General features: G+C 67.6%; 45 protein-coding genes (1 of these 45 running past the window's edge). 22 read left to right on the top strand and 23 right to left on the bottom strand.

The features are described 5' to 3' along the window. The 6 genes from AC4D2C_RS16000 to AC4D2C_RS15975 all read left to right on the top strand — a co-directional run. A protein-coding gene (locus AC4D2C_RS16000; protein ID WP_490915830.1) for a glycosyltransferase crosses the window boundary here: on the top strand, positions 1-461 show its end. It extends 589 nt beyond the left edge of the window; 461 of the gene's 1,050 nt are visible here — the last part of the coding sequence; its start codon lies beyond the left edge, outside the window; it ends in the stop codon at positions 459-461. Between the two features lie 3 nt (positions 462-464). After that, positions 465-1,637: a glycosyltransferase gene (locus tag AC4D2C_RS15995; RefSeq protein ID WP_490915829.1), complete on the top strand. Its 1,173-nt coding sequence runs from the start codon at positions 465-467 to the stop codon at positions 1,635-1,637. Continuing rightward, on the top strand, positions 1,638-2,738 hold the full coding sequence (locus AC4D2C_RS15990) for a glycosyltransferase (RefSeq protein ID WP_490915828.1): 1,101 nt from the start codon (positions 1,638-1,640) through the stop codon (positions 2,736-2,738). Beyond that, a complete protein-coding gene (locus AC4D2C_RS15985; RefSeq protein WP_490915827.1) occupies positions 2,735-3,241 on the top strand; it encodes an LbetaH domain-containing protein in 507 nt (168 codons plus the stop codon). The genes AC4D2C_RS15990 and AC4D2C_RS15985 overlap by 4 nt, the downstream gene beginning before the upstream one ends. Then, positions 3,223-4,440 carry a polysaccharide biosynthesis protein gene (locus AC4D2C_RS15980; RefSeq protein ID WP_490915826.1) on the top strand — a complete coding sequence of 406 codons (1,218 nt, stop codon included), beginning with the start codon at positions 3,223-3,225 and terminating at the stop codon, positions 4,438-4,440. Before AC4D2C_RS15985 ends, AC4D2C_RS15980 begins: the two co-directional genes overlap by 19 nt. 473 nt (positions 4,441-4,913) lie before the next feature. After that, the gene (locus tag AC4D2C_RS15975; protein ID WP_490915825.1) at positions 4,914-5,903 is read left to right on the top strand and encodes an O-antigen ligase family protein; all 990 of its coding nucleotides are present in this window, start codon (positions 4,914-4,916) and stop codon (positions 5,901-5,903) included. Positions 5,904-6,541: 638 nt separating this feature from the next. Here AC4D2C_RS15975 and AC4D2C_RS15970 read toward each other — a convergent pair. The 3 genes from AC4D2C_RS15970 to AC4D2C_RS15960 form a co-directional block, all read right to left on the bottom strand. Continuing rightward, positions 6,542-7,078, bottom strand: a complete 537-nt coding sequence (locus AC4D2C_RS15970) for an arsenate reductase/protein-tyrosine-phosphatase family protein (RefSeq protein ID WP_490915931.1) — start codon at positions 7,076-7,078, stop codon at positions 6,542-6,544. A 50-nt stretch (positions 7,079-7,128) separates the two neighbouring features. Next, positions 7,129-8,442: a UDP-glucose dehydrogenase family protein gene (locus AC4D2C_RS15965; RefSeq protein WP_490915824.1), complete on the bottom strand. Its 1,314-nt coding sequence runs from the start codon at positions 8,440-8,442 to the stop codon at positions 7,129-7,131. 119 nt (positions 8,443-8,561) lie between these two features. Then, a complete protein-coding gene (locus AC4D2C_RS15960) occupies positions 8,562-9,014 on the bottom strand; it encodes a VanZ family protein (RefSeq protein ID WP_490915823.1) in 453 nt (150 codons plus the stop codon). 280 nt (positions 9,015-9,294) lie between these two features. On the opposite strand from AC4D2C_RS15960, the gene AC4D2C_RS15955 reads away from it, so the two are divergent. The 10 genes from AC4D2C_RS15955 to AC4D2C_RS15910 all read left to right on the top strand — a co-directional run bounded on the left by AC4D2C_RS15955 (position 9,295) and on the right by AC4D2C_RS15910 (position 20,441). Further along, complete coding sequence (locus AC4D2C_RS15955) at positions 9,295-9,945, top strand: 50S ribosomal protein L25/general stress protein Ctc (RefSeq protein WP_490915822.1); 651 nt, start codon at positions 9,295-9,297, stop codon at positions 9,943-9,945. An 11-nt stretch (positions 9,946-9,956) separates the two neighbouring features. Next, positions 9,957-10,541: an aminoacyl-tRNA hydrolase gene (pth, locus tag AC4D2C_RS15950; protein WP_490915821.1), complete on the top strand. Its 585-nt coding sequence runs from the start codon at positions 9,957-9,959 to the stop codon at positions 10,539-10,541. 264 nt (positions 10,542-10,805) lie between these two features. Beyond that, positions 10,806-10,973, top strand: a complete 168-nt coding sequence (locus AC4D2C_RS15945; RefSeq protein WP_490915820.1) for a hypothetical protein — start codon at positions 10,806-10,808, stop codon at positions 10,971-10,973. A 124-nt stretch (positions 10,974-11,097) separates the two neighbouring features. After that, entirely contained in the window at positions 11,098-11,355 is a 258-nt protein-coding gene (locus AC4D2C_RS15940; protein ID WP_490915819.1) for a hypothetical protein, read from the top strand. A gap of 319 nt (positions 11,356-11,674) precedes the next feature. Beyond that, on the top strand, positions 11,675-14,161 hold the full coding sequence (locus AC4D2C_RS15935; RefSeq protein WP_490915818.1) for a LuxR C-terminal-related transcriptional regulator: 2,487 nt from the start codon (positions 11,675-11,677) through the stop codon (positions 14,159-14,161). Next, positions 14,158-16,809, top strand: coding sequence for a LuxR C-terminal-related transcriptional regulator (locus AC4D2C_RS15930; RefSeq protein WP_490915817.1), 2,652 nt, complete (start codon positions 14,158-14,160; stop codon positions 16,807-16,809). The genes AC4D2C_RS15935 and AC4D2C_RS15930 overlap by 4 nt, the downstream gene beginning before the upstream one ends. 99 nt (positions 16,810-16,908) lie before the next feature. Continuing rightward, entirely contained in the window at positions 16,909-18,225 is a 1,317-nt protein-coding gene (locus AC4D2C_RS15925; RefSeq protein ID WP_490915816.1) for a cysteine desulfurase, read from the top strand. Between the two features lies 1 nt (position 18,226). Next, on the top strand, positions 18,227-18,679 hold the full coding sequence (sufU, locus tag AC4D2C_RS15920) for a Fe-S cluster assembly sulfur transfer protein SufU (RefSeq protein WP_490915815.1): 453 nt from the start codon (positions 18,227-18,229) through the stop codon (positions 18,677-18,679). Between the two features lie 97 nt (positions 18,680-18,776). Further along, positions 18,777-20,021 carry an MFS transporter gene (locus AC4D2C_RS15915; protein WP_490915814.1) on the top strand — a complete coding sequence of 415 codons (1,245 nt, stop codon included), beginning with the start codon at positions 18,777-18,779 and terminating at the stop codon, positions 20,019-20,021. 39 nt (positions 20,022-20,060) lie between these two features. Next, positions 20,061-20,441, top strand: coding sequence for an ArsR/SmtB family transcription factor (locus AC4D2C_RS15910; RefSeq protein WP_490915813.1), 381 nt, complete (start codon positions 20,061-20,063; stop codon positions 20,439-20,441). A 51-nt stretch (positions 20,442-20,492) separates the two neighbouring features. On the opposite strand, the gene AC4D2C_RS15905 is transcribed toward AC4D2C_RS15910, so the two are convergent. Further along, complete coding sequence (locus AC4D2C_RS15905) at positions 20,493-22,181, bottom strand: sensor histidine kinase (protein WP_490915812.1); 1,689 nt, start codon at positions 22,179-22,181, stop codon at positions 20,493-20,495. 97 nt (positions 22,182-22,278) lie between these two features. Here AC4D2C_RS15905 and nhaA point away from each other — a divergent pair, with 97 nt between their 5' ends. Then, positions 22,279-23,622, top strand: coding sequence for a Na+/H+ antiporter NhaA (gene nhaA, locus AC4D2C_RS15900; protein ID WP_490915811.1), 1,344 nt, complete (start codon positions 22,279-22,281; stop codon positions 23,620-23,622). Positions 23,623-23,715: 93 nt separating this feature from the next. Here the strand turns inward: nhaA and AC4D2C_RS15895 are convergent, their stop codons facing one another. Both AC4D2C_RS15895 and AC4D2C_RS15890 read right to left on the bottom strand, forming a co-directional pair. Beyond that, on the bottom strand, positions 23,716-23,937 hold the full coding sequence (locus tag AC4D2C_RS15895) for an SCO4848 family membrane protein (protein WP_307081658.1): 222 nt from the start codon (positions 23,935-23,937) through the stop codon (positions 23,716-23,718). A gap of 46 nt (positions 23,938-23,983) precedes the next feature. Beyond that, entirely contained in the window at positions 23,984-24,481 is a 498-nt protein-coding gene (locus AC4D2C_RS15890) for a DUF2505 domain-containing protein (RefSeq protein ID WP_490905777.1), read from the bottom strand. A 255-nt stretch (positions 24,482-24,736) separates the two neighbouring features. On the opposite strand from AC4D2C_RS15890, the gene mfd reads away from it, so the two are divergent. Further along, the gene (mfd, locus tag AC4D2C_RS15885; protein ID WP_490915810.1) at positions 24,737-28,336 is read left to right on the top strand and encodes a transcription-repair coupling factor; all 3,600 of its coding nucleotides are present in this window, start codon (positions 24,737-24,739) and stop codon (positions 28,334-28,336) included. A gap of 102 nt (positions 28,337-28,438) precedes the next feature. Here mfd and AC4D2C_RS15880 read toward each other — a convergent pair whose 3' ends face one another. From AC4D2C_RS15880 to AC4D2C_RS15865, 4 genes are all read right to left on the bottom strand, one after another. Beyond that, positions 28,439-28,732 (bottom strand): hypothetical protein, encoded by a 294-nt coding sequence (locus AC4D2C_RS15880; RefSeq protein ID WP_490905782.1) that lies wholly within the window; start codon positions 28,730-28,732, stop codon positions 28,439-28,441. Between the two features lie 34 nt (positions 28,733-28,766). Beyond that, positions 28,767-29,447: a deoxyribose-phosphate aldolase gene (deoC, locus tag AC4D2C_RS15875; RefSeq protein WP_490915809.1), complete on the bottom strand. Its 681-nt coding sequence runs from the start codon at positions 29,445-29,447 to the stop codon at positions 28,767-28,769. Between the two features lie 30 nt (positions 29,448-29,477). Continuing rightward, a complete protein-coding gene (locus tag AC4D2C_RS15870; protein WP_490915808.1) occupies positions 29,478-31,232 on the bottom strand; it encodes a phospho-sugar mutase in 1,755 nt (584 codons plus the stop codon). Positions 31,233-31,329: 97 nt separating this feature from the next. Then, positions 31,330-32,130, bottom strand: coding sequence for a purine-nucleoside phosphorylase (locus tag AC4D2C_RS15865; protein ID WP_490915807.1), 801 nt, complete (start codon positions 32,128-32,130; stop codon positions 31,330-31,332). A 109-nt stretch (positions 32,131-32,239) separates the two neighbouring features. Between AC4D2C_RS15865 and AC4D2C_RS15860 the strand changes: the two genes are divergently transcribed. The 4 genes from AC4D2C_RS15860 (at position 32,240) to AC4D2C_RS15845 (ending at position 37,537) form a co-directional block, all read left to right on the top strand. Further along, positions 32,240-33,658, top strand: a complete 1,419-nt coding sequence (locus AC4D2C_RS15860) for an NAD(P)H-quinone dehydrogenase (protein ID WP_490915806.1) — start codon at positions 32,240-32,242, stop codon at positions 33,656-33,658. Positions 33,659-33,840: 182 nt separating this feature from the next. Then, positions 33,841-35,253, top strand: a complete 1,413-nt coding sequence (locus AC4D2C_RS15855) for an MFS transporter (RefSeq protein ID WP_490915805.1) — start codon at positions 33,841-33,843, stop codon at positions 35,251-35,253. 218 nt (positions 35,254-35,471) lie between these two features. Further along, entirely contained in the window at positions 35,472-36,845 is a 1,374-nt protein-coding gene (locus AC4D2C_RS15850; protein WP_490915804.1) for a serine/threonine-protein kinase, read from the top strand. Then, entirely contained in the window at positions 36,842-37,537 is a 696-nt protein-coding gene (locus AC4D2C_RS15845) for a hypothetical protein (protein ID WP_490915803.1), read from the top strand. Before AC4D2C_RS15850 ends, AC4D2C_RS15845 begins: the two co-directional genes overlap by 4 nt. Positions 37,538-37,581: 44 nt before the next feature. Here the strand turns inward: AC4D2C_RS15845 and AC4D2C_RS15840 are convergent, their stop codons facing one another. From AC4D2C_RS15840 to AC4D2C_RS15780, 13 genes are all read right to left on the bottom strand, one after another. After that, positions 37,582-38,637 (bottom strand): M28 family peptidase, encoded by a 1,056-nt coding sequence (locus AC4D2C_RS15840; protein ID WP_490915802.1) that lies wholly within the window; start codon positions 38,635-38,637, stop codon positions 37,582-37,584. 40 nt (positions 38,638-38,677) lie between these two features. Then, the gene (locus AC4D2C_RS15835; protein ID WP_490915801.1) at positions 38,678-39,379 is read right to left on the bottom strand and encodes a 4'-phosphopantetheinyl transferase family protein; all 702 of its coding nucleotides are present in this window, start codon (positions 39,377-39,379) and stop codon (positions 38,678-38,680) included. Then, positions 39,376-40,632, bottom strand: coding sequence for a heparan-alpha-glucosaminide N-acetyltransferase domain-containing protein (locus AC4D2C_RS15830; RefSeq protein ID WP_490915800.1), 1,257 nt, complete (start codon positions 40,630-40,632; stop codon positions 39,376-39,378). The genes AC4D2C_RS15835 and AC4D2C_RS15830 overlap by 4 nt, the downstream gene beginning before the upstream one ends. 21 nt (positions 40,633-40,653) lie before the next feature. Next, positions 40,654-46,005, bottom strand: a complete 5,352-nt coding sequence (locus AC4D2C_RS15825) for a Pls/PosA family non-ribosomal peptide synthetase (protein WP_490915799.1) — start codon at positions 46,003-46,005, stop codon at positions 40,654-40,656. A gap of 113 nt (positions 46,006-46,118) precedes the next feature. Beyond that, positions 46,119-47,453 (bottom strand): aspartate kinase, encoded by a 1,335-nt coding sequence (locus AC4D2C_RS15820; RefSeq protein WP_490915798.1) that lies wholly within the window; start codon positions 47,451-47,453, stop codon positions 46,119-46,121. 121 nt (positions 47,454-47,574) lie between these two features. After that, the gene (gene ectB, locus AC4D2C_RS15815) at positions 47,575-48,882 is read right to left on the bottom strand and encodes a diaminobutyrate--2-oxoglutarate transaminase (protein WP_490915797.1); all 1,308 of its coding nucleotides are present in this window, start codon (positions 48,880-48,882) and stop codon (positions 47,575-47,577) included. A gap of 554 nt (positions 48,883-49,436) precedes the next feature. Next, entirely contained in the window at positions 49,437-51,341 is a 1,905-nt protein-coding gene (locus AC4D2C_RS15810) for an acetyl/propionyl/methylcrotonyl-CoA carboxylase subunit alpha (protein WP_490915796.1), read from the bottom strand. Positions 51,342-51,388: 47 nt separating this feature from the next. After that, complete coding sequence (locus AC4D2C_RS15805; protein ID WP_490915795.1) at positions 51,389-52,021, bottom strand: Maf family protein; 633 nt, start codon at positions 52,019-52,021, stop codon at positions 51,389-51,391. Between the two features lie 81 nt (positions 52,022-52,102). Continuing rightward, positions 52,103-52,645 carry an AMIN-like domain-containing (lipo)protein gene (locus AC4D2C_RS15800; RefSeq protein ID WP_490915930.1) on the bottom strand — a complete coding sequence of 181 codons (543 nt, stop codon included), beginning with the start codon at positions 52,643-52,645 and terminating at the stop codon, positions 52,103-52,105. A 171-nt stretch (positions 52,646-52,816) separates the two neighbouring features. Then, positions 52,817-54,229, bottom strand: coding sequence for a dicarboxylate/amino acid:cation symporter (locus AC4D2C_RS15795; protein ID WP_490915794.1), 1,413 nt, complete (start codon positions 54,227-54,229; stop codon positions 52,817-52,819). A gap of 180 nt (positions 54,230-54,409) precedes the next feature. Continuing rightward, positions 54,410-56,140: a DUF885 domain-containing protein gene (locus AC4D2C_RS15790; protein WP_490915793.1), complete on the bottom strand. Its 1,731-nt coding sequence runs from the start codon at positions 56,138-56,140 to the stop codon at positions 54,410-54,412. A gap of 53 nt (positions 56,141-56,193) precedes the next feature. Further along, on the bottom strand, positions 56,194-56,568 hold the full coding sequence (locus AC4D2C_RS15785) for a VOC family protein (protein ID WP_490915792.1): 375 nt from the start codon (positions 56,566-56,568) through the stop codon (positions 56,194-56,196). Between the two features lie 449 nt (positions 56,569-57,017). Next, positions 57,018-57,671 (bottom strand): HNH endonuclease (locus tag AC4D2C_RS15780; RefSeq protein WP_490915791.1); only part of this gene is annotated, 654 nt, incomplete at its 5' end.

The raw sequence follows: 57,671 nt of genomic DNA, 5'->3' as shown, positions 1-57,671 counted from the left end.
AGAAACTTGAAACAGTCATTGATATCGCGGTAAGTATGGGCGTAGCAGCGGTGATAGCAGGAAGCGGGCCGGACGAGATGCGACTTCGGGCCCACGCCAGAGAGCGTGGTGCTCAGGTATTCTTTATCTTGAAGCCATCAGACCCACTGCTTTATTCCCTGTATCAGCGGGCGCTACTTTACGTATTCCCAGCTCTGGAAGATTTTGGAATCATGCCGGTAGAAGCGATGGCCGCGGGTGCCCTAGTTCTCGCGAACGAAGTTGGAGGAACTTCAGAAACAGTAGAAGACGGAGCAACTGGCGCGCTGGCGGACTTCTCCAGCAAGGCCAGCATCAAAGAAGCAGTGGAGCGAGCCCTAAGTGGTCAAGCTTCGTCGAGTAGATCGCGCGCGATGAAATTTTCCGATGGAGTGTTTCGCTCCTCCTTATCTTCATGGGTTGAGTCGAAGGCAGGAATTTAAGCAATGCCGAAACTTTTGCGGGTCATTCATTTGGACCACACCACAGCGCTCGGCGGCGCCGAACTCGCCTTAGTGCGTTTGGTTAAGAACAGTGACACTTGGCATCCGCAGGTCATCCTGCCCAACACCGAAAGTAGCGGCCTCGGCGCATTTGACGCCTTGAGAGGCACGAACATAGACGTGTTCCAAGTTGGTCCTGCGCAGCCAGCTGGTGCGAGCAAGAGTGGAATAGTCGGCGCAATCCGGGTCGCGGCTCAGATCGCCCGGCAAGTTGCACACCTTCTGAGAGATGCCAGAACAAGGCGAGCCGATGTTATCCACGCCAACACCTCTCGCTCGGCGATTTACGGGTCGATAGTGGGGCTTGTCCTCAGAAAGCCGGTGGTGATTCAGCTCCGCGACCTTATTGATCTGGACGCTCTCGGATGGTTCGGATTGACTGCAATGCGCTTCATAGCGTTGCCTCGTGCGGCTGCTGTAATAGCGAACTCGGAGACCACTGCAGCGACAGCGCGCAGGTATATTTCGGACGCAAATCGAGTACATGTAATTCACAGTCCAATCGGTGTGAACCAAATGCAGCCGCTTAGGCATCATGAGAGGACCGGAACTGGCGCGTTCCGGATCGGAATGGTTGCAAGACTCGATCCCTGGAAAGGGCAGGAGCTACTCATCAGGGCGTTCGCTGCCGAGTTTACCGGCGAGAATGTCGAGCTATATTTGGCAGGGGGCGCTCCTTTTGGACATGATGGCTATCAGAAGGATCTTGAAAACCTGGCTTTTCAGTTAGGTGTCCACGCACAAGTACATCTTCTAGGCCAAATCGCGGAGGTCGAAGATTTTATATTGAGTTCCGACCTTTGCGTGCAGGCATCGATTCGGGCGGAGCCGCTGGGCCAAAATGTCCTCCAGTATCTGAAATTGGGGAAAGCTGTCGTCGCCGCAGACTGCGGTGGTCCCGCAGAGTGGATTAAAAGCGGAGAAAACGGGCTGCTCTTCAGAACAAACGACGTGGCCAGCTTGGCCCGAGCGTTGCGCCGCATTCAGAGCGACGCGGGTTTGCTCGACAAACTAGCGACCGGCGCTGCCGCTACAGAGGGGATTCACACTGATCTCGAAGTCTCGCAACTTCACAGTCGTGTCTTCAATGCTGCGATTCAGAATGAAGGTAGATAAATGCACCAGGAATCTGCTTCTGGAAACGATGGGCAAATCAGGCTATTAGTCCTCGCATCCCCAAGCACCAGAAACGCGGGGGCATATCAATTCTGGGATCACTTACGCCACGAGCTAGAGCAGCAGCAGACGCGGGCAATTCTCTTTCGGGGCCATTCCGATGACGATATGGCGCTGAATGAGCCTTTGAAACTTCGAGTGGCCTCCTCTCTTCGTTTCCGGCGGAGGGTATTGCAGATCATCGCGGACGAAAAGATTACACACGTGGTGAGCTCAATCTCCCAAAGCGACATAATCTTCGCCTTCCTCATCGCGCGAAAGGCTAAAGTTCCGTGGATGATTTACGCATTAGGACAACCATTTCCCGTCAGAGGACAAGGAGGCAATGCCAAACGTATACTGTGGCGCTTTCTATGGCGCGCAGCGGCAGGAAAGGCTTTCAAAGTGCTCACTGTAAGTGACTACTTGACCTGCCTGCTAAGGACCCTACTTCCGCACCAAGAAGTGGTAACCGTATACCCGGGACTTCCGCGGCACGAAAAAAACAAGCTACGCTCGGTGGGGCCGACTCTATCGCACGGCCTCACAGTCGGCTTTGTGGGCCGGTTATCCCCAGAGAAAGATCCGGAGACGTTCTGCAGAATTGCAATAGGCAACCCAAGTTGGAACTTTGAGGTATTTGGCGACGGGCCCATGCGAGACAAACTTGAATTGTCGTTCTCTACCGTGCGTTTTCACGGGTTTACTGAGCGCTACACCGCATTTGAGCGGATGGACCTAATGCTGATCACTTCCATCTCCGAGGGATTGCCGACCATCCTTCTTGAAGCCGGTGAAGCCAACGTTCTGCCGATCGTTGCTGATGTCGGTGGCTGCGCCGAGGCGATCCACCCTCTGCTTCGGGAAAAACTCGTCGTGCCCCGAGATGAAAGGGAATCTCTCGAAGCCTGGACGGCGCGTATTTCAGGATTGGCTGATATGAAGGTGCGGTGCGAGTACGCGAATTTACAGCGCCTATGGCTAACCGAGAAATTCGACTTGTCAAGCACAGCCACAGTGCTGAGGGGTTGCTTGAATGACCTGGGGAATGAGAAACAATGAAGCTGCCAAACCGTCTTATTTCCATAGCTGACGAGAGAATCCTTCGGCATCTTCCTGGACAAAAGAGCATGAGGCTACGGCTGGCTGTCCTACGGCTCCAAGGAGCGAAAATATCGCACAACGTTGTTCTGGGCACGGGAACGAGAGTAATCTTCCCGGCCGGTCTAGAGGTAGGAACCGGCGCGTCAATCGCTCGAGACGTGGTGCTAGACGCCCGTGGGACGTTGGTTATACACGACGGAGCCTTGATCGGGTTTGAGTCGGTGCTACTTTCGTCGACTCATAACTCCAGCGACCCTAGCCGGGCAGTCCACGAGCAGGGCATGTACAGCGCTTCGGTTGCCATCGGTCGCAATGCGTGGTTGGGCACTCGATGCGTCGTTATGCCGGGCGTTACCATCGGCGCGAGTGCAGTGGTCGCGTCGGCAGCGGTTGTGACCAAGAACCTAGGTGCCGGCCAAGTATATGGAGGGGTACCAGCGAGATGGATAAAAGCGAGGTGAAGCGCTCCCTCCGATTGCCAAGAAGGTTCTTGCCGTATTCTGCTCAAATCCTGAGCTTAGCAGGCAGTGCTGGACTCACGTTTGCGACGGCACTTCTTCTAAGTCCAGCGGAGCGGGGAGTGCTTGCGGTATTTATGACCTGCACCGCAGTGGGCGGTTACCTTATTTGTTTCGGATTGCAGTCGGTCATTCTAAAATATTCGGCCGGCAATCTATTCGATGACGCAAAGAACCTCATTGTGGCCCAAATACCGCTGCAGCTACTGGTTTCAGCTGTTCTAGCTTGCCTGATGATAGTAGTCGAACCTTTTGAAGGATTCACCCCTGGCCTGGCAATGATCACTGGTCTGTCCATATTTTTGGGCGGATTGTTCAATAACCTTGCTTGGAGTCAGTATGGGGCGGGAAATTTCGGCCAGAGTACTGCTTGGCGAGGAATAATTCCGCTTAGTGCGCTCTTTGTGAGCGCAACCGTATGGTTCTATGCGGATTTATCAGCAACGATCGTCGCCTCGGCCTATCTATCATTTCAAGTGCTTGCCATCGTTGCAATCAGATCATCCGTCCTGCCTCGGCCTAAGATGCGGATGACCCTCGTATCGCTTGGAGCAACATATCGACAGTCCCTCCCGTATTTCCTTAGTCAGGGCCTTACTCAGGTCCTCGCGAGGATTCCGATTCTAGCCACAGCCGCATTTGCGGGTGCACAGCAAGCTGCAGTGGTAGCTATAGCCCTAAGCCTCACTGAACTGCAAAGCAGTCTCCCGCAGATGCGGTCAGCAATCACCTTCCGTGAGGCCGCTGCGGCAAAACACGGACGGTTCACGCGAATCCAGCTACAGTCGGCAGTGATGGCCCTTATTCCGGGACTCGTGGTCGTGGTTGTAGCTGCATACGCGGTGAAATTGATGCTGCCCGATGCGTATGAGGATCTACCTTTGCTCGTGCTTTCTTTGAGCCTTGGCGTTAGCGTCCAGGCCATAGCCGCTTCTGCACTCAATGTGTTGGCGGTGCGAGGTCGGTTGTTCCTGGCCAGCACAGTAACCGGAGTGGGCTGTTTACTTACTTGGGGCACCTACCTATGGTTCGTAGGAACCAGCACCTACATCGCGGTTCTAGTTGGATCGGTTTTCACACTTCTAGTCGGGTTGGCGATGATATATCTTGCGTTTCGCAGACAAGCGGACGTGGTGGCGTAATGAGAAATCTCTCTAATCAGCAATTCGTTAGTTCGTCGGCAGTAGGGACAATGCGGCGCTCAAGTTACCGTCCTAGTTCCAGGCTTCGCGAAGTTGCGATTACTGCTTGTTTGTGTATAGCCGTCGTTTTATACGGCAGTACAGGTTTCCTATCTCGGCAGTCTGGCCCGCTAGCCACCGTCAGTGGATTACTCCCTGATGCGTTGCTGATCTTAGCTGCAGTTATAGCCCTCGGTTTCGGCGGGCGTGTGAGGCGCCCTATCTCGCCGGTGATGGTTTGGCTAGTACTATTTATTGCGTGCGCATTGCTGTCTTGGACATTCACCCTTTGGGACCATGCGCAGTATTCGACGTATGGTCTGCGGGCGCTGACTATCGCTTTGGGCGCCGCAGTGGTTATACAAAGCGCGAATTTGTCGGAGCGCAGCGAATCGGTCTTGCGTCGGGTCCTATTCGCCATCATCCTACTAAACATGGGTGTAGCCCTGCGGCAGTCGATTACCGGGCTGAACGCTCAGGAGTTAGCTTCAATGCTTGAGGCCGGCTCCTCCTTTCAGGTGGGGACTCAAACTCGTCTCATCGGACTGATGTCGACGGGGCAAGATCTTTCCGTACTTGCAGGTGCGAGCGCTGTGTGGGCTTGGACCAGGATAGCGAGTATGGGTATGCGGCGCGCGGGACTACTACTTCTCATCGTAGGCATCTCCGCTTCGGCGATCACTTTCTTGGTGTTGCAGAGAAGCGCCTTAGTCGGTGTGGCAACAGCGGCTGTCTTTCTTGTAGTTCATCAAATGTGGATGGCCCGTGCTCATGAGAGTCGATGGCGCGGGACTACCTTACTTGGGCTAATTGGACTTCTTTCCAGCGCCTTGCTGGTAATGGCGTCTGTCGCTCCCGAGCGAATCGACGTGGCGACTGACCGTTTCGCGTCCTTGTTCGGGCTGCAGGAGGACTACTCGTTGAGCGTGCGGCAGCAGGTGACGATTCCAGTATCTCTCGATCTGGCAGCAGCCTCCCCGTTGGGGTACGGAGTGGGGGCCTCAGGGCCTGTTGCCGCTAGTTTCCCAGGGGTTTCTCCGCTTTCGGAATATCCCCTCGGTGGAGTTGCCGCTGATAATGGTTACATCTTTATCTTTTTGCAGTTGGGTATTTTCGGAACCTTTGCTTTCGTGATGATGCTAGCAAACTGGTTGAAGTGGGGCGGGCTTTATCGTGAGCCGCAGGCGGATGCTGCGGGATCGGCAGTCATCGCTTTCTTGTGCGGAATCATGTTGACAGGTACCTTTTGGGCACTCAGTGCACCGATGGTGCTTGTCTTCGCCCTCATTTCTCTGAGCCGAGGGCGTGATAGCGCTTTTCGAATTTCGTCTGGGAAGAAGGAGCGTGGTCTGAGCGCTTCGGTTCCTGCCTCTCTCGAACGGCAGCGGCGTAAACCGGAGCCGAACGGGCGTCGCTTGCACTGATGCGATGTAGATAGTCGGCCTGCTAGGTGACACCTGGTGGATAAAATACTGCTGCGTTGTAGTAATGACGAGAATTCATGTGAGTGTTCGTTGGTTGCGCGTTTCGATCGGCAAAATTTCATGCGCTTGATGTCTCATTCATTAGCCGTAAGCGCGATAGCGACGGTCGTCGGCTAAGTATGCGCATTTTGGAGGCGTACGTTCAGCAGTGCCGTGCAGAGCTGGCAGGCTGTTGTTTTAGGGGCGGTTCTCAACGCCGTGCGAGAATCACAATCTGTAGGGATTCGTCACGGTGGGTAGGACGTCTTTGCGTTGACGAGGGACGCTGGGTCTTAGTATGTGCTGCGCTGTCAAATTTGCGGCCTAGTGTTTTGCCGAAATTCGGTCTGCGTGGCCTGAATGCCCAAGCTACTTTTATAGGGCAGTGAATTGCACCCCGCTTCTTGGTTCCGCCCCATTCAGGTAGTTTCTCTGTTTTGTTCTAGGTAGTCCGCTGATGACCAATTTATTTCTCTGACCTGGTGATCGCGCCCGGACTTTCTAATTTTGGAGCCCTGTGCTGACTTGCTTCAGGCACTCTAATCGTCTCTGCTCGCGCCTCAGAAGGGATTTGTGACAGAGCAAACTCTAAATGCAGGTCATCCGAATTTGCCTAGCCGTTCGATAGCCGGCGCTAGCTGAGCTCGCATCTGTTCGTACGTCACGTTCCCCCTGCGGTAAGGATCAACCACGTCAGCCGCCTCCAGCGTTGTTGGGGTATTCTTCGAACGCGCACGCAGAGCCTTCGGTACTGCTGCGCGCCACTGCATTCCACCGCGAAGGTCGACGTCTGGCTCAACGTCATCCAGTAGGTGGGAGAACTGTCGAACAGTAAATGCTCTGCGCAGTACGGCGGGCGACAGTTCTACAACTTTGCTTCGATGGTCACGCGTTAGCGTGAGTACTAGGTCTTTGTTCGCGAGAATCTGCGGCGTTAGCTGCCGTGCGGAAAAGGAATCAGGACTCGCTCCGAGTTCACGGATATATTGGGCAACTAGGGGGTCGATCTGACTCCCGACAAGTGCGCTGGTCCCCGCACTTTCAATACTAAATTCTCCCGGAAAGCGCTGGTCTAGTCGAGACTGCAACAGGCGCTCCGCCATGGGAGATCTGCAGATATTGCCCGTGCATACCATGAGAATGCGAAAGGGGTGCGCGTTGGAGTTCGTTTGTGGGCCGCATTCGTTCACGGCCGGCCAATCCCTTTGTAGTTCCAACCTGCCGCACGCCATGCGGAGGGGCTCAAAGTATTACGCCCGTCGAGAATGTTTTTTGTGTGCACGAACCGGCTGGCTTGCTCCGGCGTTATGTCCTTATACTCCTGCCACTCTGTGAGAAGGAGAAGCGCATCCGTCTTCTCCATTGCTCGCTCCAAGTTTGGTTCGTACGTCAACTCGGGGAACCGCTGACGCGCTCCGTCAATCGCGTGCGGATCAGTCACTGTCACGTCTGCGCCCTGAAGCTGCAGCTGAGCGGCAATGCTGAGCGCAGGGGAGTCCCGGACGTCGTCGCTGTTGGGCTTGAATGCCGCTCCGAGGACGGTGATCCGCTTGCCGAGGAGGGACCCGCCAACCAGGGTTCGGGTCAGGTCGACAACGCGCGCACGTCGCCGCACGTTGATGTCATCTACTTCGCGAAGGAATGTGAGCGCCTGATCCGCGCCGAGTTCACCCGCCCGCGCCATGAAGGCGCGGATGTCCTTCGGAAGGCATCCGCCGCCGAACCCGATGCCGGCATTCAAGAACTTTCGGCCTATGCGCTCGTCCATTCCGATGGCATCTGCGAGCACGGTGACGTCAGCGCCCGTGACTTCGCAGACCTCGGCCATGGCGTTGATGAAGGAGATTTTCGTCGCAAGGAAGGAATTGGCGGCGGCCTTCACGAGCTCAGCGGTGGCGTAGTCGGCTACCAGCCGGCGTGTACCAAGCGACAGAGGAGTGCTGTACACCTCGTCGAGGGCGGAGGTGGCTCGTTCGCCAGCATCGCCCTCCGGTACCCCGTAGACGAAACGGTCCGGCGAAAGCGTGTCCTTGACGGCGAAGCCTTCGCGGAGGAACTCGGGGTTCCAAGCGAGGACAGCGTCGGGGTGGCTCTCGGCAAGTTCGTTTGCGAGCCGCGCAGCAGTGCCGACCGGCACCGTGGACTTGCCGACCACGATGTTGCCCGGTTCGAGGGAATCGAGCAGCGAGCTGAAGGCGCCGTCGACGTAGCGCATATCGGCTGCGTATTCGCCCTTGCGCTGAGGGGTGCCGACGCAAAGAAAGTGCACTTCTGCACCCTTGGCATCGGCCATATCAGCGCTGAACTTCAGCCGTCCTGTAGCAAGCACCTCGTCGAGAAGCTCGGGCAGCCCGGGTTCGAAGAATGGAGCACGGCCGGCCTGCAGCTCGCCAATCTTCCGCGGGTCGACATCGATACCGATCACGTCATGACCCAACTTCGCCATGCACGCTGCGTGTACTGCCCCCAGGTAGCCGCAACCGATCACGGAAATACGCATATGTGTTTGTCCTCAAGAGAAGGTCCCAGTCGAGCCGATTCTAACGGGGGTCACACCAGTAACAGTGGACCTTCGAGTGTGACGTGTGTGAACCTTGGGCTTTTCTTGCCGCCTCGGCGTTACCGTTCCTGTCGCGAAGAAGCCGAGTTGGACAGGGACCGGGCCGCGATGAGCGCTCCGAGAGTTGCGCCGAGGGTGTTGGCGAGGACGTCGTAAGGGGTAGCGAAGCGCTGGGGGAGTAGAAAGAGCTGAGTTGATTCGACGGTTGCGGAAAACACGAGGCCCACGACCGGCGCCCACCAACGCCAGCGCCGCGGGGTGAGCAGGAACCAGAACAGACCCAGTGGAATGAACATCAGGACGTTCGCGGCGAACTCTATGCCGCCATACGTAACAAAGTGGGGAAGTCCGTGCGCGTGAAGAACCTCGAGCCCGCGACGGAGGGTGCCGCCCCCAGCGCGGTCCACCGGAGTGGGCCACAGGACGATCAGCGCCACCGTCAGAACCCATACCGCGCAGAGAGCTGCGGCCATGGGCCTGTATCGGCGGGAGGGGAGCGGCGCTGTGCTCACAGGAGTCCTTCGGGGAAGCCGGAAAGCCGGCAGGTGGTTGCCCCATTATTGCCCTCGGCACCTGAAGGAGAGTTGGCTGCCTGCGTTCCTGTACGATTGAACACGATGCCTAGGCGAGGGAGCGGGCCGGAGGAAGCACTATCCGGCCGTACTCCGTGATCGACGGTGGCTAGCGACTCTACTGGTTTCTAGACGACTGCCTCACGCGTGTTCCTTCCGCCCCGGTAACGTCCCAGTGCTCTCGCCTATCGCAAAGAGCCGCAACCGTTCAGGAGAAACCATGTCCGAGCAGAAGCTCGCAGCACACGTCCGTACCGAGTTCGGCAAGGGCTCGGCTCGCCAGGCCCGCCGCGCCAACATGATCCCCGCGGTCATCTACGGCCACGGCGCGGACCCCATCCACATCCTGCTGCCCGCGAAGGCCACCACGCTGGCCGTCCGCACCCCCAACGCCCTGCTGACGCTGGACATCAACGGCGAGGACCACCTGGCCCTGGTCAAGGACATCCAGCGCAACCAGCTCAAGCGCATCGTCGAGCACCTCGACCTGCTGACCGTCCGCCGCGGCGAGAAGGTCCAGGTCGACGTCGCGATCCACGTCGAGGGCGAGCCCGCCGCGGACGTCACCTTCAACCTCGAGGCCAACACGGTCCTCGTCGAGGCCGACGCCACCCACTTGCCCGAGACCCTCACGGTCAACATCGAAGGCCGCGAGGTCGGGGAGCACATCCACGCCTCCGACATCGAGCTGCCCCAGGGCGTCACCCTCCTCACCGAGGCCGAGACCCTCATCGTCAACCTCATGGCACCGACGGTCCAGGACCTCGGCGAGACCCCCGAGACCGACGCCGACGTCGAAGGCACCTCCGAAGGCGCGACCGCCGGCCACGCAGACGCCGACGCCGTCATCACCGACGCCGACGAGAAGTAGGCAAGCAACCGGTGTCCACTGACACCTGGCTCGTAGTCGGGCTCGGCAACCCCGGGCCCGGCTACGCCGGCAACCGCCACAACGTCGGCCAGATGGTCCTCGACCTCCTCGCTACCCGGATGAGCGGCCGCTTCACCTCATCGAAGGCTCAGGCTGTCACCCTCGAGGGGCGGATGGGCATCGGTGGTCCGCGCCTGGTCCTGGCGAAGCCTCTGACCTACATGAACATCACGGGCGGTCCGGTCTCGGCGCTTTCCCGCTTCCACGACGTCGCGCCCGACCACGTCATCGCGGTGCACGACGAAATCGACATCCCCTTCAACACGCTCAAGCTCAAGCTCGGCGGTGGTGAAGGCGGACACAACGGCCTGCGCGACATCAGCAAGGCCCTTGGCACCAAGGACTACTACCGCGTGCGGGTCGGCGTCGGACGCCCGCCGGGGCGCCAGGACCCCGCGGATTTCGTGCTCAAGGACTTCGGCACCGTGGAGAAGAAGGAGCTGCCGTTCCTGCTCGACGACGCCGCGGATGCCGTCGAGCTCCTCATGCGCGACGGCCTGACGGCTGCCCAGCAGAAGTTTCACGCCCCGGTCTAGGTGCTTCAGGTGCTGGATTCGCTACCCAAAGTCCTGCCTCGAATAAATACGTCCATACGTGCCACCGGGCGACCGATAGTACGAGTGGGCCGACTGCACAGCAACGGCGAGCACTAACTGCAGTCCTCCCGACCGGATATGGGCCGACCTGAACAGCACCGGCAACTAGAACTCTCAGCACGACCGCAGCGGCCCCGTCTCGGAGCTGATCACCGACCCGCGGAGCTGACAACCGACGCCGTCAACGGTCTCCAACTCAGCATCGTGTCCTGCGCCAGCGGCTGTACCGAAACGGTACAGCCCGGCTTTGCCTACACCCGCGGGCCCGTCCCCGCGACACTCCCCACCACGGCCGGCAACACGTTCCAGGGGCTCACGAGCACCGTGAACTTCGCCTTCAACGCCACCCAGCGCGCAGCGACCAGCCGCTAGTCCCCGGTCCCGGTGCCCTGGAACTCCACCATGGCACCGGGACACCGGCGTTTCAGCAGACGCTGGAAACAGCCTCGGGCAACGTATGCTCAAGGCCATTGCCTGGGGACACGAGGGGGACGGTGTGGCAGTCAGAGAGCACGAACATGTGAAGCGGGACCTGGTTGAGTTCAAGCGGGCCCGGCCGTGGATGCTGTGCGGGGTGCTGTTCTCGTTACCCGGTCTGTATGGGGCCTGCCGGTTCGTGATCGCCGAACGCCGTGCCCTCCGGGAGACACGTGAGGCACTCCGTGTCATCCGCGAGGACACCGCCCGCCGGCTGGCATCGGAGCATGCATTGGAGGATCAGGCGGCGATGAAGCCGGCGATGAAGCCGGTCTAGGGGCGCTGCGCGGAGTTGCCGCACGCTCCTGTTCTTCCTGGGAGAGCCGACTACTCCTTCGGGACGCCGCGGCGTCGCTGCTGTAGCGGCAGTGATGATGGATACGCATCCTGCCCCGCCCACTCCGCGCGCCGGTACTCGCCCCACGGCGAGGATTACTTGTGCCGGAGGACGTCTCCACTGCGATAACGGCGCATAATCGAGTAGGGTTCGGCAAAACGACCTGGTCGACGATGCAACGGTCGGGGTGAATGCCCGGGCAAGGCGGCTGGAGGGGACTGGCTATGGCTCTGCTGATGGACAGGGGAGACCCGCCGTCATGACCGACGACTACATGGGTGCCTGGCCGCTGCTCGAGCGCTCGGAGGAGGTCTCCTCGATCCTGGTGGGCCTCGCCGCGCCCGGCTCGGCCGGCGTGCTGATCGTCGGTGCGCCCGGAGTGGGCAAGACGGCCATTGCCCGCGCAGCGACGGCACAGCTGGAGAGTACCGCGCAGGTGGTCCTCATCCGCGGTTCCGCCGCCATGACCTCCACGCCCTACGGTGCGCTCAGCGTGCTTCTGATGGACGTGGACCCCGCCGGGGACATCGAATCGCTCCCCGTCCTGCACTCCCTCCAGGCCGCGCTGCGCGTGCGAGCCCGGAACCGCCCCGCCATCCTCATGGTGGACAACGTGCACCACCTCGACGACCCCTCCGTCCGGGTGCTCTCCTACCTCGCGGAGGTCGGCGCCGCCCGCCTCCTCGTGGCCTGCGACGGCCCCGCCCCGTCCGCCGCCCGCTTCTTCGACCTCTGGCGCACCGGCCGGCTCGCCCGCGTGGACGTGGCGCCGCTGACCTTCGAGGGCATGCGCACCCTGCTCGGGCAGCTGCTGGACGGGCCGCTCTCCGGCACCGCCGCCGTCGCCCTCTGGCATGCCTCCCGCGGCAACCTCCGCGCCCTCCAGCTCGCCGTGCGCGGTGCCGTCGCGGCGGGTGCGCTCACGCGCAGCCCCGAGGCGTGGGTCTGGCACGACGGCGCGGACTCGGCCACCGCGCACGGGAACGACGCCCTGCCCGGCCCGCCGGACGGCCTGACCGACGCCGCCCGCCAGGTCCTGGACGTGGTCGCGGTCGCCGGACCGGTACCCCTCGACACACTGCTGCCGTCCTGCAGCGCCGAGGTGGTGGACGAGCTCGAGCAGGCAGGAGTGTGCGTCGTCGACCCCGAGGCGCCGCACGCGGTCTCGGTGGCCAACGGGGTGATCGGCGATCGCCTGCGCGGTGCACTCGCCGTCAACCCGCTGCCCGCGTTCCTCGAACGGCTGACGAGCCTTGACGCCGGCGGCCTGCCGGTCGCCGGCCGCCTGAACCTGCTGCGATGGTTCCTGGACGCCGAGATCCCGCTGCAGGAGGCCTACCTCCGGGACATCGCCCGGGCCGCCACCGACGCCGGTGAGCCGCGTCTCGCCCTGCTCGCCGTCCGGCACCTCGCGGGGGTCGACGCCGCGGACCTCGAGGAGGTGCGCGCATGCCTGCTGCGCCTGCGGTTCAGCGAAGCCGGCGCGCTCCTGGAGCGGATCGTGGCCGGCGACGCCCCGGCGTCGGATCCGGCCCGCGCGGCCGATCAGGCCCTGACGGTGGCCGTCGAGGCGGCCGCGCACGACGGACGCTTCACGGACGTCCTGCAGCTCGCCGCACCCCGGGACGGCGTGCTCCGCACGGGCGCGCTCGACGCGGAACGCGCCGCACGGCTCGTCCTGGCGCGCAGCCTCACGGGTACCGGGCCGGGAGCGAGGCGGTCCCTCGCCCGGCTCCACGGCCTCGGCCTGCCCGCCCCTATGGGGACCGCGGCGCGCCTGCTGCAGGAGAACGGATTCGCGGCCCTGGTCCAGGAGGGCTACCTCGAGGACGCCCTGCGCCTCACGGGCAGCTCCTCCTTCGCGGCCGGGCAGTGGCAGGACCCCGCGGTGGCGGACACCCTCGCCGGGACCGCACTGGCAGCCCTCGGGCACAGGGACGCCGCGCTCGCGGTGGTGCGGCCCGCCCTCGAGCAGTTGCGCGCGGACAACCGGAGCGGCCTGCTGCCCCTCGCCGACGCCGCGGCCGCCTACGCCTCCGCCCTGGGCCGCGAGGACGACGATGCGTCCCCGACCGACGCGCGGGACGGCCGCGACGCCGGGTCCGCCGAGCACCTTCCCTGGTTGCACCGCTCCACGATCGGCCTCCTCCGCACCCTCGCGGACGCCCTCATGTCCGACAGCGATGCCGCCGCGCGCCGGTTCGTCGTCATGGCCGGAGCCCAGCGCAAGGCCGGCAACACCGGCGCCGAACTGCTGCTGCGCATGCACGCCGTCCGGCTCGGCCAGCAGTCCCAGGCCCCGTTCCTGCTGGAGCTCGCGCGGGGCATCGACACGCCCCTCGCCGGCGCCGGGGAGCTCCTGGCCCGTGGTGTGGCGGCCCGGGACCCGATGATCCTGCTGCAGGCCGCCGAGGCGGCGTTCGCCTTCGGGCACCTGGACCTGGCCGGCTCCGCCGCCCTGATGTCCATGCGCCTGCACGACACCGAGGACGAGCCCCTGCACTTCATCCGCGCCGAGCAGATCTTCCGGCGCACGCACGTACCCCGGAGGAACACCAGCGCGCGGCGCATCCTCACGGAGCGGGAGCGCGCCTTCGCCCGCATGGCCGCCCGGGGCGCCACGAACAAGGAAGTGGCCGCCACGCACCACCTCTCCATCCGCACCGTCGAAGGGCACATCCTTAAGGCCATGGGCAAGCTCGGCGTCTCCAGTCGCAAACAGCTCGCCACGGTGTTCACGCAATGAGCGCGCCCAGGGACGCCCCGCACCTGCTGATCGGACGCGAGGACCAGCTCGCGCGCCTGATCGGGGACCTCTCCGACCCCTCGACCTCCGGCATCCTCCTGCTGGGCGAGGCCGGGATCGGCAAGACGGCCCTGGCCGCCGCCGTCGTCGGCCAGCTCGCCGAGGGCACGCGGGTGCTGCGCGTCCGCGGCAGCGCCGTCCTCGGGACCGTGCCGTACGGAGCGTTCTCCACGTGGCTCGCCGGCCTGAGGCCCGAGGACATGGCGCAGCCCGTGGCCGTCCTGCGGCGCGTGGGCCAGGCGCTCGGCGGTCCCTCGCAGCTCGGCGGGGTGCCACAGTCCGGCGGTGACCTCCCGCTCCTCGTGGTGGACGACGCCCACGACCTCGACCCGGGCTCCGTGACGCTGGTCGCGCAGCTCCTGGGCATGCGCCGCGCCCGCGCCCTCTTCCTCGCCCGTCCTGCGCCCGGACTGCCGCAGGGCCTCGACGAGCTCGTGGCCGACGGCATCGTCACCAGCATCCCCGTGGAACCGCTGACGCTCACCGACGTCGAGGAGCTGTGCGCCGCGCTCCTCGGCGGGCCCGTGGGTGCCGGGCTCGTCCACACCGTGGCGTACCTGACGCGCGGCAACCCGCAGTTCGTCCGCCTCTTCGTGCGCGACGGCCTCACGCGCGGCTTCATCACCGAGACCGACGGCGTCTGGCAGTCGGCCCCCGAACTCCCGCCCCTCGGCGCGCACCTCGCGGACCTCGTGCAGGCCGCCCTCGCCCCGCTCGACTCCGCCCAGCGGGACGCGATGGAGCTCCTCGCGGTGGGCGGCCCGCTGCCCGGCGACCAGGCGCGGGAGCTCATCGGCCACGGCGTGCTGCAGCGCCTGCTCGGCGGCTCCTGGATCAGGAGCCGCGACGACGGCGCACTGACGGTAGGGCATCCGCTGCACGCAGAGGCACTGCGCGCCTCGATCCCCACGGCGCGCCGCGTGTTGCTGCAGCGACGCGTCCTGGCCGCCGCGACCACCCCGCCGCGCGACGTCGAGGAGGTCCGCCAGCGGGCGGCACTGGCCCTCGACGCCGGGATGCCGCTCGACGACCGCATCCTCCTGTCCGCCGCGACCAGCGCCAACCGCTGCTCCGACAGCGCCTTCGCCGTCCGGGCGATCCGCGCCATCCGGTCTCCGGAGCTCGAGCGGCACTGCCTCGTGGAACTCGCCTGGGCGCGGGCCGACGGCGGGCTGCTCGACGAGGCCCTCGACCTCCTCGGGGACGCCCTCGAGGCTCCCGCCCCGCCCGATGTCCTTCACGGAGGCGCGCTGCTCGCGCTCGAGGTGAGGATGCGCCGGGCGGCGTCAGCCGACGGCATGGACGCCGACGCCGGGCGCTGGGAGCAGTTCCTGACCCGCTCGGAGTCGGCGTCGGATCCCCGGACGGTGGCGGTGGGACGCAGCATCGCGGCGCTCGCGGTCGACGACGAACCCTTCGACGCCGTCGCACTCCGGGCGCTGGCCGACGACGACGGCGCCCCGGCGCCGTCACGGCTGGCGGCCCTCCTCGCGCTCGCGGTCGACGCGACCGGGGCCGGGAGACCCGCCGAAGCGGCCCGCCTGGCCGGGCGGGCCCTGGAGCTCACCGGTACGGACGCCGACACCGTGGCTTACCGCACCCACGCGATCTGCCTCGAACTCCTGGCACTGGCCGTCGCGGGGGAGTGGGAGCAGGCACGCGCCACCGCGATGACCAGGCTCCGGCTGGACGCCCGGCGCACGCACTTCCTGGCCGGGTGGCTCGACCTGCTCGACGGCGTCCACGCCCTGCAGGAGGGCCGGTTCCCCACCGCGCAGTCGCGGCTGAGCCTCGCGGTGCATGCCCTGCGCACCACGGACCACCTGCACGTCCTCCCGTGGATCACCGGGCTGGCCGCCTACGCCGCCCTCCTGGCCGGTGACCAGCGGCAGGCCGCGCTCCTGGTGGAGCAGGGCACGGAGTGGACGGGAGGCACCCGTCTGGCGCGCATGCTGGGCCGCGTCCACGCGGAGTCCGTCACGGCCGTCCTCGAGACGGACTCCGACGGCATCCCACGGCTCGTGCGGCTCGCGGACGAGGCCGAGGAGGCCGGGCTTCCGCTCGTCGCCGCCACCGCGCTGAACCAGGCGCTCATGCTGGGCGACCGCACGGTCTTCGCGCGCCTGGCCGCCCTCACGGCGACGTTCGACGGCCGCGAACAGGCGCTGCTGCACGCCTTCGCCGGTGCCGGCGCCGCCTCGGACGCGGAACGGCTCCTCGAGGCCGGCGACGCCGCGCTCGACGCCGGCTACCGGCCGCTCGCCGCCGTATGCTTCGAGCGTGCGCGCGAGGTGCACGACAAGCGGCGTGATCCCGCCGCCGCACGCCGTGCCCAGAAGAAGCTCTCGGCCGCGACCGCGGGCTTCGAGGGTTCCTCCACGGAGGCCATCCGCCTCCCCGCGGCCGTGAAGCTGACCCCGCGGGAGACCGCTGTGGTGACCCTCGTGCTGCAGGGGCTGACCAACAAGGAGATCGCCGACCGCCACGGGACGTCGGTGCGCACGGTCGAGGGGCACCTCTACCGGCTCTTCATGAAGTTCGGCATCAGCCGGCGCGAGGACCTGCACCTGTTCGCGCAGGGAACTTAGGTACCACTGGGGTGCCCCGGAACGCATCCGGTGGCAGGATTAGAGCAGAGAAGCCTTGCGTAATTGCCGCGAGGCCTGCCCGATCCTGAGGAGTCCCACGTGCCCGTGGTCGAAACGCCCGTCACGCTCACGCCGTCCCACGCGGTGCTGACCGACGCCGAGGTGCACCGCATCCGCAACGACTTCCCGATCCTCGGCACCGAGGTCAACGGCAGGCCGCTCGTCTACCTCGACTCCGGGGCCACCTCGCAGAACCCGCTGAGCGTCATGGAGGCCGAGCAGGAGTACTACGAGCAGCGCAACGCCGCCGTGCACCGCGGGGCCCACACGCTCGCCGTCGAGGCCACCGACGCCTACGAGGACGCGCGCACCGCCGTCGCCCGCTTCATCGGGGCCCGCACGGACGAGTTCGTCTGGACCTCCAACGCCACCGAGGGCATCAACCTCGTGGCCTACGCGATGTCCAACGCCGCTGCCGGACGCGGGGGAGCGGCGGCGCGCCGGTTCGCCGTGGGGCCCGGCGACAACATCGTGGTGACCGAGATGGAGCACCACGCGAACCTCATCCCATGGCAGGAACTCGCCGCGCGCACGGGCGCCGAGCTGCGCTTCCTGCCGGTGGCCGACGACGGCGCCCTGCGGCTCGACGACGCCGCCGCGGTGATCACTGCCGGCACCCGGCTCGTGGCGTTCTCGCACGCCTCCAACGTGCTCGGCACCATCAACCCCGTGGCCGATCTCGTGGCGCTCGCGCGGTCCGTGGGCGCCCTCACCCTGCTGGACGCCTGCCAGTCCGTGCCGCACCTCCCGGTGGACGTGAAGGCCCTCGACGTCGACTTCCTCGTGTTCTCCGGCCACAAGATGCTCGGCCCCACCGGGATCGGCGCCCTGTACGGGCGGGCGGAGCTGCTGAACGCCATGCCGCCGTTCCTCACGGGCGGCTCCATGATCACCACCGTCACGATGGAGCGCGCCGAGTACCTGCCCGCGCCGAACCGCTTCGAGGCGGGGACGCAGCGGATCTCGCAGGCGATCGCCCTCGGCGCCGCCGCGAACTACCTCGCCGAGACCGGCATGCACCGCGTCGAGGCCTGGGAGTCCGCCCTCGGCGCACGGCTCGTGGAGGGCCTCGACGCCGTCCCCGGCATCCGCGTCCTCGGGCCGCGGGCGGGCGAGCCGCGCATCGGCCTCGCCGCGTTCGACGTCGAGGGTGTCCACGCCCACGACGTAGGCCAGTTCCTCGACGACCGCGGCATCGCCGTGCGGGTGGGCCACCACTGCGCGCAGCCGCTCCACCGGCGCTTCGGCCTCACCGCCACCACACGCGCCAGCACCTACCTGTACACCACCACGGACGAGGTGGACGCCTTCCTCGAGGCTGTCGCCGGAGTCCGTCCCTTCTTCGGAGCGAACTGACATGAGCACGGGCCTCGAACAGCTGTACCAGCAGATCATCCTCGACCACGCCAAGGCACGGCACGGCTCGCCGCTGCGGGAGTACGACGGCGTGGGCCGCGTGGGCGAGTCCCACCAGCTGAACCCCGTGTGCGGCGACGAGATCACCCTCCGCGCCGGCGTGGCCGGCGGCACGCTCACCACCGTGACGTGGGACGGCGCGGGCTGCGCCATCTCGATGGCCTCCGCGTCCGTGCTCACCGACCTGGTGCAGGGGCTGCCGCGGGACGAGGTCATCACGCTGGTGGACGCGTTCCGCGAGGTGCTGCGCTCCCGCGGGAAGATCGAGGCGGACGAGGAGGTCCTCGGCGACGCCGCGGCGTTCTCCGGCGTCTCGCGCTTCCCGGCCCGGGTCAAGTGCGCCATGCTCGCATGGGTGGCGCTCGAGGAGTCGCTGCTCGCCGCGAACGCCTGACCCGGGCCTCCCGAGGCCTGTCGCACGAGCAGGTTCATAGGTGCACACTCGCGCACCTATGATGAGGGGGTCCACTCCTGCACGAGACGGGCCTCCCATGCTCTCTGTCCTCCGGCGGTCCGCGTACCGCACCCTCTTCACCGCGCAGGTCGTGGCGTTGCTCGGTACCGGCCTGCTCACCGTCGCCCTCGGCCTCCTGGCCTTCGACCTCGCAGGCGGCCGGGCAGGCGCGGTGCTCGGCACCGCGCTGACGATCAAGATGATCGCCTACGTCTTCGTCGCCCCCGTCATGGCGGCCCTGGTCGAACGCCTGCCGCGCAAGGGTGTCCTCGTGGGCGCGGATCTCGTGCGCGCCGCGATCGCGATGGGCCTGCCCTTCGTGGACCAGGTCTGGCAGATCTACGTGCTGGTGTTCGTCCTGCAGTCGGCGTCGGCGACCTTCACGCCCGCGTTCCAGTCCCTCATCCCCGTCGTCCTGCCGGAGGAGAAGGACTACACGAAGGCGCTGTCGCTCTCCCGCCTCGCCTACGACCTGGAGTCCCTCCTCAGCCCGCTGCTGGCCGCCGCGCTGCTGACGCTGGTGTCGTACTCCGACCTGTTCATCGGCACGACGGCGGGGTTCCTCGTGTCCGCGGCGATGGTCCTCGCGACGCGGCTCCCGGTGATCCCGTCCCCGCAGCATCAGGGATCGCTCCTGCGCCGCACCACCCTCGGCACCAGGATCTTCCTGCGGGACCCGACCCTGCGCGGGCTGATGGCCCTGAATCTCGTCGTCGCCACGGCAACGGCGCTCGTCCTGGTGAACACCGTCGTCTACGTCCGGGAGCTCTTCGGCGGGTCGAACACCGGCGTCGCGATCGCCCTGGCCGCCTTCGGCGCCGGGTCGATGCTCGTCGCGTTCGTCGCGCCCGCAGTCCTCGAGCGCGTGGCGGACCGCACGTTCATGCTCGCCGGCGGGACCATCCTCCCGCTGGGCCTGCTCGCCGCGGCCCCCGTCGCCGGGACCGGCGGGTCCTGGGCGCTGTTCCTCGGTCTCTGGGCGGTCCTCGGCATCGGGACCTCCATGATCAGTACTCCGTCCTCGCGTCTCCTCCGGCGCGCGGCGACCGACGACACCAGGAGCTACCTCTTCACCGCCCAGTTCTCCCTGTCCCATGCATGCTTCATGCTCACGTACCCGGTCGCGGGGTGGGTCGGGGCCGCCGCGGGCCAGCCGACGGCGGCCCTCGTGCTGGGAGGGCTGGCCCTGGCCGGCACGCTCACCGCGCTCGCCGTCTGGCGCCCGGCAGGGGACGGCGCCGGAGCGGTCCACGCCGGGCCGGGCGCCGTCCCGGGGCGGTAGCGTAGGAGCGGCACGGGACACGACGCCGGGACGAGGAGAGTGGTCGAGATCAGCACCCCCAGCGCCCCGGGCGGCGAGCCCGCCCGGCCGAGCCTGGTGCATCCCGTCGCCCCCGACGCGGCGCGGCTGGAAGCGGGAGCCGCGACCTTCCGCATGCTCGCCGACCCGACCCGCCTGCATCTCCTGTGGCTCCTCACCCAGGGGGCGGCCGACGTCGGAACCCTCGTCGCGGCGACGGGCGCCAACCGGACCGCGGTGAGCCAGCACCTCGCCAAACTCCGCCTGTCCGGGCTGGTGTCCACGCGGAAGGAGGCGCGGAACGTCGTCTACAGCATCGTCGACGGGCACCTGACCCGGCTCATCCTCGAGGGCATGAACCACGCCGACCACCGCGTCACCGGGGAACCCGTCCACGAATAGGCACTGCCACCGGCGCGCCGGCGGCCCGGATTCCACCGCATCGGCACCCGGTCAGGGCCGGACGCCGTTCATCGCGGGCTGCGGGATCAGGATCGTGAAGCACGTGCCCTTGCCGCGCTCGCTCGTCACGGTGATGGACCCCTGGTGCTCGCCCACGATGGTCTTGGTGATCAGCAGCCCCAGCCCGACGCCGGGCACCGCCGTCGCGCGGATCGTCGGCGAGCGGAAGAAGCGGTCGAAGATCCGGTGCAGGTCCTCCGAGTCGATCCCGATCCCCGTGTCCTCGACCTCGATGACCAGGCCGTCCTCGTCCCGGCGGGCATCGAGCGTGATGCTTCCGCCCCGCCGGTTGTACTTCACCGCATTGGTGAGCAGGTTGTCGACAGCCTGCCCGAGGCGCACCGGGTCCACCACGGCGGGCAGGCACGACGGCGCGCGGTTCACGAGCCGCAGACCCGCACGCGTGGCGCGGACGTACCCCGACGACGTCGCGTCCGCCAGGAGCCGGCCGACGTCCGTGGGCACGGGGTCCACCCGGAAGGACCCGGCGTTGATGGCGAGGAGGTCCTCGACGAGGCGCTCGAGCCGCACCGCGTTGCGGCGCGCCACCTGGAGGTGTTTGGCGACGCCGTCGGGCAGGTCGTCCTCGCAGTCGAGCGTCAGCTCGAGGTACCCGAGGATGGACGTCAGCGGCGTCCTGAACTCGTGCGACACGTTGGACAGGAAGTCGTCCTTGGCCTGCAGCGCGAGGACCAGTTCGGTCACGTCGTTGAAGGAGACGACCGTGCCGGCGAACGCGCCGTCGTCGTCGTGCATGGCGTGCGAGTAGATGTTGAATGCGCGCTGGGCCCGCCCGCTGCCCACCCACACCTGCTCGGCGTCGAGGTCCTCGCCGCGGATCGCCCGGCGCACAGGCCGCTCCTCCAGCGGGACGGGCGTGACCCGGTCCGCGCCGAAGATCAGCAGGTCGGACTCGTTCGGATCGTCGTTGCCGGGAGGCGCGGCAGCGGCGTGGGCCTCCCGTTGACGGGCGTTCATGAGGATGTCGTGGCCCTCGGCGTCGATCGCCAGCAGCCCCACGCTGACCGTGTCGAGGATGGTGCCGAGCAGGCGTTCGCGGGCGCGGCCGGCCTCCACGTTCTCGCGCAGCGCCTCCTGGGAGGCCCTCAGCGCCTCCTGGCGCCGCCGGTTCTCCTTGGTGAGCGCGCCGACGAACCATGCGAGGCCGGAGAGCATCACGGGGAGCAGGACCGGGTCGACCAGCTCGTCGAAGGTCAGCGGTTCGGCGCGGAACGCGAGCGGCAGCCAGATGATCGTCAGGGACGCGAGGGCGGAGACGGCGACGGCGGTACCCGTGCGGACCCGGGATGCGATCCAGACGACGGGGAACGCCGCCAGCAGGCCGACCCCCGCGAGGCTCTCGCCCGCGGACGCGCGGGAGAGGCCGACCGCGACGAAGTCGACGAGCGGCAGGACGATCACCCAGCGGCTCGGGATACGCGACCAGGGCAGTGTGCAGCACAGGGCCAGGACGAGGAGATTCAGGGCCCAGCCGGCGAGGAATCCCGGGGCGGAAGCGAGGGCGTCAGGCTCGGTGAAGGCCAGCGCCGTCGCGAGGGTGAACGCGATGGTGAGGGCGAGCTCGCTGTAGATGATGCGGCGCCGGTGCTGGGAGCGCCGCGCACTGCGGCCCGTTCCCTGGAGGCTTCCCGCCGTCGGTGCGTGTGCGGTTTCGCCCATGGGCTGATCCTAGGCCAGAGGCCCAGTAGACTGGACGGAGGTGAGCCGGGAAGTCTGGTCGGCAGTTTCTTTGTCAACCCCTTGTGAGGACATCACCATGAGCCAGACCCCATCCGTTCCGCCGCGTTCCTCCGTGCTGGGGAGGGGCACCTACGGCGAGGCGCTGAGGATCGGCGAGATCCTGCGCAAGGAGACCGTCGGCGGTATCCTGCTCGTCGCCGCGGCCGTCCTCGCCCTCGTCTGGGCCAACTCACCGGCCTCCGAGAGCTACTTCGCGCTCCGCGACCTGCGTGTGGGTTACGCCCCGTGGCACCTCGAGCTGTCCCTCGGCGCCTGGGCCGCCGACGGGCTGCTGGCCATCTTCTTCTTCCTCGTCGGCCTGGAGCTCAAGCGCGAGTTCGTGGCCGGCGACCTCCGGAGCTTCAGCCGGTCGGTGGTGCCGATCGCCGCCGCCGTCGGGGGCGTCGTGGTTCCCGCCGTCATCTACGCGCTGATCAACCTCGCCAGCCCGGAGGCGCTGCGCGGCTGGGCGATCCCCACGGCGACGGACATCGCGTTCGCTGTGGCCGTGCTGGCGATCATCGGCTCACACCTGCCGAGCGCACTGAGGATCTTCCTGCTCACCCTGGCCGTGGTCGACGACCTCATCGCGATCACCATCATCGCGGTGTTCTACACCAGCGACCTCTCCGCCGGTCCGTTGCTGCTGGCGCTCCTGCCCCTGGCGGTCTTCACGTTCCTGGCCCAGCGGTACCGCCGGTTCTTCGGCACCCGGCCCTCGGCGGCCTGGATCATCCTCCTGCCCCTGGGCGTGGTCACCTGGGCGCTCGTGCACGCCTCGGGCATCCACGCCACGGTAGCCGGCGTGCTCCTGGGCTTCGCCATCCCGGTGATCCGCTCGCAGGCGAGCGGCGGCCCGACGGCCGGCCCCGGGCTCTCGGAGATCTTCGAGCACCGGTTCCGGCCCATCTCGGCCGGCTTCGCCGTCCCGGTGTTCGCCTTCTTCTCCGCCGGCGTCGCCATCGGGGGCTGGGACGGGCTGCTCTCGGCCGTCACCGATCCCGTGGCCGTCGGCATCATCGTGGCCCTCGTGGCGGGCAAGCCCATCGGGATCCTGGGGACCACCTGGCTCGTCACGAAGCTCACCCGGGCGTCCCTGGACCGGTCCCTGAAGTGGGTCGACGTGTTCGGGGTCTCGCTCCTGGCCGGGATCGGCTTCACGGTCTCGCTGCTCGTGGCGGAGCTCAGCTTCGGGCTGGGCAGCATCCACGACGACCACGCCAAGGTGGGCATCCTCACGGCGTCGCTGCTGGCCGCTCTCCTGGCATCGGCGGTGCTGGGCCTCCGCAACCGCCACTACCGCGCGATGGCGGTCGAGGAGGCCGTCGACGCCGACCAGGACGGCATCCCGGACGTGTACGAGCAGGACGGCCGGTCGTAGTCCGGCGGATCCCTGTGGCGGGCTGCGCGGGTCGTTGACCGTGCCCGTCCGCAGCCGCCGTCGACGCCCGCGGGGATTCAGGCCCCGCGGGCCTCAGCCGATAAGGGTGCGGACCCCGATGACGGCGGTGGCCGCGCCGAGGATCATCGACGTGGAGATCAGCATGACGTGCACCGTGAGGAAGCGGGTGGCCGCTCCCTTCTCGTCGCGGGCGCGCGGGTCCTTGAGGATGCGGCGCAGGAACGGGGGCCAGACGATCAGGGTCCAGACGCCGGCGAGGATCAGGATGAGGGCGAGGGGTGTGGGCAGTTCCATGGCGTGCGGGTCTTTCGGTTCGGGGGCGGGGCTGGACGGTCGTGCGTCAGCGGCTCTCGAGCCACTTCCGCGCCTCGACGGCCTGCACGTTCAGGGCCTTGCCGATCATGGGCTCCGCGGCGCCGGCGATCTTGCCGCCGAGGAACGGGATGGAGGAGGTGACGTTGCCCTGCAGGTCCACGACGGTGTCGGTGCCCTGGGCGATCAGCCGCTGGACGGCGGACACGTTCAGGGGCACGCCGGCGACGGTCATCTCGAGCGAGGCCTGGCGGGAGCCGTCCGCTGCGGGCGCCTCCCAGTGCTCGGTCTGCGTGACCGAGAGGGTCTCGCCCACGAACTTGCGGGCCATGTCCGGCAGGCGCGTGGTCGGCATGGTGCGGACCGCGGTGAGGGTGAACGCCCCGGCGGTGTCGCCGTCGACAGTGAGCGACTCCAGGGTGCCGCCGACGTACTCGCTCATGTGACGCACGAAGCCCTCGTCGGTGAAGACGCCGAGCACCGTGTGGGCGTCGTAGGGGAGCGTGGTGGACGCGTTCAAAGCCATGGTTCCTCCGGGATTTCGGCGCGCTGACCGCAGGGAGCGGTACGCAGGGGTCTTCCGGCAATCCTACGGCCTGCCCCACGGCAGCCCGGGGACCACTTGCCGGGCGGGAAAGCGTCAGGGCCCCTTGGTAGTGTGGAGACGTCCCGGGAACGATTCGTCTTTCCGGGCTTTCGTGCTGTCCCAGCACCGCTGCCGCTGCGCTTCGCCGGTGACGGGACGGGACGGAGGAACCACCGCCTGAGGAGTCCCGAACAGATGAGCCTTAACGGATTGCGCGCGGCCCTGGCCGAGGATGCGTCCTACGCCCGCGTGCGCACCAATGCGTCGCGACCTGTGGACCAGCGCAGCGCGGATCTGCAGATCGGTGCCCCCGCGGGCCTGCGCGCCCCGCTGATCGCCGAGATGGTCGACGGGCTCGCGTCGCCGGGTCCGGGGACCCCTGGGAACGGCGCCATGCCCGTGGTGCTGGCCGTCACCGCCACGGGGCGCGAGGCGGAGGACCTCGCCTCGGCGCTGCGCAGCTACCTGCCCGAGAGCGCCATCGAGGAGTTCCCGAGCTGGGAGACGCTGCCGCACGAGCGGCTCTCACCCCGCTCCGACACCGTGGGCCGACGCCTGTCCGTGCTGCGCCGGCTCGCCCACCCGGAGGGTCCGCCCGTCAAGGTCATCGTGGCGCCGATCCGCGCCGTCGTGCAGCCGCTCGTCGCCGGGCTCGGTGATCTCGAGCCCGTGGCGCTGAAGGTCGGTGACGAGGTGGCGTTCTCCGACGTCGTCAAGGCCCTCTCCGACGCCGCCTACGCGCGTGTGGACATGGTCACCCACCGCGGCGAGTTCGCCGTGCGCGGCGGCATCATCGATGTCTTCCCGCCCACCGAGGACCACCCCATCCGCGTGGACTTCTTCGGCGACGAGGTGGACCAGATGCGGTGGTTCGCCGTCGCCGACCAGCGCTCCCTCACCTCGGAGGAGCCGCCGGCCGCCCTGTACGCGCCGCCCTGCCGCGAGCTCCTCATCACGCCGTCGGTCATGTCCCGGGCCGCGAAGCTGCAGTCCGAACTCCCGGCCGCCGCCGCCATGCTGGAGAAGATCGCCGGCGGGATCGCCGTCGAGGGCATGGAGTCCCTCGCCCCCGTGCTCGTGGACGCCATGGTGCCGTTCGCCGGGGAGCTGCCGCCCGGGTCCATCGCCGTCGTGATCGAGCCCGAGAAGGTCAGGGCGCGCGCCCACGACCTCGCCGCCACCAACGAGGAGTTCCTCGCCGCTGCATGGTCGACGGCGTCCGAGGGTGGCGCGGCGCCGCTCGATCTCGGCGGAGCCCTGGGCACTGACCTGCAGGAGGCGAGCTTCCGCTCACTCACCGACACCCGCTCGACGGCGCTCGCCAACTCGGTGGCGTGGTGGGGCATCACGTCCTTCGGCGCCGACGAGGAGCTGAGCGACGTGGACAGCTTCACGCTCCACGCTCGCGAGCCCCGCGGCTACCAGGGCGACGTCGCCGAGATGATGGAGTTCATCGGCGGGCGCGTGCGCGACCAGTGGCGCGTCGTCGTCGCCACCGAGGGCCCCGGCCCGGCCCAGCGCCTCGCCGAGCTCTTCCACGACAACGACATCCCCGCGAGCCGCGTGGACTCCCTCGACGGCACGCCGCAGCCGGGCATCATCGAGATCACGACGGCGTGCGCCGGCCGCGGGTTCGTGGTGGACGGCCTGAAGATCGGGTTGCTCACCGAGGCCGACCTGCTGGGCCGCACCAGCGCCGCGGGCACCCGGGATATGCGCAAGATGCCCTCGCGCCGCCGCAACGCCGTCGACCCCCTGCAGCTCAAGGAGGGCGACTTCGTGGTCCACGAGCAGCACGGCGTGGCGAGGTTCGTCGAGCTGATGCAGCGCTCCACCGGCGCCGGGCCCACCCGCACCACGCGCGAGTACCTCGTGCTCGAGTACGCGCCGTCCAAGCGCGGCGCCCCGGGGGACCGGCTCTTCGTGCCCACCGACCAGCTCGACCAGGTGACGCGCTACGTGGGCGGCGACGCGCCGGCCCTCAGCAAGATGGGCGGCTCCGACTGGAGCAAGACCAAGAACCAGGCCCGTAAGGCCGTCAAGGAGATCGCCGGCGAGCTCATCCGCCTCTACTCGGCGCGCATGGCCTCCCGCGGCCATGCCTTCGGACCGGACACGCCCTGGCAGCGCGAGCTCGAGGAGGCGTTCCCCTACGTCGAGACGCCCGACCAGCTGACCACCATCAACGAGGTCAAGGCCGACATGGAGCGCGAGGTCCCCATGGACCGGCTCGTCTCCGGCGACGTCGGTTACGGCAAGACCGAGATCGCCGTCCGCGCCGCGTTCAAGGCCGTGCAGGACGGCAAGCAGGTGGCCGTGCTCGTGCCCACCACGCTGCTGGTGCAGCAGCACTTCGAGACGTTCTCCGAGCGCTTCTCCGGCTTCCCGGTGCGCGTGAGGGCCCTGTCCCGCTTCCAGACCGCGAAGGAATCGCGCGAGACGGCGGAAGGGCTCACCTCGGGCGCCGTCGACGTCGTGATCGGCACGCACCGGCTCCTGTCGAAGGAGATCTCCTTCAAGGACCTCGGGCTCGTGATCGTGGACGAGGAGCAGCGGTTCGGCGTGGAGCACAAGGAGGCGCTGAAGAAGATGCGCACCAACGTGGACGTCCTCGCGATGAGCGCCACGCCGATCCCGCGCACGCTCGAGATGTCGCTCACCGGTATCCGCGAGACCTCCACGCTCGCCACCCCGCCGGAGGAACGCCACCCCGTGCTCACCTATGTGGGCCCGTACACGGACAAGCAGGCGTCCGCCGCCATCCGCCGCGAGCTCATGCGCGAGGGCCAGGTGTTCTTCGTGCACAACCGGGTCTCGTCGATCGACCGGACCGCGGCGCACCTCAAGGAGCTCGTGCCCGAGGCGCGCGTCGCCGTCGCGCACGGGCAGATGACCGAGTCGCGGCTCGAGCAGATCATCGTGGACTTCTGGGAGAAGCGGTTCGACGTGCTCGTGTGCACCACGATCATCGAGACCGGGCTGGACATCTCCAACGCCAACACGCTGATCGTGGACCGGGCCGACTCCTACGGCCTGTCCCAGCTGCACCAGCTGCGCGGCCGCGTCGGCCGTGGTCGCGAGCGGGCGTACTCGTACTTCCTGTACCCGTCGGAGAAGCCGCTCGGCGAGGTGGCCCTCGAGCGGCTGAAGGCCGTGGCGTCCCACAACGAGCTCGGTGCGGGCATGCAGCTGGCCATGAAGGACCTCGAGATCCGCGGGGCGGGCAACCTGCTCGGCGGCGAGCAGTCCGGCCACATCCAGGGCGTCGGGTTCGACCTCTACATCCGCCTCGTCGGTGAGGCCGTGGCCAACTTCCGGGGCGAGGCGGAGGAGAAGGCGGCGGAGATGAAGATCGAGCTGCCCGTCAACGCGCACCTGCCGCACGACTACGTGCCGGGGGAGCGGCTGCGCCTCGAGGCGTACCGCAAGCTCGCCGCCGCCGTGACCGACGAGGCGATCGACGCCGTCGTCGCCGAGCTCAAGGACCGCTACGGCGAGCCGCCCGCCGCGGTGGAGAACCTCATCGCCGTCGCGCGCTTCAGGGTGAGCGCCCGTGCCCTCGGGTTGACGGACGTGGCGCTGCAGGGCAACTTCATCAAGTTCGCCCCGGCGGAGCTGCCGGAGTCCAAGCAGATGCGGCTCACGCGCATGTACCCGGGTGCCGCCGTGAAGCCGGCGCTCAACGCGGTGCTGGTGCCGAAGCCGAAGACCGCGAGGATCGGCGGCAGGGACCTCGTGGACGCGGAGATCCTGGGCTGGGCGAAGGACGTGCTCGAGACGGTGTTCACGCCCTAGCCCTGCGGCGTCCGCCGGCCGGATACGCGCCGCTCACGCGAAGAGGCCGCCCCTCGGGGACGGCCTCTTCTGCGATGGGGGAGCGGCGGTGTGCCGCCGGTGCTAGGAGCTGACGCCCGCGGACGTCTCCTTCTCGTCGGTGCGGTTGCCCTGGGCGAGGTTGTAGCCGGTGTCGGCGCGCCCCAGGATGCCCTGCGGGACGAAGAACGCGATGAAGGCCAGCACGATGATCGCTGCCATGGGCCACACGTCCTGCGGGGTGAACCAGGTCATCAGGTACATCCCGAGCAGGAACAGGCCGAACATGATCACGAACACCAGGATGTTCCCGACGAGGTGGCCCTTGCCGGCGTGGGCGGGCTGGGCCTCGGCCCTGGCGTTGGCTTCGTGTGACATTACGGTCTCCTTGCGTGCTGGATCTGCTGCGCCGTCAGTAGCCTGACGCGCCCTGTTCACCCTTAACGATAGCGACTCCCGAGCTGGCACCGATACGCGTTGCCCCGGCGCCGATCATGGCGCGGGCGTCCTCGAGCGAGCGGACGCCCCCGGAGGCCTTCACGCCGATGTCCGGGCCGACGGTCTTCCGCATGAGGGCGACGTCCTCGACCGTGGCGCCTCCACCGTTGAAGCCCGTGGAGGTCTTCACGAAATCGGCCCCTGCCTCGACAGCGGCCTCGCAGGCAAGCACTTTCTGCTCGTCGGTGAGCATCGCCGTCTCGATGATGACCTTCAGGATCGCGCCCTGCTCGTGCACGGCGTCGGCGACGGCGAGGATGTCCGCCAGCAGCACGTCCTTCTCGCCGGCGCGGGCGGCGGCCATGTCGATGACCATGTCGATCTCGTCGGCGCCGTCGGCCACGGCGCCGCGGGCCTCGAAGACCTTCGACTCGGTGGTGGTGGCCCCGAGGGGGAAGCCGATCACCGAGCACGTGAGGACGCCGGAGCCCTTCACGGCCGTGCGCACGGTGCTGACCCAGAGGGGATTCACGCAGACGGACTTGAACGAGTACTCGACCGCCTCGCGGCACACGGTGAGGATCTGCTCACGGCTGGCCTCGGGCTTCAGGAGGGTGTGGTCGATGTAGGAGGCGAGGGAAACGTCGTTAGGCATGTCCTCCATCCTTCCATGTCGCCCGGCGCCTCACAGGCCGAGCGCCTCGCCGACGTCGCGCCGCACGGCATCGAGGCGCGCGCGGGCGGTCTCCTTGGCGGCACCGAGCTCGGCGGCGGACCCGACCGGCTCCACGACCTCGAGGTAGCACTTCAGCTTCGGCTCGGTGCCGCTGGGCCGGATGATCACGCGGGTCCCGTTCTGCGTCAGGTACAGGAGCCCGTCCGTGGGCGGAAGCTGCGCGGAGCCCTCCGCGAGGTCCTCGGCCGCGCTCACCGTGGAGTCGGCGAACGACGTCGGCGGGTTCTCGCGCAGCCGGTTCATCATCGCGCCGAGGAGCCCGAGGCTGCCCACCCGCACGGAGAGCTGGTCCGAGGCGTGCAGCCCGTGGACCAGGAACGCGTCGTCGAGCAGGTCGAAGAGCGTGCGGCCGGCGGCCTTGGTGGCGGCGGCGAGCTCGGCCAGCAGCAGTCCCGCGGAGATGCCGTCCTTGTCGCGCACGAGCTCCGGTGCCACGCAGTACCCGAGGGCCTCCTCGTACCCGAAGGCGAGGTCGTGCACGCGGGCGATCCACTTGAAGCCGGTCAGGGTCTGGGCGTGGCCGATCCCGGAGACGCCCGCGATCCGTCCGAGGAGACGCGAGGACACGATCGAGTTCGCGAAGACGCCCTGGCGCAGGGCGTCGGGGCGGGCAGCGTCGGTTCCTCCGCCGTCGCGCGACGCCGCGGTGAGGCGTGCGGCGAGGTGCAGGCCGAGGAGCGTGCCCACCTCGTCGCCGCGCAGCATGCGCCACGCGCCCGTGGCGGGCTCGAGCGCCGCGAGGGCCACGCGGTCGGCGTCCGGGTCGTTGGCGATCACGAGGTCCGCGCCGACCTGCCCGGCGGTCTCGAGCGCGAGGTCCAGCGCTCCGGGTTCCTCCGGGTTGGGGAAGGCGACGGTCGGGAAGTCCGGATCGGGCTCCGCCTGGCGCTCCACGAGGGTGACGTCGTCGAACCCGGCCGCGGCGAGGACCGCACGGGCGGTGCGGCCACCCACGCCGTGCAGGGGCGTGAGGACGATCTTCAGGTCGCGGTCCCGGCTGGACGGGTCGGCGAGGCCGGCGACGGCGGCGACGTAGTCGGTCTCGATGGTCTCCGGCAGCACGGTCCAGCCGCCGGAGGCGAGCTCGATGCGGTCGGCGGCCTGGATGCGGGCGGCGATGCCGGCGTCGTGCGGTGCCACGATCTGGACGCCGCGCGCGTCCTCCTCCACGGCGCGCCCGCCGAGGTACACCTTGTACCCGTTGTCCTGCGGCGGGTTGTGGCTCGCGGTGACCATGATGCCCACCTCGCACTCCAGGGCGCGGATGGCGTAGGCGAGCACCGGCGTCGGCAGCTCGCGCGGCATGAGGAACGTCTCGATCCCGGCGGCGGTGAAGATCGCCGCGGTCTCCTCGGCGAAGATCCGCGAGTTGTGGCGTGCGTCGAAGCCGACGACGGCGCGGGGAGCGTAGGAACCGGCGGCGAGGTCGAGCGCGTGTGCGGCGACGCCCGCGGCGGCCCGGCGGACCACCACGCGGTTCATGCGGTTCGGCCCGGCGCCCAGGGCGGCACGCAGGCCGGCGGTGCCGAAGGCGAGCGGACCGGAGAAGCGGTCCCGCAGGTCCTGTTCGGCGGCGGCGGCGGAGTCGCCGGCGCGCACGTGCGCGACGACCGCGCGAAGCTCCTCCGCGGTCTGCGGGTCCGGGTCCGCGGCGGCCCAGGCGTCCGCGGTGGTGAGAAGGGTGTCCAGTTCCGAGGTGGTCATGCGGGCCCCTAACGTGGGTCGGCGGAGGAAGTCCGACGGGCGCCGGTCAGGGCCCGCGTTCTGCAGATGGCTGGTGCGCTGGTGCTGGTGGCCGGGGTCAGAGGGCGGCGACGATGTCGGCCAGCAGGCGGGAGATGCGCGGCCCGGCTGCCTGTCCGGCCTCGAGGACCTCGGTGTGGCTGAGCGGAACGGGGCTGATGCCGGCGGCGAGGTTCGTGACGAGCGAGATGCCGAAGACCTCCATGCCGGCATGCCGGGCGGCGATGGCCTCGAGCGCGGTGGACATGCCCACGAGGTCGGCGCCGATCCGCCTCGCGTACTGCACCTCGGCGGGCGTCTCGTAGTGCGGGCCGGTGAACTGCGCGTACACGCCCTCCTCGAGGGTGGGATCGACCCTGCGGGCGAGGTCGCGGAGGCGCGAGGAGTAGAGGTCCGTCAGGTCCACGAACGTCGCACCCTCGAGCGGGGAGGACGCCGTGAGGTTGATGTGGTCGCTGATGAGCACCGGTGTGCCGGGCTGCCAGTGCTCCTTCAGGCCGCCGCACCCGTTGGTGAGGATCATCGTCGTCGCACCGGCAGCCGCCGCGGTACGTACACCGTGCACCACGGCCCGCACGCCCTTGCCCTCGTAGAAGTGGGTGCGGGCCCCCAGCACGAGCGCGCGCTTGCCGTTGGGCGTGAGGACGGAGCGGATGGTGCCGGTGTGGCCGACGACGGCGGGAGCCGAGAAGCCGGGGATCTCCGCGGCGTCGAGCGTGTGTGTGGTCTCGCCGATCAGCTCGGCGGCCTCGCCCCAGCCGGAGCCGAGGACGAGGGCGGTGTCGTGCCGGTCGATGCCGGTTGCTCGGGCGATGTGGTCGGCAGCGTCGCGGGCCAGGTCAAAAGGATCAGAAGTCACCGTTACAACTTACCCGCTACCACTTGCCCGGTGCGTTGCGGCCGCTGGACGGGACGCCCCGCCGTGCTGTCCGCGCGCACCGCCCGCGCCGTTCGGGCATGTCGGTGGTATGGGCAATAATCGGACGGTGACGAACCAACTTGATCTCAGTTCACTGCGCCTCGCGATCCTCGGTGGCGGCCCCGGCGGCTACGAAGCGGCGATGGTTGCGGCGTCTCTCGGCGCGCAGGTCACCATCGTGGAGCGCAAGGGCCTCGGCGGGTCCGCGGTGCTCACGGACGTGGTGCCGTCCAAGACCCTCATCGCGACCGCGGACACCATGACGCGCTTCACGGACGCGAGCGGCCTCGGGGTGCACTTCTCCGCCGACAGCGCCGTGTACGCGGACCTGGACAAGGTCAACCAGCGGCTGCTGAAGCTCGCCCTCGAGCAGTCCTCGGACATCCGCGCCACCCTCGAACGCCTCGGAGTGCGGGTGCTCATCGGCACCGGCAAGCTGCTCGACGACCACCGGCTCGAGGTCGAGGCCGACGGCGAGACCACCATCGTCGAGGCCGACGCCGTGCTGCTCGCGGTCGGTTCCACGCCGCGCGAACTGCCGAGCGCCATGCCCGACGGCGAACGCATCTTCAACTGGACGCAGCTCTACAACCTCCGCGAGATCCCGGAGCACCTGGTCGTCGTCGGCTCGGGTGTGACCGGAGCCGAGTTCGCGAGTGCCTACAACGGTCTCGGTTCCAAGGTCACCCTCATCTCCAGCCGGGACCGCGTGCTCCCGGGGGAGGACGCCGACGCCGCCGAGGTGCTCGAGGGCGTCTTCAAGGACCGCGGCATGACCGTGCTGTCCCGCTCGCGGGCCAACTCCGTGGAACGCACCGACACCGGCGTGATCGTGACCCTCGGAGACGGCCGCACGGTCGAGGGCAGCCACTGCCTCGTCGCCGTCGGGGCCGTCCCCAACACGAGCGGGATCGGCCTCGAGGAGGCCGGCGTCGCCGTGAGCGAGTCCGGGCACATCCAGGTGGACGGCGTCTCACGGACGACGGCGTCGAACGTGTATGCCGCGGGGGACTGCACGGGCGTCTTCGCCCTCGCCTCGGTGGCCGCGATGCAGGGCCGGATCGCCATCGCCCACCTCATGGGCGACTCCGTGAGCCCCATCAAGCTCAAGCAGGTCGCGTCGAACATCTTCACGTCCCCCGAGATCGCCACGGTGGGCGTGACAGAGGAGGACATCGCGTCCGGCCGGTACCAGGGCGACATCGTGAAGCTCTCCCTGCACACCAATGCGCGCGCGAAGATGATGAACGTCAAGGACGGCTTCGTGAAGGTCATCTCGCGCAAGGGCTCCGGAACGGTGATCGGCGGCGTCGTCGTCGGCCCGCGCGCCTCGGAGCTGATCTTCCCGCTCGCGCTCGCCGTGACCAAAAAGCTGCACGTCGACGACGTCGCCAACACGTTCACGGTGTACCCGTCGCTGACCGGGTCCATCTCGGAGGCGGCGCGGCGCCTGCACGTGCGGCTCTGACGCGGCGCTGCCGCCCGCCCCACACGGATCCCACCCCGGTTCCCGGCGTCCAGCATGTGGACACGTTTATCCACGTGCTGGACGCTGGTGGTCTGATATCAGGATTCAAGTGAAGCGCGGGCGCCGTGCTGCGGGAGCTTCGTGCACCCCGCGGCGGTGCCTCGTATGAGAAAGCCGCAACCATGACCTCCTCCACCGCCGCTGGTGCCAGCGGGACCACGAAACCGTTGAACTCCCGGGGCAAGGTGATCTTCGCCAGCCTCATCGGGACCACGATCGAGTTCTACGACTTCTACATCTACGCCACGGCCGCCGTGCTCGTGTTCCCGGCGCTGTTCTTCCCGAACCAGACGTCCGCGAACCAGCTCCTGAGTTCCTTCGCCGTCTTCGGCGTCGCGTTCGTCGCCCGCCCGCTCGGCTCCATCGTGTTCGGCCACTTCGGCGACAAGGTCGGCCGCAAGGCAACTCTCGTGGCCTCCCTGCTGACCATGGGTATCGCCACGTTCCTCATCGGCCTGCTCCCGGCGGCCACGAACGAGGGGTGGGTCTTCCTGGCGCCGCTGCTGCTCGTGGTGCTGCGTTTCCTCCAGGGTCTCGCCCTCGGCGGTGAGTGGAGCGGCGCCGCGCTGCTGGCCACCGAGAACGCGCCCGAGGGCAAGCGCGCCGTCTACGGCACGTTCCCGCAGCTCGGAGCGCCGATCGGCTTCATCCTCGCCAACCTGCTGTTCGTCCTGCTGAGCAGCACGCTCAGCCCGGAGGCGTTCCTCGACTGGGGCTGGCGGGTTCCGTTCCTGCTGAGCGCCGTCATGGTGATCATCGGCCTCTACGTTCGGCTCAAGCTGATCGAGAGCGCGTCCTTCCAGAAGGTCCAGAAGGAGGGCAAGGTGGTGAAGGTCCCGCTCGGCACCACGTTCCGCCTCCACTGGCGTGCACTGATCCTCGGCACCTTCATCATGTTCGCCACCTACGTGCTGTTCTACTTCATGACGGCCTTCACGCTGACCTACGGGACGGCGCCGTCGAGCCTCGAGCAGGCACAGGCCCGCGCGGAAGCAGCCGGCAAGCAGTTCACCGCGGCGCAGGAGGCCGCCTTCGTGCCCGGCCTCGGCATGGCACGGACCGACTTCCTGTGGATGCTCATCATCGGCGTCGTGTTCTTCGGCATCTTCACCATCGTGTCGGGGCCGCTCGCGGAGCGCTTCGGCCGCCGCAAGATGCTGCTCGCCACCACCGTCGGCATCGCCGTCTTCGGTCTCCTGTGGGCGCCGCTGTTCGCCGCGGGGACCGCCGGCGCGATGGCCCTGCTCATCATCGGGTTCATCCTCATGGGACTCACGTTCGGACCCATGGCTGCGGTGCTGCCCGAGCTGTTCCCCGCCAACGTCCGGTACACCGGATCCGCCGTGGCCTACAACGTGTCGAGCATGATCGGCGCAGCACCCGCGTCCTTCATCGCCGTGGCCCTGTGGCAGGCCGCCGGCGGCAGCACGGTCCTCGTCGGCGCCTACCTGACGGTCGCCGCGGTCCTGACGTTCATCGCGCTGTACATCTCGCGCGAGACCCGGGACAACGACTACGAGAACAACGTCGCCTGACCCGGCTTCCCGATCACGGGCTCCTCAGCCCGTCCGGCGGCGCCGCACCCACCCGGGTGCGGCGCCGTCGTCGTTCCTGAATGTCCTGCGCCGCGGCCCGGGCGCCGTCATCGAGGCGCATCGTAGACTTGAAGGACCGGTGGCATACCGGTTCCGGTGCGGCGCGAGGACTTCGTGTGGCCGGACGCGGGTCGACGGGGGTAGTAGAAGCGGGTGGCATGGAGAAGCAGGCACTGACCGGCCGGTACGCGGTAGGAGAGCGGATCGGGGCCGGGGGTATGGCGGACGTCTTCTCCGCCCGTGACACGAGGCTCGAGCGGGACGTCGCCATCAAGATATTCCGGCCCGGCACCGCCGATGGTCTGGAGCGCGGGTCCGCGGAGGCCCGGATGCTCGCCGGGCTCGACCACCCGGGTCTGGTCCGCGTGCTGGACATGGACGGCGGCGAGCACGACGGCGCCGCCTATCTGGTCATGGAGCTCGTCGACGGCCCCGATCTGAGGGACCTGCTGAAGGCCGGAGGGCCGCTCGGTCAGGAGGACGTCCGGGTCATGGCGCTGGACCTCGCGCGGACGCTGCAGTACATCCACGGCCGGGGGATCGTGCACCGCGACATCAAGCCGTCCAACATCCTGACACGGCAGGCCGACCCGGACAGCGGCCAGTTCCGTTACCTCCTCACCGATTTCGGGATCGCCCGGTTCTTCGACGGCACCCGCGTCACGGTCACCGGCCAGGTCATCGGGAGTGCCGCCTACTTCAGCCCGGAACAGACCCGGGGCGACGGCGTGGGGCAGCCCTCGGACATCTACTCGCTCGGCCTGGTGATGATCGAGGCCCTCACCGGAGACCGGGTGTTCCCCGGCACCGGGGTCGAGAGCGCACTGGCGCGCCTGCACCGCAGCCCGTCCATCCCGCATGCTGCCGGTCCTGCGCTGTCGGCGCTCCTGGTGTCGATGACCCTCGACGAGCCCGCCGACCGACCCGATGCCGCGCAGGTGGTCCGGGCCCTGACGGCCATGGGCCCGCAGCGGCATGATCACGGGACCACCACGGTCCTGCCCGTCGCGGAGTCCCCGACGAAGGCCATGCCGGCGTTCGGTGGAACCGTGCCGACCACCGCTCTGCCGGCTTCCGGCGTACCGGTTCCACAGGGCTTGGCGGTCCAGCAGGACGACGCGACGCGGATGTCCGACGCCGACGCCGACGCCGGCGCCACGGCGCTCGCTGCCTCCGCGTCGCTCGATCGGCCGTCCGTTCGGCCGTCCGTTCGTCCGTCGGCCCCGATCAGCGCCGAGCGTCCTCTGCCTCCGGAGCGATCCGAGACCGATGCAGCAGACGCCGTCACCCGATCGGGGCCGAGCACTCCAGCGGCCAGGAACGCTCCGCCGCGAGGCACCGCCTCACGAGGGCGCCGCCGTCGTTCCTTCTGGCTGCTCGCCGTGCTGGCCGTCGTGGTCCTGGCGGTGGCGCTCTGGGCCGTCGCCCTGCAGATCGGTGGCGATCCCGCCCCCGCCGTCGAGCCCCTGCCCACGGTGCCCGGCGAGACAGGCCAGAGACTGCAGGAACTCTACGAAAGCGTGAGGCCATGAGCCGTACCACCAGGTCCCGGGTCGCGGTGCTGGTCGCTGCCGCCGTCCTCCTGACGGGGTGCGGGGCGCCCGCGATCGATACCGCGACGGCGAGCGACCTCCAGGCCGAGGTTCGCAGCATCGCCTCGGCCGCTGCCGCAGGTGATGCGGGGGGAGCGATCGCCCTCGCGCAGAGCCTGAAGCAGGAGGTGGACGCGGCCCGCGCAGCGGGCACCGTCACCGAGGACCGGGCCACCACGATCGGTCTGCGCCTCGACGCGGTGATCGCCTCCCTCGAGGCCGGCCGGGTACCGGCCGACGATGCATCGACCGGAGTGCCCGGCGAGGAGCCGGCGGGACCGACCGAAGCGCCGGTCGAGGTGCCGACCGACACGCCGGCGCCGGATGCGACGTATGCTCCTCCCGCGCAACCCGCGCCGATGGCACCCACCCCTGCTCCGGTCCAGCCTGTACCCGCCCCGACCCCGGAGGAGAATGCGGAGGACGGTCCGGATACGGGATCGGTGGACGCCGGTGAAGAGGCAGCGGGTGAGGATGCCGTACCGGGCGAACAGGGCGGCAGGGCCGCGGACAAGGCGGCCGAGCAGCAGCGCAAGGCCGAGGAGAAGGCCAGGGAGGCTGCGGAGAAGGCCGCTGAGAAAGCTGCTGAGAAGGCCGAGGAGTCAGGCAGGAAGGGCAAGCCCGACGACTAGGGACGCCGGACGTCGATCGCATCGGTTACGCTCGGCTGCCCGGCCTACCCGAGGGCGCTGCTGTCCTCGGCCAGGCTGATGGCGGCATGGATGATGGCGTCGGTCATGGTGGCCAGCACCTCCCGATCGACGTTGCTGATGTCATCGCCGGAGGTGTGGTAATTGGGATCCCGTGGCTGGTTTGCAGCGCCGCCGAACAGGTCCGCATGCCTTGCCGATTTCCGCTCACTGCTGCCGGTGAACAGGCCCCCCACCGGGACGGCCTCCTCCGTGAACGCCACCTGATCGGAAACGATATCCCAGCTGACTGTTACCCACGGCTGGTCGCGGGCGTCGAAGTAGTCGGTGAAGAACTCCATGATCTCCAGCGAACCGTCGGGCACTTCATTCCGGGAGTCGCCGTTCGATTCCCGCGCGTCGTAGACCCCGATGACATGGTTCGGTGAGGCGACCATGTCGAAATTCAGGTAGGCGGCGATGTTGTCGAGCTCGTCGCTGTCATGATCCGCCAGGTCCTCGACGTAGGATCTGGAACCGGGCGTCCCCCGGTACTCCTCGGCTCCCCACCACGCGAAGCGCACTTTGTTGGTGGGTTCGTCCCGTTCACTGAGCTCCTCCGCGGCCACCAGCAGTGCCGCCACGCCGGAGGCGTTGTCATTGATCGCCGGACTGTCCGACACCCCGTCGAGGTGCGCGCCGAGCATGATCACATTGTCGGCACTGCCGCCGGCGGTCTCGGTGATGACGCTGAAAGTCTCGAATTCCTCGCCACTACGTCCGACGGTGAAGTACTGGCGGCTGGTGCGATAGCCGGCGCTCTCGAGCTGCTGCTCCACGTACTGAGCGGCGGCCTCGTATCCGGCAGTGCCGGCAGCACGATCGCCATGCTCGTCGGCAAGTGCCTGGAAAGCCTCCAGATGGGCGTACGCGCCGAGATCCTGCGGAGTCGGAGGCGGCGTCGGCCCGAAACGGTCCAGCAGTCCGATGGCCGTGACAAGCGTCAGCAGCAGGGTGACCGCGCTGAACCCCGCGATCGAGGCTATCGCTATCCGGCGCCGGCGTCGGTGACGCTTCCGCTGCCGTTTCCGGTGCCGATTCATGGTGTCCTTTTTTGCGTAACAGCATCACATCAGGAGTATTCTAACGTTCTCGGGCTGCTGCCCATGGACTTCCCGTCGGCACGTACGCGGTCGTGAGGACGAAGTCGCCCGTGACCGTCCACCGTCCTTCCAGTTCCCCGACCGTGCTGGTCCGGTCCGCACCGACGGGCGCCAACAGACGAGCACGAAACGTCCGCGAACCGGGCTCGATCCGCACCGATACGTCCTCGAAATCCAGCCATGCCCCCGTCAGGGGGTACCAGGCCTTGTACACAGACTCCTTGGCGCTGAACACTAGGCACGACCAGGGCAGCCCCGGCTCCTTCCGCGACAGTGCTTCGATCATCACCCGTTCCTCCGGGCGGCAGACGATCTCGTACACTCCCGGCGGCAGTGGACGCCCCGGCTCCGCATCCAGCCCGATGGCGGAGTAGGTGCTCGACCCGGCCACCACGGCGGCGCGGTAGTTCCCGCTATGGGTCATACTGCCGACGACGCCGCTGGGCCAGATCGGGGCGCCCCTGGCGTCCGGCAGCAGCGCATGGGCTTGGTATCGTAGGCCGCCTTCCGGCGCGAGTTCTGCGAGGGCACGGCGAGCGAGGGTTCGCACCGTGTGGAACTCCCGTCGGCGTGCGGCAGTGGCGGTCCTGACTGCGGCGAGTTCCTCCGGAAGAACCGCGGTGGGCACCAGATCGCCGAAGCACTCCTCCGCGTAGGTGCCCGGGGGAAGGAGGTCCCTCACCGGGAAACCGGCCCGGAGGCCCCGGCAGCACCGCCTGCGGGCTCTTCGTCCACGATCTGCCGGAAGTTCCTCGCGGCCCCAGCGACTATCCGCTCAAGTGGTCCTTGCCCCATTTGCCGGCTCCAGATCATGCCGAACGCCATGGCGACCGCTACATGCACGACGAACCACAGGCCGGGGTCGTCGTAGTGCATCTCGGTGCTGAGCGCGAGTAGGTGCGCAGAGTACAGGGTCAGGGTCATCGACCCCATCGCGGCAAGGGGCGTCAGCCAGCGTCCCGCCTTCCGGCCGACAGCGATGAGTACGGCGGTCACCAGGAGGCCGATGCCGAGGCTGCTGGCGATCGAGAAGGGCGTGTTGTTGTGTGGAGTCGGGACGACGAGCCACCAGACCGAGGTATCCGGGATGTACGCGAGTCCGAACATGATGGACTCGTCCAGAAAGTCTTCGTCGATCCCGGCGTCGAGCATCTGATCGTAGCCACCACCCACGGAGTACAGCAGGAGCGACGACACGACGTTGGACAGGATGGCCAGGCCGGCTCCGACTCCTGCGATCCAGACCAGTACGAGGCTCCTCCGCAGGTCCAGGCGACCTATCCCCAGACCGACCAGGATGTAGACCATATATGCCAGCGCCGGATACGAACCGGTGAGCAGCAGTTGCGAGGCCACGCCGGCCGGCTCGGAGAAGATCAGCCCCAGCGTGGGATTGAGGGACGATCCCGGGGGCAGTAGCGGACCCAGGTTCTGCAGCAGGATCGGCGCGACGATACCGAAGGCCGCTGCACTGAGGAAGAGTGTCCTGGCTCTCAGGTGCAGGAACGGAATGGCAAGCAGGAAGAACACCGAATAATAGAGCAGGATACCGTTGGCCGGCGGGTCGTCATTCTGCGGCATGAACGCCGAGACCACCAGTGCGACAACTCCGATCAGAAGGGCCCTCGCCACCAATCCCAGACGGTCTCCCGCCATCCTGCGTCCCACATGCGGTTTGCTCCCACCGGAGGCCAGCGCCAGACCCACTCCGGCGAGAAGGGCGAACAGTGCCGCCGAGTCTCCATAGAACAAGTTGAAGGACAACGACGGATCACCGGTGTCCTCGTTCTCGTCCGGAAGGATGTGGACGGCCATCAACCCGATCAACGCCAGACCACGCGCCGCATCTATGCCGACCAGGCGCGCCCGGCCCTGCTTCGGCTTTCCGCCTGCAGGGCCGGTTTCCTGCCCCTGCTCGTTCTGGAGTTCACTCATGGTCGGTCTGTTTCTCGCTTTCTAGACGATCTCCTGCGCGGGGTTGCCGCCGTACCGGGCACCCTCGGGCACGTGGCTGCCCTTCATCAGGAAGGAATCCGGTTCCAGGGCCGAACCATCGCCCATGACGACGTCGTACAGCAGATAGGAGCCGACACCCAGGGTGACTCCCCGGCCGATGGTGATGGCGTCCCGTTTGAAGACGCCGTCCTCCATCGAGTGGCACTGCACGACGCTGAACATATTGAGAGTGGTGTCGTCGCCGATGGTGACAAGCGTCTTCTCAGGAATGACGCAGCCGTCGTCGAAGACGCGCTTGCCCATCCGCACGCCGTGCAGACGCCAGAACAGGGGTTTGAACGGGGTGCCATCGAACAGCGGCAGCGGATACGCGATGAACTTCCAGAACCGTTCGTGCTGCCAGAACTTCCTCTCATAGATCGAGCATCGAAGCGGCACCATCGCCTTGAATCCCTGGGACGCACGTTCCAGCACGATGACGAAGGCGATCGTGAAGGCGCCGAAGCCCACGACGCCGACATAGAGTCCGAGCCCCGGAATTCCCGGGAACAACGTGATGGCTAGCGCGACCGCGAGCAGGCCGGCGAAGGCGAGGATCCATCGGCTCGCCAGGTAAAGGCATATCGAGACCGCGTTGTGCCGGTTCTTGGCGGGCAGCCGGCGGAGGATCTCCTCCCGGCTGGTGATCTTGAGGGCCGATGTGTCCCGGTCGGCCGACCTCGGGATCTCGAATGCGGGCGAACCCAGCAGACCGATGTCCTGCCGGACCTCGCCGTGGATGGGAACCATGACCTTGCTGCCGAAGAGGATGTTGTCCCCGACGCGGGCTGCAGAGGGATACGGGATGTCGTTACCGAAGAAGTTCCTCGCTCCGATCTTCACCTCGGACACACGGAAGGACGTACTCGAGTAATTGGCGTTCATGATCGACACGCCGTCGGAAACCATGGTTCCGGAGCCCAGGCTGGTCAGGTAGGGGTTCTCGTGGTCGAGCTCCGTCCCGACGTTCGACCCCGTCTGCTCCAGGTTGGGCTGCTTGTAGCCCAGAAGACGGAGGTAGTGCACAACCAGGGAACTGTCCCCGCTGATGTGCATGAACTGGAAGACATTGGTCATCTGGAAGATGAGCCGGTGGGCCGCATAGTGCAACCCATAGAGCGGGTACACCCGGTCCGGTCTGATCAACAGGTTGAGGAGCCGGGGAATCGTGAGCACGGCGGCCAGAACGAGGAACAGGCCACCGAAGACCAATCCGAAGGAGGCGATCGCCAGATCCGCGTAGAACGCCGGGTTCGCATAATCGAGATGACCGGTCTCCAGATAGGCGGGCAGGAGCAGCGCGAAGGAGAACGGAAGCAGGGGACCGAAGAGCCCCAGCCTGCTGATCACAACCAGCGCACCGTAGGTGACCCGCCGCCGCCGGCTCGACGGCATGGGGTCGACCAGCCGGTAGTTCACCTCGCTCGGCACCGCGGGAGATCCGTGCCAGCTCGCGCCCGCGGGTACCGACTGCAGCCGCTGCAGGGAGGACGCATGCCCCAGCTGCGCTCCGTTCCCCATCGCGGAGCCGATGTCCAGCACGCACTTCTCGCCGATCTGGGTGTTCTCGCCCAGTGCGACCCTCCCGGTCTGGATCCATCCGTCGCGGGCGCGGTAGCACAGGTAATACGTATCCTTGTGGATCACTGTCCCGCCACCGATCGTCAACAGGTCAGTGCACACCGGGAGGTGGGGGGACAGGATGGCGACGTTCGGGCCGATCCTGGCGCCCAGCAGACGTAGGTAGATCGGGAGGATCGGCGTGCCGACGAAGAGGGCCAGCGGGTTCATCCTGACGAGGGTGCGGACGAACCAGAACTTGACGTAGGCCAGGGACCAGATGCGCACTTCCTCTTCTTTCCACCGGCCAAGGATCAGCCATTTGAGCAGGATCGGCACCAGGCTGAGTACAAGGAAGAAGCCGACTCCGAAGCCGATGGAACGCCCCCACATCTCCAGGACGTTCGGCGCTTCTATGATCCAGAGGAAGCCGACCACCATCGCCGTGATGAGGGCGTAGGAATAGCCGATGGCGAGCGCAGCCTGCAGGGCACCGCAGAGCACGAATTCGAGGGTGCCGACCGACTCTCTCTTGGGCCGGTCGTACGGTTCCGGGTCCGCCCACCGGCTGGCGGCGGCCGGTGAGGTGATGGCAGCCGCCAGTTCCCTGACCGTCGGATGCTCATAGATGACCTGCAGACCGACGGGCGGCAGGTCGGTGTTCTTCCGCAGCGCAGCGGAGAAGTGGGCGACCAGAAGGGAACTGAGCCCGAGGTGGTCGAAGATGTCGGCGTCGACGGAGACCCTCTCCACTCCCAGGACAGCAGCGAGCTGCTCGGCGAGAGCCGCTTCTGTGTCCGTTGCCGGCTCGCAGTACTCGGCATCGACGGAGGTGCTGACCCGGGTGCTCGGTGTCGGCAGGTTCTTCCGGTCGGCCTTGTCGCTGGGCAGCATCGGCATGGTGTCCAGCTGCTCGTAGAACGCGGGGATCATGTAGCTCGGCAGCCGGTCGCGAAGCTCCTCCCTGATCATCTGCGGCGCAAGATCCGTGACGCCCTGGCGCAACGTGTAGAACGCGGCGAGCTCCGTCATCCCCGGTGCGGATGCATGGGTCTCCACCACGGCTTGGGCGATCCCGGCCACCTGAAGAAGCACTGACTCGATCTCGGACAGCTCGATCCGGTATCCGCGGATCTTGACCTGGGTGTCGATGCGCCCGTGGTACTCGATCAAGCCGTCCTCCGTGATGCGGCCGAGATCGCCGCTGCGGTAGATGCGGCCGGAGGGATTGTTCGGGATGCCCATGAAGTCGGGGATGAAGGCTGCTCCCGTCTTCTCGGGATGATTCATGTACCCGACGGCGAGTCCGATCCCGGCTATGCCGATCTCGCCCATCTCGCCCCGCGGCAGGGCCCGCGGCTCACTGGGATCCAGAATCATGGCTGTATAGGTCGGCAGGGGTTGCCCCAGGGTGATCGGCTTGTCGGGGTGCATGACGTCCCAGGTGGCAGTCACGGTCGCCTCGGTGGGTCCGTAGACATTCAGGAATCGCCGGTTCGGCCGGTGCCACCGGTCGGCCAGGTCACGAGGACAGGCCTCACCGGAGACGAGCAGGAAACGCAGGTCAGGGAGCTCGTTCTCCAGGGTTGCCAGCAGGGTGGGTACGCAGCACATGGCGGTAATGCGGTTGTCGATCACGAACCGTTCCAGGTCGGCGCCGAGCAGGCTCTTGGAACTCGGCTTGGGCACCAGCGTTGCCCCCACCATCCAGGGCACCCACATCTCCTCGACGGAGAAGTCGAAGGCGATCGTCAGCCCCTGATAGACCCGGTCGTCGTTCCTGTATCCGTACACCTCGGCGGCGACCCGCACGAAGTTGCAGATGCTGGCGTGCTCGATGGCCACTCCTTTGGGGCGGCCGGTGGACCCGGAGGTGTAGATGATGTAGGCCAGGTCTTCGACAGGATCGGGTTTCTCGCCATCTGTGAGGCGGGAGTCCTGCTGGGCCGCGATGTCCGCGGCGGCAGTATCGAGACTCAGGGCGCGGGGACCGTTCTCCGGCAGCAGGTCGGCCAGGTGGCTCAGGGTCAGCACCCGGTTGGTTTCGGAGTCCTCCATGATGTAGCCCATCCGGTCCGTGGGAAATCCGGCGTCCAACGGAACATAGGCTGCCTGGATCTTCAGCACCGCCAGCATCGAGATGTAGGACCATACCGCGTGGTCGAACAACAGTGCGATGCGGTCGCCGGCCGTCGCTCCGTCGGCCAGTAGGTGACGGGCCAGCTGATTGGCCCGCGCGTCGAGCTGGTCGTAGGTCAACGTCGCATCATTCGACTCGACGGCCAACTGGCCCGCTCGGCCGTCGCGGCGCAGCACGTCGCATTGGCCTTCGAAGAGCGCTTCCAGACGTTCGCCCGGCGACCAGCGCACACTCTGGCGGTGCGGGGATTGCAGCAGCAGAGGGTCCAAAGCCGCCGTCTCCGCCTCATCGGATGCCGCGGCATAAGCGGGGCTGTCCCGGTCGGCGCGCACGAGATCTCCGCTGCGATACACCCTGGGCCAGCCCAGGGCGCCAATCGGTGCATGCCTCACAACGTCTTCACCTGCGTCGAGGTACCGACCCAGGCCGACCCCACCGATGACCAGTTCTCCCTTCTCGCCCCAGGCGACAGGCCGGTCGTCCTTGTCCACCACGGCCAGCTGCCAGCCGGGCAGCGGGAAACCGACGCGTACCGGGGTTGCCCCGTCTGCTGCAGCACACGCGATGACAGGGCCTCCGACGGGCCCGTAGGTGTTCCAGGCTTCCCGCTCCGGGCTCGCCAGCCGCGCTGCAAGGGCCGGGGGGCACGCCTCACCGCGAAGAATCAGAAGACGGACGTTCCGGAGCGATTCCGCCGACCACTGCGCAACCAGGGCAGGCTCCGCCGACACCACTGTGATGCCCCGTTCGGCAATCCTGGGGCCAAGGTCCTCGCCGGAGCGGACGATCTCCCGTGGAGCCGGTATCAGGCAGGCGCCGGACTGCCAGGCCAACCACATCTCGTCGCATCCGACATCGAACCCGGCGGTGAGGCCGCCCAGCACGCGATCTCCGGGCCCGAGAGGCTCCGCCGTGCAGAAGACGAACGCTTGCGCGTCCACCCGTGCGGCCACGGAGCGATGTGAGACGGCGACCCCCTGCGGCCCGCCGGACGCCCCGCGGCTGAAGATGGAGAGCGCATCGTCGTCGACCGTGGGCGGCCGATCCTCGCCCCGCGGGGGCGCTTCGACGACGGTGCGGACCTTAAGGCCGGCGTCGATGACGGCGCAGACTTCGGCCTGCTCCCACACCGTGGTGGCCCAGCCCTCGGGCTCGTCAGGATCAACCGGCACGTAGGCCGCTCCCCGGGCGAGCACGGCCAGCACGGCGATGTAGGGATCGACGGTGCCGGGCGCCATGACAATGCCGACCCGGTCTCCGGTGGCGATCCCGCGGTCGCGCAGGTCCAGGGCCAGCGTTTCGATCCGCCCCAGCAGGGAGAGGTAACTCAAGGACGTGGTGCCGTCGTCCAGAGCTGACGCGTGCGGGTATTCGTCGACGGTGTGGAAGAGGATGTCCAGCAGCGTGCGAGGGGCCGGTGCGGGGCCTCCGGAGTACACGGCGATGCTGCCGGCCTCTTCATCGGCCGCTGCCACGGCCCGCGGGGCGGGAGCGGTTACGAAGTCGTTGTGGACGACCCGGTGGGTCCCTGTCGCCGGTGCGTGCGCCGGCAGCTTCCGGACCGGCACGGTGGTGCTGCCCGGCTCCGGAGAAGAATTGTCGAGCAGAGCCACTCCGTGTCTCCCTCCGTGGTGCTCTTGGTCATATGGGGGTACTTGTGCCGGATCGGCGATGGCGTCGTCGTGTGACCGCCTACGTTTTCCTCTGGATGCCACGCGAGCTGCCCCTATCCCGTTGCCGCGGCCGTCCGAATCCGAGCGGTGGAAGTGCGTCTGACACGCTGTTCGGTCGCCGTCGCCCTTGGCGGTGGTGTCAGCCCGAACGCCGTCTCCAACGAGCGGACAGCATCAGCCAGTTGATCGGCAGGGGTCACAGCCACGATGGACAATTCGGACATCGAGATCATCTGCACGCTGATTCCTGCATCGGTCAGCGCCTTGAAGAACGTGTAGAAGGGTATGGGGGAGGAGCGCATGCCGAGCCCATTGAGCGAGACCCTTCCCATCTCGTCGGTGTGATGGAGGGACTCGAAGCCGACGTGGTTCTGGGCTGCGTGCAGTACGCCAACGGCTGCCGTCAGCTCCGCGGAAGGGAGAGCGAAGGTGATATCCGAAAGCCGGCCGCCTGCAAGGCGAGGATTTCCGGTGATCATCTCGATGTGCAGACCCGATGCGGAGAGGTTCTCGAGCAACCTCGCCGTGGCTGTGGAGCGGTCTGGGACGCCCGTGACAGTGATACGCGCAGCAGAGTTGGAACTTGCCACACTCGAAACCACGGTTCGCTCGCCGGCACGCGCGTCCGGGCCCGACTGGTCCGCACTCGGCAGAATCATGGTGCCCCGCTTCTGCACGAACGAGGACCGTACGTGAATCGGAACACCGAAGCGACGAGCGTACTCGATGCATCGAAGGTGCAGAACCTTCGCTCCCGAGGCCGCGAGCTCAAGCATCTCCTCGCTGGAGAGCATCTCGATCTTGCGGGCCCTGGGAACGATCCGCGGGTCTGCCGTATAGATACCGTCTACATCGGTATAGATCTCGCATACGCTTCCCAGAGCCGCTGCAAGCGCGACGGCGGTGAGGTCCGAACCTCCCCTCCCGAGCGTGGTGACCGTTCCTTCCTTCCCGCTGATGCCCTGGAACCCTGCCACCACCGCAATCCGTCCGCGCTCCAGGCAGGCCCGTAACCGGCGTGGATTCACGTCCGTGATGCGTGCTTTCCCATGGCAGTCGTCGGTGATGAGGCCGGCCTCACTGCCGGTGAACGTCCGCACCTCGGCTCCGAGGTCTGCCAGCGCGATCGCCAGCAGAGCCGCGGATACGAGTTCGCCGGTCGTCAGGAGGGTGTCGAGTTCGCGGGCACGGGGGTGAGGGGAGATGCTTGCCGCCAGATCCAACAACTCGTCGGTGGTGTCGCCCATCGCGGACACCACCACGACCACCTGATATCCCGACGCCTGCGCCTCTGCCACCCGCATCGCAGCGCGTCGAATCCCCGCGGCATCGGCGATGGACGAGCCACCGTACTTCTGCACGATGACGTTCCCCGGTGAGCCGGTCATTTCGTGCCTACGGGGAGGTTGTCCGGCTGCAGCAGACCGGGGATCGGAAGGGCGCTGTGCGGCAGGGACACTGCGTCTTCCACCTCACGCACAGCAGTTTCATGCGGGAGCTCGAGCGCTCTCATCGTGAGCCTGATTCGAGGACTTCCTCGCTCAGGACGCCCGGTAAGTCCTCCGCCGGCTCACCGCTGACCGAACGGACCGCGTCGGCAAGAATGGCGAGACCATAGGCGAGGTTCTCCGCGCTGATGGTCAGCGGCGGCATGACTTTGACCACTTCTCCCACGGGCCCGGAGGTTTCCACGAGCAGGCCGCGGGCGAAGGATTCGGCGGCGACTTTCCGTGCCATGGTGGGGTCCGGACAATAGACACCGGCCAGAAGTCCTCTGCCACGGACGTGGGCGCCTTCGATGCTGTCAGCAATCGCGGCCAGACCCCCGTGCAACTGGACGGACCGAGCAGCGATCTGCCGTTCGAATCCACGGCCGTCCCAGAAATGCTCGAGCGCGGCAGTTGCGGTCACAAAGGCCGGGTTGTGACCACGGAATGTACCGTTGTGCTCCCCGGGCTTCCAGATGTCGAATTGGGGCTTGAAAAGCGTCACAGCAAGCGGGATACCGAAGCCGGAGAGCGATTTGGACAGGCAGACGATGTCTGGTTGGATGCCCGATTCCTCGAAACTGAAGAACGTGCCGGTACGCCCGCACCCGGCCTGGACGTCGTCGACGATGAGAAGCACGCCGTGCTGCTGGCAGAGAGCGGAAAGTCGGCGCAGCCACCCTGCACTGGCTGCTCGGAGCCCTCCCTCGCCCTGCACGGTCTCCACGATGACAGCAGCCGGCTTGTCCAGTCCGGACCCGCTGTCCTCCAACGCGCGCTGCAACCACAGCAGGTCGTCCGTCCCCCGGCCGAGGTACCCCTCGTAGGGAATGCTCGAAGTGTTGTTGAGGGGAATCCCTGCCCCGTGGCGTTTCATGGAATTTCCGGTGACGGCCAGTGCGCCGAGGGTCATGCCGTGGAACGCATTGCTGAATCCCAGCACGTGGTGCCGGCCGGTGACCTTACGAGCGAGCTTCAGCGCTGCTTCAACGCTGTTGGTTCCGGTCGGGCCGGTGAACATGACCTTGTAGTCCAGGTTCCGGGGCAGAAGGATGAGTTCACGGAACGTCTCCAGGAAGCGCCGCTTCGCCGTCGTCTTCATGTCCAGCGAATGAATGACAGAGCCCGAGCGCAGGTAGTCGATCAGCGGTTCCAGCAGGAGTGGATTGTTGTGCCCGTAGTTGAGTGCACCTGCTCCGGAGAAGAAGTCCAAATACTCTGTGCCGTCCTCGCTATACAAGTGGTCTGCAGCGGCGCGGTCGAAAACTGTGTCCCAGTCCCGGCTGTAACTGCGGACCTCGGACTCCAAGGATGCGAAGATATCTGTCATTTTTCTTCCTTAGGCGTTGCTAGCTTCCCGCTACATCCATCGGCGGAACGGGCACTGAACTGTCACGACCGTAGGAAGTGGACCTTGGAAAAAGGTTGGCGCGGGCAGCCACCGCCGGAGAAACCACCCGGGCTCCGGTCCGGCCGGGGCCTGCTCCCGCGAGCGAAAGGCGCGGCGAAGGGGACGGCGAAGGGGATGGCGAGGGGGAGGATGCGGGGCTCGGGAACACGGGTACTGAAGGGTCCCGTGAAGGGTTCATCCCGAGTGTCGACGGCAGGCAGCGGCCACGGCGGCCGAGCAGCAGAGGAAGGCCGGGCAGGGAGCTGCGGGGAAGGCCCGGGGAATGCGGGTAACAAGGGCAAGGGCGGCCAGGCGACCGGCACGGTTGCCTGGCAGCTGATCCACGGCGGGGCCGGAACCGTTCCGCTCGGTCCGGGCCTTCCGCTCGGTCCGGGGCCTTCAGCTGGGGCCCGGGGCCTTCAGCTGGGGCCCGGGCGGACACGCCCGGGACCCAGGTGAAGGAGGACAGGGCAGGCGGCCGGCCCCGGCGAGAGCTACTCGCGGATGGTCGCGATGACGGAGCCGGCCGAGACGGTGTCACCCGGGGCTGCTGCCAGCCCGGTCACCGTCCCCGCCCTGTGCGCCGTCAGGGGCTGCTCCATCTTCATGGCCTCGAGCACCACGATGAGGTCGCCCTCGGCCACCACATCGCCGTCGGACACTGCGACCTTCACGATGGTGCCCTGCATCGGGGAAGTCAGCTCGTCGCCACTCATGGTGGCCTTGCCGGCGCGGGCCCGCGAGGACTTCTTCGACTTCGCCGGAGCGCTGGGTTTGCCGTTCGTCGACGCACCGAGCCCGGCCGGCAGCACCACCTCGAGACGGCGTCCGCCGACCTCGACGACCACGCGCTGGCGGGAATCCTCCTCGGGCGCCGGGTCCGCCGCGCCCTTCCAGGGCTCGATGGTGTTCCTGAACTCCGTCTCGATCCAGCGCGTGTGGATCGAGAACGGGCCGTCGGCGGGAGCGAAGGCGGGATCGGCGACGACGGCGGCGTGGAAGGGCAGCACCGTAGGCATGCCCTCGATCACCATCTCGTCGATGGCGCGCCGGGCGCGCTGCAGGGCCTGCTCGCGGGTGGCGCCGCTGACGATGAGCTTGGCGAGCATGGAGTCGAAGTTGCCCCCGATGATCTCACCTGCCTCGATGCCGGAATCGACCCGTACGCCGGGGCCGCTGGGCAGTGTGAGAGTCTGCACCGTGCCGGGTGCGGGCATGAACCCGCGGCCGGCATCCTCGCCGTTGATGCGGAACTCGAACGAGTGGCCGCGCACCTCGGGGTCGCCGTAGCCGAGCTCCTCGCCGCGGGCGATCCGGAACTGCTCGCGGACGAGGTCGAGGCCCGTGACCTCCTCGGAGACGGGGTGCTCCACCTGGAGGCGGGTGTTGACTTCGAGGAAGGAGATGGTGCCGTCCTGCCCCACGAGGAACTCGCAGGTGCCGGCGCCCTGGTAGGAGGCTTCCCGGAGGATGGCCTTCGACGCCTCGTACAGCCGCGTGTTCTGCTCCTCGGACAGGAACGGTGCGGGTGCCTCCTCGACGAGCTTCTGGTTTCGGCGCTGCAGGGAGCAGTCGCGGGTGGAGACGACGACGACGTTGCCGTGGGCGTCCGCCAGGCACTGCGTCTCGACGTGGCGGGGGGCGTCCAGGAAACGCTCGACGAAGCACTCGCCGCGGCCGAAGGCCGCCGTCGCCTCGCGCACCGCCGACTCGTACAGTTCGGGGATCTCCTCGTGGCTGCGGACCACCTTGATGCCGCGGCCGCCGCCGCCGAACGCCGCCTTGATCGCGATGGGCAGGCCGAACTCCTCCGCGAAGTCGATGACTTCCTGCACCGACCCGACGGGATCCTTGGTGCCGGGGACGAGCGGGGCGCCGACCCGCTCGGCGATATGGCGGGCCTGGACCTTGTCGCCCAACTGCGCGATGGAGTGCGGGGACGGGCCGATCCAGGTGAGGCCGGCATCGATGACGCGCTGCGCGAACTCGGCGTTCTCGGACAGGAACCCGTAGCCCGGGTGGACGGCATCGGCGCCGCTGCGCTCGGCCGCCTCGAGCAGGCGGTCCGCCACGAGGTACGACTCCGCGGCCGTGTCCCCGCCGAGTGCGAAGGCCTCGTCCGCCATGCGTACGTGCAGGGCGTTGCGGTCCGGATCCGCGTACACGGCGACCGAGGCGATGCCCTCGTCCCGGGCGGCGCGGATGACCCGGACGGCGATCTCCCCGCGGTTGGCCACCAGGACCTTCGTGACCGGACGACGCTGGCCGGCGGGGACGCCGGCATCGGGGGAGCTGCTGGCATCCGTGGACACGAATGGTGCGAGGGGGGACTGGCTCATGGGGCGTGAACTCCTTTTTCTCAGTTCGGAGCCTAGCCCGGTTTGGCGGCTTCCGCCCATGAATCGTGCCGAAGGGGAGTGTTGTCCCCCCATCCTTTGTAGAGAACCTACAACGCGTTCGCGTGCGCCCACAGATCAGTGACGGAGACGCCGGCCGCCTGCAGGAGGCCGCGCAGCGTCGAGATGCTCAGCCCGACGACGGCGTGCGGATCGCCGTCCACGCGCTCGATGAACGCGCCGCCGAGACCGTCGATGGTGAACGACCCGGCGCAGTGCAGGGGTTCCCCGCTCGCCACGTACGCCGCGACCTCGGCGTCGGACATCGCACCGAAGTACACGGTCGCGGAGGACACCGCACCGATCGTGGCGCCCGATCCGCCGTCGCGCGTGTCCACGAGCCAGTGGCCCGTGTGCAGGACGCCGGAGCGCCCGCGCATCCGGCTGATGCGCTCGATCGCGACGGCGGGCTCGTAGGGCTTGCCGTGTGCCTCGCCGTCGAACTCGAACACCGAGTCGCAGCCGAGCACGAGGGCGTCGTCGGCGTCGTCGAGCGCCGCGACGGCCTCGGCCTTGGCCCGCGCGAGCAGCAGGGACGTGTCGTGCGGCTCGATCTCCCCGTACGCGGCGACGACGGCGGGCTCGTCGACGTCGGAGACCAGAATGGTGTGGCCGATGCCGGCGTCGGCCAGGAGCTTGGTGCGGGCGGGGGACTTGGAGGCGAGGATCAGGCGGGCCGTCATACGCCAAGCCTAGAGGCCCCTTCGGCAGTGACCGGCACCCGTCGGTCCCGTCCCTGCAAGGGGACGGGACCGACAGGAGTCTCACCAGCGGTGCGCGACATCGATCACCACCCTGGATCCGCCATCGTGGCCCGGCAGGACGATGACGCGGACCGGGAGGCGTGCCCGTACCCCGAGTCCGATCGTCGTCTGGCCCTCGAAGCTCCCCGCCCAGGCGACCTGGCGGAAGGTCGAGTACCCGCGTACATCGACGACTTCGGCGCGATGGGAGGGGAGATATGTCGCGTGGCCGTTGCGGTACGCCGGGGCGCGGACGATGACCGCGAGCCGGGCGCCCCCACGGAGCGGGACGACGTGCCCGGACCCGTCCTGGCGGACATCACCGACGTACCTCACGATGTAGCCCGGTGCCCGGCCCCGGACATCGACGACGAGTCGGTCGAAGCACTCGTGCCGCCCGGAGCGCACATCGGTGACGGGACCGGAGGAGTAGGAGCCGACGACCTTCGTCGTCGAGCCCCAGGAGATGCCGCAGTACGCGGCGGACGCCGGAGGCGCTCCTGCAAGGCCGAGGCCACCTGCAAGTGCGAGTGCGGCGAGTGTGGCGGAGAGTTTCTCCGTCATGCGCGATGTGATCATGGCGCACCACCTGGGTCGAACTGGATAGGTGCATCAATGGTCCTCCCGGAGGGGAGGGAAAGCGCCGGCATCCGGCGGATCGGCGCCGAATCGTTAGCCGGAGACGCGCGACGGCCCGCCCCGGGATGCCGGGACGGGCCGCAGGACGGGCGGCGGCTAGCGGGTGACGGACGCCGAGATGCCGTCGTTCGGTGCAGCCGCGTCGACCTCGTCGATGGCGCTGTCGTCGGCGAACGGGTCGCCGGTGCGCCGGGCGTTGTAGAGGTCGAGGTCCAGGAGCTGCTCGCGCCGGGCCACGATGGTGGGCACGAGCGCCTGGCCCGCGACGTTCACGGCGGTGCGGCCCATGTCGAGGATGGGATCCACGGCCAGGAGCAGCCCGACGCCGGCGAGGGGGAGTCCCAGCGTGGAGAGCGTGAGCGTCAGCATGACGACGGCGCCGGTGGTGCCGGCGGTCGCCGCGGAGCCGAGCACCGAGACCAGGGCGATGAGGAAGTACTGGGCCAGGGTCAGCTCGATGCCGAAGAACTGGGCCACGAAGATCGCCGCTATGGCCGGGTAGATGGCGGCGCAGCCGTCCATCTTCGTCGTCGCGCCCAGCGGCACGGCGAAGGAGGCGTAGCCGCGCGGCACGCCGAGATTGCGCTCGGTGACGCGCTGGGTGAGGGGGAGCGTGCCCACCGACGAGCGGGAGACGAAGGCCAGCTGGATGGCGGGCCAGGCACCCGAGAAGTACTGACGGACCGACAGGCCGTGCGCCTTGATGAGTGCGGGGTAGACGGCGAACAGCACGAGCGCGAGGCCCACGTAGATGGCGAGCGTGAATTTGCCGAGCGAGCCGATGGTGTCCCAGCCGTAGACGGCCACGGCGTTGCCGATCAGGCCCACGGTGCCGAGCGGGGCGATCCGGATGATCCACCAGAGGACCTTCTGGATGACGGCCAGTGCCGAGGCGTTGAAGGTGAGGAAGGGCTCGGCCTGCTTGCCGACCTTCAGGGCCGCGATGCCGACGGCGATCGCGACGACGAGCACCTGCAGCACGTTGAAGTTCAGTGCCGTGGTGACAGCTCCGGACTCGGCGACGGACGACGACGCCTGGAGGCCGAGGAAGTTCGCGGGGACGAGTCCTGTCAGGAACGCCCACCAGCTACCCGTGCTGCCGGTGTACTCGGCGGGCGGGGTGGCGCCGGTGCCCGCGCCGGGCTGGAAGAGGACGCCCAGGCCGATGCCGATGACCACGGAGATCAGCGCGGTGATCGCGAACCAGAGCAGGGTCTGCCCCGCGAGACGTGCCGCGTTGTTGACCGCCCGGAGGTTGGCGATGGAGCTGACGACCGCGGTGAAGATCAGCGGGACGACGGCGGCACGCAGCAGGGCCACGTAGCTCGAGCCGAGCGTCGCGAGCGTGGTGCCCAGACCGTTCGGGGTCTCCTTGGTGTGGCCCGTGTACTTGGCGAGGAGGCCGAGGGCGAGCCCGACCAGGAGGGCCGCGATGATCTGCGGGCCGAAGGAGGTCGCCCAGCGGGGCAACCGGCGCCGCGAGGGCGGGGAGCTGGTTTCAGTAGACACGCCCGAAACACTAGGGGGAGCTTTATACCCAAGTGAAGCGGGAGTTGCGAAATGTTACATCGCGGCCGGGCAGCCGCCGTCGTTCCTGGTTCCTGCCCACCGGAGTGCGTGTCGCGGCGGTATGCGCCGGGGATGGCAGGTGGACGGCGGAGAAGGCAGGAACGACGGCGGCCGGACGGGTCAGGACACCAGGGCGCGGCGCAGCGTGTCGAGTCCCACGGAGCCGAGGTTGAGCGCGCGCGTGTGGAAGGCGCGGAGATCGAAGGCATCGCCCTCGCGGGCGCGCACCTCGTCGCGGACCTGCTCCCACAGGCGCTGGCCGATCTTGTACGACGGTGCCTGCCCCGGCCAGCCGAGGTAGCGCGTGTACTCGAAATCCAGCTGGCCCTCGCTGATGGCGATGTTCTTCCTCAGGAAGTCGTAGCCCTTCTCCGGGGTCCAGGTGCCCTCGCCCCAGCGCTCGGGCACCTCGAGTTCGAGATGCACGCCGATGTCGAAGACCACGCGGGCCGCTCGCATGCGCTGGGCGTCGAGCATGCCGAGGCGGTCGCCGGGGTCGGACAGGAAGCCGAGTTCCTGCATGAGGCGCTCGGCGTACAGCGCCCAGCCCTCGCCCTGGCCCGAGACCCAGATGGCGTTGCGGCGCCAGGGGTTCAGCAGGGCCCGCTGGTAGGTGGCGGTCGCGACCTGGAGGTGGTGGCCGGGCACGCCCTCGTGGTAGACGGTGGTGGTCTCCTTCCAGGTGGTGAAGGAGTCCTCGCCCTCGGGCACGGACCACCACATGCGGCCCGGGCGGGAGAAGTCGTCGCTCGGCCCGGTGTAGTAGATGCCGCCCTCGTTGGTCGGGGCGATCCTGCACTCGAGGCGGCGCATGATGTCCGGGATGTCGAAGTGCACCCCGGCCATGGCGTCGACGGCCTTGTCCGAGAGTTCCTGCATCCACGCCTGCAGGGCCTCGGTGCCCTGGAGCTGGCGGGCGGGATCCTCGTCGAGGAGGCGCATGGCCTCCTCGATGCTCGCGCCTTCGCGGATCTCGTTCGCCACGGCCTCCTGCTCCGCGATCACGCGGTCGAGTTCCTCGACGCCCCACTGGTACGTCTCCTCGAGGTCGACGGCGGAACCGAGGAACAGGCGGGACATCAGGGCGTAGCGGTCGCGGCCTACGGCGTCCTTCTCGGGTGCGGTGGGCAGCAGGTCGTCCTGCAGGAACGCGGCCAGGGCGCGGTAGGCGGCACGGGCGGCATCGGCGCCGGCGCGGAGCTGCTCGCGCACGGGCTCGGGAAGCTCGTCGTCGCCCGCGCTCGTGGTGGCGCCGAGCGCGTCGAAGAAGCCGCCGTCCTCCGCGTACTTCGTCGACTGCTCTATGACGATGGAGACCTGCCGGCGTGCGGCGACAAGGCCGCGCTCGCGGCCTGCACGGAGTGACGAGGTGTACCCGTCGATCGCGGCGGGCACGTTCGCCATGCGGCCGGCGATGTGGGTCCAGTGCTCGACAGTGTCGGTGGGCATGAGGTCGAAGATCGCACGGATATTCTGCGCCGGGCACGCGATGTTGTTGAGTTCGGCGTAGGCGAGGCCCGTCTCGTGGATCTCGAGGTCGAGTCCGAGGCGCTCCCGCATGGCGTCGAGCGTGACGGCGTCGACGTCGTCGGTGGGCTGCAGGTCGTCGAGGCGGAGCAGGGTCTCCCGGGTGGCCTCGGCCAGGGCCTCGATGCCCGCGGGCGAATAGTCCTGGTACTCGGTCTCGTGGCCGGGGATGCCCAGTTCGGTGGCGAAGTTCGGCATCAGTTCGAGCAGGGTCTCGTAGTAGGACGTGGCGACGGCGTCGATCGCCGTCGCAGGGCGTGCCGGGGGCGTGCCGGGGGAGGTGGAAGCGTCGGGAGCGTCGGAGGACGAAGTGTTGTGGGTCACCTGGCGAGCCTAGCGTCAGGCCGTTGCCCGAGACCACAGCCGCCCCGTCCTGCCTAAAGGTAGGGCCGCGTGATGAGCTCCAGGTAGTGGCCGGACGGGTCGCGGAGGTAGACGCCGCGGCCGCCGTGTTCGGTGTTTGTCTCTCCGGGGCGAGTGCGCTGCGGATCGGCCCAGTGCTCGGTACCTGCAGCGACGATCCTGGCGTACGCGCGATCGAAGTGGTCGTCGTCGAGCAGGTAGGCGTAGTGCTGGGGAGGGAACTCCATGGGCGGGCTCGCGAACTGCAGCAGCACGCCGTCCGGGAGCAGGATGTTGGTGAACGGCCCCCAGGCGGGGGCGTCCGCTGCTTCGAGCAGGTCGCGGTAGTACGCGCCCATGGCGGCGCTGTCGAGCGAGGCGATGATGGTGTGGTTGAAGTGCGCTGTCATTGGATCTCCTTGTGTGCGTGGGCTGTCGGGATTGCTGTACAGCGACGCAAGGAGGAGCGCGGATCAGGTGCCGACCAGGTTGCCTGTCCGGGAGCGACCCGATCGGGCCTGACTGGTCATCATGGCGTGGAGCCTATCCGTCACATCCGCGGCGGTCCAGAGCAACGACGTCGTCCGCCCGGGCGGGCAGGCATCGCTGGTGGTGTTCCTGCCGGCGTCGGGGCGGTATTCGAATGAGTGATCGTGCTGGAACTGCGCTGCAGGCGCAAAGGGCATCGAATTCGTGGAGCTCGTCCGTACTGGAGGCGGCGCATTTGCATGGCTCGCGTTCTTCGAGATCGATTAAATTCCCAGTCCACCTCTTCGACAACATCACTCTCGTTTTTGCGGCATATTCCTGCGGCATATTCCTGTGGGGATGATGGGTAACGCGCGATTGGAACGTGCGGTCAGAAGGGTGGTGGGTCGGGGGTGGTGGTGTAGGTGCGGCCGGTGGGGGAGGTCGCGGTGAGGGTTCCGGGGCTGCCGGGGGTGCCTGGGGTGCTGGGGGTGCTGGGGTTGTTGGGGGTGTGTTGGGTGTAGTGCCAGATGCCTTGGGTTTTGAGCATGTGGTGGGTGCGGCAGAGGTGGGCGAGGTTGTCGTGGTTGGTGGTTCCGTGGTGGGACCAGGGCACGGTGTGGTCGAGTTCGCAGCGGGAGGCGGGGGTGTTGCAGCCGGGGTGGCGGCAGGTCTTGTCGCGGACGCGTAGCCATTGTTTGAGGTCGGCCGGGACGGTGTAGGTGGTGCGGCCGACGCTGAGCACGGCCCCGGTTTCGGGGTGGGTGAGGAGTCGGGTGAAGGAGGGGGCGTGGGCGGCCAGGCGGCGTGCGGTGTCGGCGGGGATGGGTCCGTAGCCTTCGAGGTCGGCCGGTGCCTCGTCGAGGCCCAGGAGGGTCAGCACAGGCACTGTGACATTGACGTGCGCCCGGATCCGCGGCTCCGCCACCCCACCGTCGTGATTGGCACTGTCGGCACCGTCGGCACTGTCGGAGTGATCGGCGTTGCAGGGGCCTTCGGGGCGGCTGGGGGTGAGGAGGAGGTCGGTGAGGGTGTCGGTGCGTAG

Source organism: Arthrobacter sp. TJ-240, assembly GCF_058269195.1.
Note: the sequence above shows the minus strand (reverse complement) of the source record. Positions and strands in the feature narration are given on the sequence as shown.

Excerpts from the sequence above, each read along its gene's own strand:
- AC4D2C_RS15995 (WP_490915829.1), top strand. The coding sequence starts at position 465 with ATGCCGAAACTTTTGCGGGTCATTCATTTGGACCACACCACAGCGCTC.
- AC4D2C_RS15990 (WP_490915828.1), top strand. The coding sequence starts at position 1,638 with ATGCACCAGGAATCTGCTTCTGGAAACGATGGGCAAATCAGGCTATTA.
- AC4D2C_RS15985 (WP_490915827.1), top strand. The coding sequence starts at position 2,735 with ATGAAGCTGCCAAACCGTCTTATTTCCATAGCTGACGAGAGAATCCTT.
- AC4D2C_RS15980 (WP_490915826.1), top strand. The coding sequence starts at position 3,223 with ATGGATAAAAGCGAGGTGAAGCGCTCCCTCCGATTGCCAAGAAGGTTC.
- AC4D2C_RS15975 (WP_490915825.1), top strand. The coding sequence starts at position 4,914 with ATGGGTGTAGCCCTGCGGCAGTCGATTACCGGGCTGAACGCTCAGGAG.
- AC4D2C_RS15970 (WP_490915931.1), bottom strand. The coding sequence starts at position 7,078 with ATGGTATGCACGGGCAATATCTGCAGATCTCCCATGGCGGAGCGCCTG.
- AC4D2C_RS15965 (WP_490915824.1), bottom strand. The coding sequence starts at position 8,442 with ATGCGTATTTCCGTGATCGGTTGCGGCTACCTGGGGGCAGTACACGCA.
- AC4D2C_RS15955 (WP_490915822.1), top strand. The coding sequence starts at position 9,295 with ATGTCCGAGCAGAAGCTCGCAGCACACGTCCGTACCGAGTTCGGCAAG.
- AC4D2C_RS15935 (WP_490915818.1), top strand. The coding sequence starts at position 11,675 with ATGACCGACGACTACATGGGTGCCTGGCCGCTGCTCGAGCGCTCGGAG.
- AC4D2C_RS15930 (WP_490915817.1), top strand. The coding sequence starts at position 14,158 with ATGAGCGCGCCCAGGGACGCCCCGCACCTGCTGATCGGACGCGAGGAC.
- sufU (WP_490915815.1), top strand. The coding sequence starts at position 18,227 with ATGAGCACGGGCCTCGAACAGCTGTACCAGCAGATCATCCTCGACCAC.
- AC4D2C_RS15915 (WP_490915814.1), top strand. The coding sequence starts at position 18,777 with ATGCTCTCTGTCCTCCGGCGGTCCGCGTACCGCACCCTCTTCACCGCG.
- AC4D2C_RS15905 (WP_490915812.1), bottom strand. The coding sequence starts at position 22,181 with ATGGGCGAAACCGCACACGCACCGACGGCGGGAAGCCTCCAGGGAACG.
- nhaA (WP_490915811.1), top strand. The coding sequence starts at position 22,279 with ATGAGCCAGACCCCATCCGTTCCGCCGCGTTCCTCCGTGCTGGGGAGG.
- AC4D2C_RS15895 (WP_307081658.1), bottom strand. The coding sequence starts at position 23,937 with ATGGAACTGCCCACACCCCTCGCCCTCATCCTGATCCTCGCCGGCGTC.
- AC4D2C_RS15890 (WP_490905777.1), bottom strand. The coding sequence starts at position 24,481 with ATGGCTTTGAACGCGTCCACCACGCTCCCCTACGACGCCCACACGGTG.
- mfd (WP_490915810.1), top strand. The coding sequence starts at position 24,737 with ATGAGCCTTAACGGATTGCGCGCGGCCCTGGCCGAGGATGCGTCCTAC.
- AC4D2C_RS15880 (WP_490905782.1), bottom strand. The coding sequence starts at position 28,732 with ATGTCACACGAAGCCAACGCCAGGGCCGAGGCCCAGCCCGCCCACGCC.
- deoC (WP_490915809.1), bottom strand. The coding sequence starts at position 29,447 with ATGCCTAACGACGTTTCCCTCGCCTCCTACATCGACCACACCCTCCTG.
- AC4D2C_RS15870 (WP_490915808.1), bottom strand. The coding sequence starts at position 31,232 with ATGACCACCTCGGAACTGGACACCCTTCTCACCACCGCGGACGCCTGG.
- AC4D2C_RS15860 (WP_490915806.1), top strand. The coding sequence starts at position 32,240 with ATGGGCAATAATCGGACGGTGACGAACCAACTTGATCTCAGTTCACTG.
- AC4D2C_RS15855 (WP_490915805.1), top strand. The coding sequence starts at position 33,841 with ATGACCTCCTCCACCGCCGCTGGTGCCAGCGGGACCACGAAACCGTTG.
- AC4D2C_RS15850 (WP_490915804.1), top strand. The coding sequence starts at position 35,472 with ATGGAGAAGCAGGCACTGACCGGCCGGTACGCGGTAGGAGAGCGGATC.
- AC4D2C_RS15845 (WP_490915803.1), top strand. The coding sequence starts at position 36,842 with ATGAGCCGTACCACCAGGTCCCGGGTCGCGGTGCTGGTCGCTGCCGCC.
- AC4D2C_RS15840 (WP_490915802.1), bottom strand. The coding sequence starts at position 38,637 with ATGAATCGGCACCGGAAACGGCAGCGGAAGCGTCACCGACGCCGGCGC.
- AC4D2C_RS15830 (WP_490915800.1), bottom strand. The coding sequence starts at position 40,632 with ATGAGTGAACTCCAGAACGAGCAGGGGCAGGAAACCGGCCCTGCAGGC.
- AC4D2C_RS15820 (WP_490915798.1), bottom strand. The coding sequence starts at position 47,453 with ATGACCGGCTCACCGGGGAACGTCATCGTGCAGAAGTACGGTGGCTCG.
- ectB (WP_490915797.1), bottom strand. The coding sequence starts at position 48,882 with ATGACAGATATCTTCGCATCCTTGGAGTCCGAGGTCCGCAGTTACAGC.
- AC4D2C_RS15810 (WP_490915796.1), bottom strand. The coding sequence starts at position 51,341 with ATGGGCGGAAGCCGCCAAACCGGGCTAGGCTCCGAACTGAGAAAAAGG.
- AC4D2C_RS15805 (WP_490915795.1), bottom strand. The coding sequence starts at position 52,021 with ATGACGGCCCGCCTGATCCTCGCCTCCAAGTCCCCCGCCCGCACCAAG.
- AC4D2C_RS15800 (WP_490915930.1), bottom strand. The coding sequence starts at position 52,645 with ATGACGGAGAAACTCTCCGCCACACTCGCCGCACTCGCACTTGCAGGT.
- AC4D2C_RS15785 (WP_490915792.1), bottom strand. The coding sequence starts at position 56,568 with ATGACAGCGCACTTCAACCACACCATCATCGCCTCGCTCGACAGCGCC.